52 protein-coding genes (1 of these 52 running past the window's edge) are annotated in these 57,671 nt (G+C 58.8%); 19 read left to right on the forward strand and 33 right to left on the reverse strand.

Annotated elements, in window-relative coordinates; translation table 11 throughout:
• Positions 1-246, forward strand: the 3' portion of a protein-coding gene (locus T18_RS17390) for a DUF2333 family protein (protein ID WP_013636632.1). The gene continues 912 nt to the left of window position 1, outside the view; 246 of the gene's 1,158 nt are visible here — the last part of the coding sequence; the start codon falls outside the window, past its left edge; its stop codon occupies positions 244-246.
• A gap of 26 nt (positions 247-272) precedes the next feature.
• On the opposite strand, the gene T18_RS17395 is transcribed toward T18_RS17390, so the two are convergent.
• Positions 273-989 carry a helix-turn-helix transcriptional regulator gene (locus T18_RS17395; RefSeq protein ID WP_003513606.1) on the reverse strand — a complete coding sequence of 239 codons (717 nt, stop codon included), beginning with the start codon at positions 987-989 and terminating at the stop codon, positions 273-275.
• 100 nt (positions 990-1,089) lie between these two features.
• A complete protein-coding gene (locus tag T18_RS17400) occupies positions 1,090-1,611 on the reverse strand; it encodes a TIGR00645 family protein (protein ID WP_013636634.1) in 522 nt (173 codons plus the stop codon).
• Between the two features lie 358 nt (positions 1,612-1,969).
• On the opposite strand from T18_RS17400, the gene T18_RS17405 reads away from it, so the two are divergent.
• Positions 1,970-4,210, forward strand: a complete 2,241-nt coding sequence (locus tag T18_RS17405; protein ID WP_038491852.1) for a TonB-dependent hemoglobin/transferrin/lactoferrin family receptor — start codon at positions 1,970-1,972, stop codon at positions 4,208-4,210.
• 55 nt (positions 4,211-4,265) lie between these two features.
• On the opposite strand, the gene T18_RS17410 is transcribed toward T18_RS17405, so the two are convergent.
• Positions 4,266-5,162: an extensin family protein gene (locus T18_RS17410; RefSeq protein WP_038491856.1), complete on the reverse strand. Its 897-nt coding sequence runs from the start codon at positions 5,160-5,162 to the stop codon at positions 4,266-4,268.
• 282 nt (positions 5,163-5,444) lie between these two features.
• Between T18_RS17410 and T18_RS17415 the strand changes: the two genes are divergently transcribed.
• A complete protein-coding gene (locus T18_RS17415) occupies positions 5,445-7,634 on the forward strand; it encodes an anthranilate synthase (RefSeq protein ID WP_003513614.1) in 2,190 nt (729 codons plus the stop codon).
• 76 nt (positions 7,635-7,710) lie between these two features.
• On the opposite strand, the gene T18_RS17420 is transcribed toward T18_RS17415, so the two are convergent.
• Positions 7,711-8,655, reverse strand: a complete 945-nt coding sequence (locus T18_RS17420) for an HD-GYP domain-containing protein (RefSeq protein WP_003513616.1) — start codon at positions 8,653-8,655, stop codon at positions 7,711-7,713.
• Between the two features lie 276 nt (positions 8,656-8,931).
• On the opposite strand from T18_RS17420, the gene ade reads away from it, so the two are divergent.
• Positions 8,932-10,626, forward strand: a complete 1,695-nt coding sequence (gene ade, locus T18_RS17425) for an adenine deaminase (RefSeq protein ID WP_019565181.1) — start codon at positions 8,932-8,934, stop codon at positions 10,624-10,626.
• Between the two features lie 69 nt (positions 10,627-10,695).
• On the opposite strand, the gene T18_RS17430 is transcribed toward ade, so the two are convergent.
• From T18_RS17430 to T18_RS17440, 3 genes are all read right to left on the reverse strand, one after another.
• A complete protein-coding gene (locus T18_RS17430) occupies positions 10,696-11,250 on the reverse strand; it encodes a hypothetical protein (RefSeq protein ID WP_038491859.1) in 555 nt (184 codons plus the stop codon).
• A gap of 379 nt (positions 11,251-11,629) precedes the next feature.
• Positions 11,630-12,085 carry an aminoglycoside 6'-N-acetyltransferase gene (aac(6'), locus tag T18_RS17435; RefSeq protein WP_038491862.1) on the reverse strand — a complete coding sequence of 152 codons (456 nt, stop codon included), beginning with the start codon at positions 12,083-12,085 and terminating at the stop codon, positions 11,630-11,632.
• Positions 12,082-13,746, reverse strand: coding sequence for an alpha-glucosidase family protein (locus T18_RS17440; RefSeq protein WP_038491865.1), 1,665 nt, complete (start codon positions 13,744-13,746; stop codon positions 12,082-12,084). The genes aac(6') and T18_RS17440 overlap by 4 nt, the downstream gene beginning before the upstream one ends.
• Positions 13,747-13,901: 155 nt before the next feature.
• Here T18_RS17440 and T18_RS17445 point away from each other — a divergent pair, with 155 nt between their 5' ends.
• The gene (locus tag T18_RS17445; RefSeq protein ID WP_038491868.1) at positions 13,902-14,822 is read left to right on the forward strand and encodes a sugar kinase; all 921 of its coding nucleotides are present in this window, start codon (positions 13,902-13,904) and stop codon (positions 14,820-14,822) included.
• Between the two features lie 210 nt (positions 14,823-15,032).
• Complete coding sequence (locus T18_RS17450; protein WP_013636642.1) at positions 15,033-16,082, forward strand: bifunctional monoglucosyl/glucuronosyl diacylglycerol synthase; 1,050 nt, start codon at positions 15,033-15,035, stop codon at positions 16,080-16,082.
• A gap of 190 nt (positions 16,083-16,272) precedes the next feature.
• Here T18_RS17450 and T18_RS17455 read toward each other — a convergent pair whose 3' ends face one another.
• From T18_RS17455 to T18_RS17470, 4 genes are all read right to left on the reverse strand, one after another.
• Complete coding sequence (locus T18_RS17455; protein WP_038491871.1) at positions 16,273-16,881, reverse strand: DUF2026 family protein; 609 nt, start codon at positions 16,879-16,881, stop codon at positions 16,273-16,275.
• A gap of 207 nt (positions 16,882-17,088) precedes the next feature.
• On the reverse strand, positions 17,089-18,519 hold the full coding sequence (gene der, locus T18_RS17460; protein WP_003513631.1) for a ribosome biogenesis GTPase Der: 1,431 nt from the start codon (positions 18,517-18,519) through the stop codon (positions 17,089-17,091).
• Between the two features lie 33 nt (positions 18,520-18,552).
• Complete coding sequence (locus T18_RS17465; protein WP_003513632.1) at positions 18,553-19,224, reverse strand: tetratricopeptide repeat protein; 672 nt, start codon at positions 19,222-19,224, stop codon at positions 18,553-18,555.
• A gap of 154 nt (positions 19,225-19,378) precedes the next feature.
• Positions 19,379-19,963, reverse strand: a complete 585-nt coding sequence (locus tag T18_RS17470) for an NnrU family protein (RefSeq protein WP_025594211.1) — start codon at positions 19,961-19,963, stop codon at positions 19,379-19,381.
• 150 nt (positions 19,964-20,113) lie between these two features.
• Here T18_RS17470 and T18_RS17475 point away from each other — a divergent pair, with 150 nt between their 5' ends.
• Complete coding sequence (locus T18_RS17475; RefSeq protein ID WP_038491875.1) at positions 20,114-21,097, forward strand: polysaccharide deacetylase family protein; 984 nt, start codon at positions 20,114-20,116, stop codon at positions 21,095-21,097.
• Between the two features lie 55 nt (positions 21,098-21,152).
• Here the strand turns inward: T18_RS17475 and sbmA are convergent, their stop codons facing one another.
• The 4 genes from sbmA to T18_RS17495 all read right to left on the reverse strand — a co-directional run bounded on the left by sbmA (position 21,153) and on the right by T18_RS17495 (position 25,783).
• The gene (gene sbmA, locus T18_RS17480; protein ID WP_003513636.1) at positions 21,153-22,421 is read right to left on the reverse strand and encodes a peptide antibiotic transporter SbmA; all 1,269 of its coding nucleotides are present in this window, start codon (positions 22,419-22,421) and stop codon (positions 21,153-21,155) included.
• Positions 22,422-22,613: 192 nt separating this feature from the next.
• A complete protein-coding gene (locus T18_RS17485) occupies positions 22,614-23,804 on the reverse strand; it encodes an MFS transporter (RefSeq protein ID WP_019565173.1) in 1,191 nt (396 codons plus the stop codon).
• A gap of 110 nt (positions 23,805-23,914) precedes the next feature.
• Complete coding sequence (map, locus tag T18_RS17490; RefSeq protein WP_003513640.1) at positions 23,915-24,667, reverse strand: type I methionyl aminopeptidase; 753 nt, start codon at positions 24,665-24,667, stop codon at positions 23,915-23,917.
• A gap of 54 nt (positions 24,668-24,721) precedes the next feature.
• Positions 24,722-25,783 (reverse strand): LLM class flavin-dependent oxidoreductase, encoded by a 1,062-nt coding sequence (locus tag T18_RS17495; RefSeq protein WP_038491878.1) that lies wholly within the window; start codon positions 25,781-25,783, stop codon positions 24,722-24,724.
• A gap of 232 nt (positions 25,784-26,015) precedes the next feature.
• Here T18_RS17495 and T18_RS17505 point away from each other — a divergent pair, with 232 nt between their 5' ends.
• The 5 genes from T18_RS17505 (at position 26,016) to T18_RS17525 (ending at position 32,754) form a co-directional block, all read left to right on the forward strand.
• Positions 26,016-26,792 carry a 3-hydroxybutyrate dehydrogenase gene (locus T18_RS17505; protein ID WP_025594214.1) on the forward strand — a complete coding sequence of 259 codons (777 nt, stop codon included), beginning with the start codon at positions 26,016-26,018 and terminating at the stop codon, positions 26,790-26,792.
• A 124-nt stretch (positions 26,793-26,916) separates the two neighbouring features.
• Complete coding sequence (gene xdhA / locus T18_RS17510) at positions 26,917-28,386, forward strand: xanthine dehydrogenase small subunit (protein WP_038491884.1); 1,470 nt, start codon at positions 26,917-26,919, stop codon at positions 28,384-28,386.
• 3 nt (positions 28,387-28,389) lie between these two features.
• Positions 28,390-30,729, forward strand: coding sequence for a xanthine dehydrogenase molybdopterin binding subunit (gene xdhB, locus T18_RS17515; RefSeq protein WP_038491887.1), 2,340 nt, complete (start codon positions 28,390-28,392; stop codon positions 30,727-30,729).
• An 11-nt stretch (positions 30,730-30,740) separates the two neighbouring features.
• Complete coding sequence (gene xdhC, locus T18_RS17520) at positions 30,741-31,589, forward strand: xanthine dehydrogenase accessory protein XdhC (RefSeq protein WP_038491890.1); 849 nt, start codon at positions 30,741-30,743, stop codon at positions 31,587-31,589.
• Positions 31,590-31,827: 238 nt separating this feature from the next.
• A complete protein-coding gene (locus tag T18_RS17525) occupies positions 31,828-32,754 on the forward strand; it encodes a LysR substrate-binding domain-containing protein (RefSeq protein ID WP_038491893.1) in 927 nt (308 codons plus the stop codon).
• Here T18_RS17525 and T18_RS17530 read toward each other — a convergent pair.
• Complete coding sequence (locus T18_RS17530) at positions 32,730-33,068, reverse strand: hypothetical protein (protein WP_003513656.1); 339 nt, start codon at positions 33,066-33,068, stop codon at positions 32,730-32,732. The two genes, T18_RS17525 and T18_RS17530, sit on opposite strands and share 25 nt — an antisense overlap.
• A 555-nt stretch (positions 33,069-33,623) precedes the next feature.
• On the opposite strand from T18_RS17530, the gene puuD reads away from it, so the two are divergent.
• The 3 genes from puuD to T18_RS17545 all read left to right on the forward strand — a co-directional run bounded on the left by puuD (position 33,624) and on the right by T18_RS17545 (position 37,125).
• Complete coding sequence (gene puuD / locus T18_RS17535; protein WP_003513658.1) at positions 33,624-34,886, forward strand: urate hydroxylase PuuD; 1,263 nt, start codon at positions 33,624-33,626, stop codon at positions 34,884-34,886.
• A complete protein-coding gene (gene guaD / locus T18_RS17540; RefSeq protein WP_038491897.1) occupies positions 34,883-36,193 on the forward strand; it encodes a guanine deaminase in 1,311 nt (436 codons plus the stop codon). Before puuD ends, guaD begins: the two co-directional genes overlap by 4 nt.
• A gap of 209 nt (positions 36,194-36,402) precedes the next feature.
• On the forward strand, positions 36,403-37,125 hold the full coding sequence (locus T18_RS17545; RefSeq protein WP_075807743.1) for a sulfite exporter TauE/SafE family protein: 723 nt from the start codon (positions 36,403-36,405) through the stop codon (positions 37,123-37,125).
• Between the two features lie 19 nt (positions 37,126-37,144).
• Here T18_RS17545 and T18_RS17550 read toward each other — a convergent pair whose 3' ends face one another.
• Positions 37,145-37,759 carry a hypothetical protein gene (locus T18_RS17550; protein WP_233284924.1) on the reverse strand — a complete coding sequence of 205 codons (615 nt, stop codon included), beginning with the start codon at positions 37,757-37,759 and terminating at the stop codon, positions 37,145-37,147.
• A 148-nt stretch (positions 37,760-37,907) separates the two neighbouring features.
• Between T18_RS17550 and T18_RS17555 the strand changes: the two genes are divergently transcribed.
• Entirely contained in the window at positions 37,908-39,041 is a 1,134-nt protein-coding gene (locus T18_RS17555) for an alpha-hydroxy acid oxidase (protein WP_038491904.1), read from the forward strand.
• 203 nt (positions 39,042-39,244) lie between these two features.
• Here the strand turns inward: T18_RS17555 and T18_RS17560 are convergent, their stop codons facing one another.
• Both T18_RS17560 and T18_RS17565 read right to left on the reverse strand, forming a co-directional pair.
• Entirely contained in the window at positions 39,245-39,589 is a 345-nt protein-coding gene (locus tag T18_RS17560; protein ID WP_038491907.1) for a DMT family transporter, read from the reverse strand.
• Positions 39,586-40,170, reverse strand: a complete 585-nt coding sequence (locus T18_RS17565) for a TetR/AcrR family transcriptional regulator (RefSeq protein ID WP_075807745.1) — start codon at positions 40,168-40,170, stop codon at positions 39,586-39,588. Before T18_RS17565 ends, T18_RS17560 begins: the two co-directional genes overlap by 4 nt.
• Positions 40,171-40,360: 190 nt before the next feature.
• Here T18_RS17565 and T18_RS17570 point away from each other — a divergent pair, with 190 nt between their 5' ends.
• Positions 40,361-41,638: a D-alanyl-D-alanine carboxypeptidase gene (locus tag T18_RS17570; RefSeq protein ID WP_025594233.1), complete on the forward strand. Its 1,278-nt coding sequence runs from the start codon at positions 40,361-40,363 to the stop codon at positions 41,636-41,638.
• Between the two features lie 3 nt (positions 41,639-41,641).
• Here T18_RS17570 and T18_RS17575 read toward each other — a convergent pair whose 3' ends face one another.
• The 9 genes from T18_RS17575 to T18_RS17615 all read right to left on the reverse strand — a co-directional run bounded on the left by T18_RS17575 (position 41,642) and on the right by T18_RS17615 (position 47,608).
• Positions 41,642-42,385, reverse strand: coding sequence for a metallophosphoesterase family protein (locus T18_RS17575; protein ID WP_038491912.1), 744 nt, complete (start codon positions 42,383-42,385; stop codon positions 41,642-41,644).
• A 5-nt stretch (positions 42,386-42,390) separates the two neighbouring features.
• Entirely contained in the window at positions 42,391-42,747 is a 357-nt protein-coding gene (uraH, locus tag T18_RS17580) for a hydroxyisourate hydrolase (protein ID WP_003513673.1), read from the reverse strand.
• Positions 42,744-43,244 (reverse strand): ureidoglycolate lyase, encoded by a 501-nt coding sequence (locus tag T18_RS17585; protein WP_019565157.1) that lies wholly within the window; start codon positions 43,242-43,244, stop codon positions 42,744-42,746. The genes uraH and T18_RS17585 overlap by 4 nt, the downstream gene beginning before the upstream one ends.
• A 3-nt stretch (positions 43,245-43,247) precedes the next feature.
• Positions 43,248-43,574: a DUF86 domain-containing protein gene (locus T18_RS17590; RefSeq protein WP_233287438.1), complete on the reverse strand. Its 327-nt coding sequence runs from the start codon at positions 43,572-43,574 to the stop codon at positions 43,248-43,250.
• Between the two features lie 32 nt (positions 43,575-43,606).
• Positions 43,607-43,897, reverse strand: coding sequence for a nucleotidyltransferase family protein (locus T18_RS17595; RefSeq protein ID WP_038491918.1), 291 nt, complete (start codon positions 43,895-43,897; stop codon positions 43,607-43,609).
• 53 nt (positions 43,898-43,950) lie between these two features.
• The gene (gene uraD / locus T18_RS17600) at positions 43,951-44,448 is read right to left on the reverse strand and encodes a 2-oxo-4-hydroxy-4-carboxy-5-ureidoimidazoline decarboxylase (RefSeq protein ID WP_038491921.1); all 498 of its coding nucleotides are present in this window, start codon (positions 44,446-44,448) and stop codon (positions 43,951-43,953) included.
• Positions 44,448-45,371 carry an allantoinase PuuE gene (gene puuE / locus T18_RS17605; protein ID WP_038491924.1) on the reverse strand — a complete coding sequence of 308 codons (924 nt, stop codon included), beginning with the start codon at positions 45,369-45,371 and terminating at the stop codon, positions 44,448-44,450. Before puuE ends, uraD begins: the two co-directional genes overlap by 1 nt.
• A 209-nt stretch (positions 45,372-45,580) precedes the next feature.
• The gene (locus T18_RS17610) at positions 45,581-46,288 is read right to left on the reverse strand and encodes a DUF1045 domain-containing protein (RefSeq protein WP_019565154.1); all 708 of its coding nucleotides are present in this window, start codon (positions 46,286-46,288) and stop codon (positions 45,581-45,583) included.
• A 93-nt stretch (positions 46,289-46,381) separates the two neighbouring features.
• Entirely contained in the window at positions 46,382-47,608 is a 1,227-nt protein-coding gene (locus tag T18_RS17615; protein ID WP_121556200.1) for an NAD(P)/FAD-dependent oxidoreductase, read from the reverse strand.
• On the opposite strand from T18_RS17615, the gene mnmD reads away from it, so the two are divergent.
• Positions 47,607-48,350, forward strand: a complete 744-nt coding sequence (gene mnmD, locus T18_RS17620) for a tRNA (5-methylaminomethyl-2-thiouridine)(34)-methyltransferase MnmD (protein WP_038491927.1) — start codon at positions 47,607-47,609, stop codon at positions 48,348-48,350. The two genes, T18_RS17615 and mnmD, sit on opposite strands and share 2 nt — an antisense overlap.
• Before the next feature lie 33 nt (positions 48,351-48,383).
• Here mnmD and T18_RS17625 read toward each other — a convergent pair whose 3' ends face one another.
• Positions 48,384-52,085, reverse strand: a complete 3,702-nt coding sequence (locus T18_RS17625; protein ID WP_038491930.1) for a response regulator — start codon at positions 52,083-52,085, stop codon at positions 48,384-48,386.
• Between the two features lie 465 nt (positions 52,086-52,550).
• Here T18_RS17625 and T18_RS17630 point away from each other — a divergent pair, with 465 nt between their 5' ends.
• Positions 52,551-54,029 carry a DEAD/DEAH box helicase gene (locus tag T18_RS17630; protein WP_003513690.1) on the forward strand — a complete coding sequence of 493 codons (1,479 nt, stop codon included), beginning with the start codon at positions 52,551-52,553 and terminating at the stop codon, positions 54,027-54,029.
• Positions 54,030-54,115: 86 nt separating this feature from the next.
• Here T18_RS17630 and T18_RS17635 read toward each other — a convergent pair whose 3' ends face one another.
• From T18_RS17635 to T18_RS17650, 4 genes are all read right to left on the reverse strand, one after another.
• Positions 54,116-55,024 carry a DMT family transporter gene (locus tag T18_RS17635; protein WP_025594240.1) on the reverse strand — a complete coding sequence of 303 codons (909 nt, stop codon included), beginning with the start codon at positions 55,022-55,024 and terminating at the stop codon, positions 54,116-54,118.
• Positions 55,025-55,187: 163 nt separating this feature from the next.
• Positions 55,188-55,583: a DoxX family protein gene (locus T18_RS17640; RefSeq protein ID WP_019565150.1), complete on the reverse strand. Its 396-nt coding sequence runs from the start codon at positions 55,581-55,583 to the stop codon at positions 55,188-55,190.
• Positions 55,584-55,818: 235 nt separating this feature from the next.
• Entirely contained in the window at positions 55,819-56,436 is a 618-nt protein-coding gene (locus tag T18_RS17645) for a L,D-transpeptidase (protein WP_038491933.1), read from the reverse strand.
• Between the two features lie 78 nt (positions 56,437-56,514).
• Complete coding sequence (locus T18_RS17650) at positions 56,515-57,411, reverse strand: DMT family transporter (protein ID WP_038491936.1); 897 nt, start codon at positions 57,409-57,411, stop codon at positions 56,515-56,517.
• Between the last annotated feature and the right edge of the window lie 260 nt (positions 57,412-57,671).

The raw sequence follows: 57,671 nt of genomic DNA on the forward strand, positions 1-57,671 counted from the left end.
GGATATTACGGCGTGCTGTCGGCAGCCGGATCGGACTTCGCGCAGGTTATTCGCGAACGCAATCTGACCAATCTGTGGAACGACACCCTGGGACAGACCCGTGCCGCGCTACGCATCCAGCCGGCAATCATTTCCAACGGCGACGAAAGCGGTTGGATCATGCCCTCGCACCTTGCCACCATGGGATTTTATGTTCTGCGCGTTCGCTCCAACCTCGTCGAGCTCCGCTCCGTTCTCGACAGGTAAGTCAACGGCTCGGACCGGCATGAAAATCAGCTTATCAGGCCAAGGCGTATTGTCTTGGCCACCAGCTGCGCGCGGTTGACGCAATCGAGCTTGCGAATGGCGTTGTTCATATAGGTATTGACGGTGTGCTCCGAGATGGACAGAAGCTCGGCAATCTCCACGGAGGTCTTGCCCTGCGCAGTCCAGCGAACCACGTCGAGTTCCCGCTTCGTCAGTGGGGAGGGGAGTTTTGAGCCTGCACGACAAAGCCGATCATAGGCCTCCAGGGCGTGAAGGGCGATCATGCACAGCTCGTTCAGCGAACCCTGCGACAGGACATCGCAATCGCCTGCGAAATTCATCAGATGCCGGTTTCCGTCCATGCCGTTCACCGGCACCAGAAGACCGGAGGTGATGCCCATGCCGCGCAGCAGGGTTGAGACTTCCAGCAGCGAGCCGGAGTTGATGTCCTTATCATCAAGAGACCAGTATTGCGGCATCATCGATGAAGCGCCGCGCTTTATGACGGGGCAATCTGCAAGTTCACCGTCCCGGGTCATCGCATTCACCACCCACACCGGCAGGCTGCTTTCCACCACTATCGGCAGGGCATAGGCATTGCGAATGCTCGGCAGCTTCAGCAACGTCACGTAGGAATAACTGAACGCCTGCATCACCTGCTGCAGCGCCGCCAGCCATTGGGGTCTGTCAATGGCAGCCGAAAGGTCGCGGCAAAGTCTGGCCTGGCGCTCCGTCTTCGGCATTCAGGCGCCACCCGGCGGTGGGCGCAGGACACCCAGAAGCGACGACCAGGCGGCATGGGCAAACAGTGTTGCAACCTTCATATCGGGCGGACCACCTTGACTAAAGTGCCGGTTTTTCGGGTTTATCCTTCGGCTTGGCCATCAATTTCTCCAGGAAACCGAGCATGACCGCCGATACGACAAAGGCCAGATGGATGATGGTGAACCACATCAACTGGCTGTCCGTATACTGACTGGCGTTGAGGAATATCTGTAGCAGGTGGATCGACGAAATCGCCACAATCGACGATGCGACCTTGATTTTCAGGCTGCCGGCATCAAGCTTGCCCAGAAATGAAACCTCGTCATCCGCCTCATCGAAACGGCTAACGAAATTCTCATAGCCGGAGATCATCACCATGACGATAAGGCTCGCGACCAGCGCCGCATCGATCAGCCCGAGCATGGCGAGGATCATGTCCGATTCGTCGTAAGTGAAAACGTTTTTGGCGACCTTCAGGAATTTCAGCACGAAGGAAAATGCATAAACCGCCAGCGCCGCGACGAGCCCGAGATAAAACACGACAAGCAGCCAGCGGCTGGAGAGAATGATCCGCTCGACGAGCAGTTCAAGTGACTTCATTTCCGTATCCGATTACTTTTTTGTATATTGTTGGAGCATGCATTCTTCCGCCATCTAAACTGGCTGCGAATATCCTAGCAAGCGTCAATGTCGGGACTTTGGCCGGAACCCGGCATTTTCGGGCCTCTCCACCGGTCCGGATGCAGTCTCACGGGGCGTCACATTTTTGCCACGCACCGTTATGCTTTAAAACATGATGATAAAAGTCATATATAATATGTTGACAGTTATGATCACATTTTTTAGTCCTCAGCAATCGGCTTGCCCGTAACAAATCAAAACAGTTTCAGCCGCGACAGCAAGCGCGGCGCGTTTTTGCGCGCCATAGCTTCTGCGCGCGCCTATCCGGGGGTATTTAATGTCCATCTCGCGCACACATTCGGCGCTGTTTTTGTGCACTGCCATGTCTCTTCTGCCCTTTACCGGACCTGCGCAATCGCAGGATGCCGCGTCGCAGACGAACGACACCACCACGCTGGAGAAGATCGTGGTCAAGGGCAAGCGCGTCAAAAGCGCGAATGCAGCCGCCGACACACCGCTTGCAAGCCAGACGACGGCGGAAGACATCAGGAAGAAAGACATCGGCAGCATCAAGGACCTCGGAAACTCCACCGAGCCGGGCGTCGATTATGTGGATGCCAAGCCCGGCAGGCCCGGCGGCCTGTTCATTCGCGGTCTGGGCGGCGCCCGTGTCGTGACCCTGATCGACAATATTCCCGTTCCCTTCTTCAACAATTTCGCCCGTCAGGGACAGGCCACGACGACCCTGAGTGATACCAGTTCGAGCTTTGATTTTTCATCGCTTTCCACGGTTGACGTTGTACGCGGCGCCGATTCCAGCCGCATCGGTTCCGGCGCCCTTGGCGGCGCACTCGTTCTGCGCACGCTTGAGCCGGAAGACCTGATCGGTGAAGGCAAGGACTGGGGCGGCGTTGCCAAGACCACCTATGACAGCGAGGACAGAAGCGTCGGCGGATCGCTCGCCGTTGCAAAGAAGATCGAAAACACCTCGGTTCTGTTCCAGGGCTCCTACAAGCGCGGCAACGAAACGGACAATAAGGGCTTCGCCGATATCTACGGAACCCGCCGCACCAAGCCCAACCCGGCAGATACCTACGAAAGCAACCTGATGTTCAAGATCCGCCAGGATCTGGAAGGCGGCCACCGCATCGGACTTACGGCCGAGCGTTATTCATTGAGAGATCGCAGCGACATGCGAACCCTGCAAGGCGTCAGCGTATCGGGATCGACTTACCGTATTGGCGACTACAGCGGCTACGAGGATACGGAGCGCGACCGCGTATCGCTTGATTACGAATATGAAGCGCCGTCGACAGACAGCCTGATCGATGCAGCCAATCTGTCGCTCTACTGGACGCGCCTCTCCAAGGAATCCGGCGCTGGCAACCGGCTGACCAACAACTCGCTCTATATCCGCGAAGACAGCATGCGCAACAGCGCTTTCGGCATCGTCGGCGGCCTTGAATCCGGCTTCGAACTTGGCGGCGTGCAGCACACCGTGCGCTTCGGCGGCAACGCCATGACAACCGATTTCAGCCAAGCGCTTTATGCCAACACAGGCGGAGTGACCTCATCGTCACAGTCGGACATGCCTGACGTGAGCGGCAAGAGCCTTGGCCTCTATCTCGATGACGAAATCGCGTTTGGAAACGGTTTCAGGCTGACCCCCGGACTGCGCTTCGATTCCTACGATTACGATCCGGATGGCTCGGTATCTAGCAACAGCGGTTACAACACCTTCGGCCTGCCAAGCGGCAATAGCGGTTCGCGCTTCTCGCCCAAGCTGCTCGCGACATACGACGTGACGCCGGAATTGCAGCTCTTCGCACAATGGTCGATGGCCTATCGCGCTCCGACCATCAACGAGCTTTATCTGAACTTCTCGAATATCAGCTCCGGTTATGCCGTGGTCGGCAACTCCGCACTCAACCCCGAAACCAGCAACGGCTTTGAAATCGGCGCCAATTACGCATCCGGCGATCTGACGGGGAGCCTGACGCTGTTCCACAACAAGTACAAAAACTTCATCGAGCAATACACGACCTCGACGACGCTGTTCCCCGGCTTCGGCGGCAGGGGCAACGGATCGCTCTTCACCTATCGCAACCGCAACAATGTTGAAATCTCCGGCGTGGAAGCCAAGGTCCGCAAGGAACTCGCAAACGGCTTCTTCGCCCATGCGTCGCTTGCTTATGCTTATGGCAAAGACACAGACAGCAACGAATTCATCCGCACGGTGGCGCCGTTCAAGTCCGTCCTCGGCGTCGGCTACGCACAGGAGACATGGGGCACGGAATTCACGGGCATCTTCTCCTCGCATATGCGTGACGACAAGGTGGCCACAACATACGACGCACCCGGTTACGGCATATTCAACCTGACCGGCTGGTGGGAACCGGAACAGACCAAGGGCCTGCGTATTCAGGCCGGCGTCTACAACCTGTTCGACAAGCAATACTGGAACGCCGTCGGCGTTCGTGACGTCAACCCCAATGCCGTCAGTACCGTCAACCAGCCTGTCGACTTCTATACGGAAGCGGGACGCACCTTCAAAATCTCTCTGACCCAGAAATTCTAAACCCGGTCGGAACGTCATCTCCAGTCGGGGCGGCCTTCGGGTCGCCCCCTTTTTATCAGCGGCAGTAGAGATAACCTCCCTTTCGCTCCAGCACGTCGAGATGCAGGTGATCCTGATGGGTCGCGTCACTGCCGGGGGAAAGAACGGTGCGGAAGAACAGGCAGGCGGCGGCTGTAATCGTCCGCTGGAAGGCACCTTCCACCGTTCCATCCTCGCCGCGCGGCTTCATCACCAGCGGATCGCCCTTGTCAAAGGCGATGGTGGAAATATCGACAGCATTGCCCTTGGCATGTTCGGAAATCTTGCCGGTTTCGGCACTGTTGCGGTTGCGGCAAATATAGGTCGAGGCATTGGCAATCGCCGTTACCTTTTTGTCCGGCAGGGCGAGAGCCGCAGCCGGCAGCATCATCTCCTTTGTCCAGCGCGATAGCGCAAGGGCCGTTTCGCAGCGCATGGTGCCAGATGGTTCAAGCTTGATGCCCGGCAGCACCACGGAAAGCTCGATCGGCGCTTCGATACCGCACCCCTGCTCTTCGTCGCGGATCGGCTCGAGCTCTTTGAATTCCGCGCCGATTTCCTTCAATGCGCCAAGGCAGGCCTGAAGCTCTGCCGGGTCTTCCGGCTTCACAGGCTCCGGCGGTTTTTCCTCGGGTTTCGTTGCTTCGACAGCCGGAGCTACCGTCTCACCGCCGTTTTGCCCCTTGTCGTCTTTCTTCTTGTCCTCGGCACCCTTCCCTTCCGCGTCGGATTTTCCTTCTTCAGGCGGTTGCGGCTTAGGGGTCGGTTTCGGTGTGTCTTCGGGCGTTTGCGCGCCCTTATCGGCCGGCTTTTCCGTTGTGGCAGGTGCTTGCTGTTCGCCAGGCTTCGGCTGTGGCACCGGCACCTGTGGCGGCGGTTCGGAAGCGGAAATAAGAGCGAGACTCGTCATCAGAAGACACAGGCGATGAAGCATTTTCCGGGGCACTCCTGACTGTTTCGGCAGGACAGGAACGCAACTCGCGCCGGTAAGGTTCATTCCGTCGCCGGAATCCGCTTGCCAAGGCGAATTGTGCAGGCTAACAATTTTCCCATGAACATCGTGTCTATGAACATTGCTAACTGGTGGTGGAGCAGCTTTACGCGGCCTTGACCAGTCATGTCTTCAGACAAAGTCCAAGCCGCCCGAATTTTCAGGCGGCTTTTTTGTTATTCTGCCGCCTGTCATCGGGCCTGAAAAACGGGAAGTGCGAAAGAAATGGTAACGATCATTCAGGATGACGGAGCGGAAACCTACGAGACGAAAGGCGGCATAAAGGTCAGCCGAAAGCGTCGCGCCGCCGAATATGCCAGCGCCATCGACAACTACATCGAAAAGCTCGATGCCCATCGCGGCGCGGTTTTCTCGTCCAACTACGAATATCCGGGCCGCTACACGCGCTGGGATACGGCCATCATCGATCCGCCGCTCGGCATTTCCTGCTTCGGTCGCCAGATGTGGATCGAAGCCTATAACGGTCGCGGCGAAGTACTGCTCGACTTCATCACCGAAAAGCTGAAGGCGACGCCCGATCTGACGCTTGGCGCATCCTCCGTCCGCCGTCTCGACCTCACGGTCAACGAGCCGGACCGCGTCTTTACAGAAGAAGAACGCTCGAAAATCCCGACCGTCTTCACGGCGCTGCGCGCCATCGTCGACCTGTTCTATTCGAATGCGGATTCGGCCATCGGCCTGTTCGGCGCCTTCGGTTACGATCTCGCTTTCCAGTTCGACGCGATCAAGCTTTCGCTCGCGCGCCCGGAAGACCAGCGCGACATGGTGCTGTATCTGCCCGACGAAATTCTCGTCGTGGACCATTATTCCGCCAAGGCCTGGATCGACCGTTACGATTTCGAGAAGGACGGAGTAACGACGGACGGCAAGTCCTCAGAGATCGCGCCCGATCCCTTCAAGACCACCGACACGATCCCGCCCAAGGGCGATCACCGTCCCGGCGAATATTCCGAGCTGGTGGTGAAAGCCAAGGAAAGCTTCCGACGCGGCGATCTGTTCGAGGTCGTTCCCGGCCAGAAGTTCATGGAGCGCTGCGAAAGCAATCCATCGGCGATCTCCCGCCGCCTGAAGGCGATCAACCCCTCGCCCTATTCCTTCTTCATCAATCTCGGTCATCAGGAATATCTGGTCGGTGCTTCGCCGGAAATGTTCGTGCGAGTCTCCGGCCGTCGCATTGAGACCTGCCCGATTTCAGGCACCATCAAGCGTGGCGACGACCCGATTGCCGACAGCGAGCAGATCCTGAAGCTGCTGAATTCGAAAAAGGACGAGTCCGAACTGACCATGTGCTCGGACGTGGACCGCAACGACAAGAGCCGCGTCTGCGAGCCGGGTTCGGTGAAGGTCATCGGCCGCCGCCAGATCGAGATGTATTCGCGCCTTATCCACACGGTCGACCACATCGAGGGCCGTCTGCGCGATGACATGGATGCCTTCGATGGCTTCCTCAGCCACGCCTGGGCCGTCACCGTCACCGGCGCACCGAAGCTCTGGGCCATGCGCTTCATTGAAAGCCATGAAAAGAGCCCACGCGCCTGGTATGGCGGTGCAATCGGCATGGTCGGTTTCAACGGCGACATGAATACCGGGCTTACGCTGCGCACCATCCGTATCAAGGATGGCATCGCGGAAGTCCGCGCGGGTGCGACGCTTCTCAATGATTCCAATCCGCAGGAAGAAGAAGCCGAAACCGAACTGAAGGCATCCGCCATGATCGCGGCCATTCGCGATGCAAAAGCTACAAACTCGGCCGCCACGAAGCGCGATGCCGCCAAGGTAGGCACCGGCGTCAAGATCCTGCTGGTCGATCACGAAGACAGTTTCGTGCACACGCTGGCGAATTATTTCCGCCAGACGGGCGCCACGGTTTCCACCGTCAGAACGCCGGTTGCAGCGGAGGTCTTCGACCGCTTCCAGCCCGATCTCGTCGTGCTTTCACCCGGACCGGGCAGCCCGACGGATTTCGACTGCAAGGCGACGATCAAGGCCGCCCGCGCCCGCGAGTTGCCGATCTTTGGCGTGTGCCTCGGTCTTCAGGCGCTGGCGGAAGCCTATGGCGGCGAACTTCGCCAACTTGCGGTACCAATGCACGGCAAGCCCTCACGCATCCGCGTGCTGGAGCCAGGCCTGGTCTTCTCCGGTCTCGGCAAGGAAGTGACCGTGGGTCGCTACCACTCGATCTTCGCCGACCCTTCCACCCTTCCGCGTGATTTCATCATCACCGCGGAAAGTGAAGACGGCACGATCATGGGCATCGAACACGCCAAGGAACCGGTAGCCGCCGTTCAGTTCCACCCGGAATCGATCATGACCCTCGGCCAGGATGCCGGCATGCGCATGATCGAGAACGTCGTGGTGCATCTCACCCGCAAGGCGAAAACCAAGGCAGCGTAAACATCCTGCATCGGCGGCGTCACTTCGGCGCCGCCGGGCAAGCCTCAAACAGCGCGACTTCGAGATCGCCTGCTGCCTAGCTACGCGGCAGCGATGTGGAAATGCACAGCGCGAATTTCTTCAAAAGTTGCATGTCGAAGTGGCCTTCCCGGCGCAACATCCACGTCAGCGCTTCGTTTGCCGTCCACGGCTTCTTGTAGGGCCGAACCGAGGTTACGGCGTCATAGACATCGCAGATCGCCGCAATGCGCGCGTAAAGACTGATCTCGTTTCCGGCGCAGCCGCTGGGATAACCGCCGCCATCAATGCGCTCGTGATGATTGAAGCAGACATCCAGAACCATGGCCGGCATCTGCTCGTTGCGAGACAAGATATCCCGACCGAACGTTGGATGAAGATTGATGATTTCCCGCTCGGTGGCGCTTAACCCTTCCGCCTTGTTGAGGATCGATGAAGGAATTTCCACCTTGCCGATATCGTGCAGCAGGCCGCTGATGCCGAGCAGATCGACCGTTTCCTTGTCCAGCCCGAGATAATTGCCAAAATGGATCATCAACCCGCTGACCGAAACCGAATGCACGAAGGTCGTCTCGTCCTTCGACTTCAACCGGGTAACCCCGATGAAAATCGCCGGGTTCGACTGGACCGCATCGGAAATCTTGCCGGCCGCCGCTGTCATGCCCTTGAGGGACACGCAGCCACCGGCTTCGGCAACGGCAAATGTCTCGGCAATGGCATCGGCGGCAGAGCGCACGGCATGGGTAATGGCAGCCATGGTTTCGGGGCCATTGTTTAATCGCGGCGGGACGGTTCCAGAGTACGGCCTACCCTCGATATCGTTTCCCTTGGCCGTATTTATGATGATGCTTTCAGCGCCGCTCAATTTCAATTGACGCATCAACTCTTCATGGCGCAGAAGAAATCGATATCGCTGCAAAAATTCGCTGTTCGAAAGCGCTCCCTCGACCGCTTCGATAAACATGCCAACCGTCAATTGCTGGGTAGAAATTCGTTTGAGCATCAGACGCTTTTATTTTCCTTCCCGGGAATGGTAACCTCCGCTGGCAATTGCTGAAAAGACCGGAACCAACCGGTATTCCTCCAAGGGTAAGTTACGTATTCCTAACATTGTTCAATTTTGGAACTTAAACATAAGATAGCACGAATATGAAAATTTTTTACTCTGGATATATTTAAAACGCAAAGAATCAATTCGATTAAGTCAAGAAACAACCTAAGAATGTAAATACTGAAAATTCTCGCGAACGACGTAAACCAGGAGCCGAAGAAAAGCCGCATGAATTCGAAACTTGAAACGCGCATCGATCAGGGTACGGGCCGTGAACCGGCAGATATAGTTCTCAAGGGCGGACGATTCTTCGACCTCGTAACTGGAGAACTTGTTGCCTCCGACATCGCCATCTGCGGCGATACCATCGTTGGAACTTGCGAAAGCTACAAGGGTCGCCGGGAAATCGACATTTCGGGGAAAATCGTCGTTCCAGGTTTCATCGATACCCATCTCCACATCGAATCATCGCTGGTGACGCCGCACGAATTCGACCGCTGCGTTCTGCCCTACGGCGTTACCACCGCCATCTGCGACCCGCATGAGATCGCCAATGTTCTGGGCGCGGAGGGGCTTCGGTTCTTCCTGGACAGTTCCATGGAAACCATCATGGACATCCGCGTGCAGCTCTCGTCCTGCGTGCCCGCAACCCATCTGGAAACCTCGGGCGCCGATCTGCCGATCGAAAAACTGCTGCCGTTCCGTGATCATCCGAAGGTTATCGGCCTTGCCGAATTCATGAATTTTCCGGGTGTCATCCACAAAGACCCGGTATGCATGGCAAAACTCGAAGCCTTTCAGGGACAGCATATCGACGGACACGCGCCGCTTCTGTCGGGAACGGCGCTGAACGGATATCTGGCAGCCGGCATCCGCACCGAACATGAGTGCACCAGCGCTGCCGAGGCTTTGGAAAAGATCCGCAAGGGCATGCATATTCTCGTGCGCGAAGGCTCGGTCTCAAAAGACCTGCACGCCCTGATGCCTGTTATCACCGAGCGTCTGTCGCCTTATCTTGCGCTTTGCACCGATGACCGCAACCCACTCGACATCGCCGAACAGGGTCATCTCGATTATATGATCCGCACTGCAATCGCCAACGGCGTGGAACCGCTCGCCATCTACCGCGCCGCCTCGATTTCCGCCGCAAAGGCCTTCGGCCTGCGCGATCGCGGTCTTATCGCACCGGGCTGGCGCGCCGACCTCGTGGTGATCGACACCTTGCAGAACTGCAAAGCTGGCATGGTCTTCTCCGGCGGCCGTATCGTCGATGACGCGCTGTTTGCCACCCGCAAGCCGGTCGCGCCCGTCGGTCTTGACAGCGTCAAGGCAAGACCCGTGCTCGCCGCCCATTTCGGCGTGCCGGTCGCGCAAGGCGAGACCCCGGTGATGGGCGTGCTCCCCGGCAAGATCATCACCGAACATCGCCGCTACACGCTGCCGACGGACGGCAACCAGACGACTGTCGATCTCGCAAACGACATCATCAAGGTCGCCGTCATCGAGCGCCATGGCAAGAACGGCAACCACGCCAACGGCTTCGTGCAGGGCTTCGGGCTGAAGAAGGGCGCCATCGCCTCCACTGTCGGTCATGACAGCCACAATATCTGCGTTGTCGGCGTTAACGAGGACGACATGGCGCTGGCCGCCAACCGGCTCGGCGAAATCAAGGGCGGTTTCGTGGTGGTCGAAGACGGCAAGGTGACGGGCGAGATTGCGCTCCCGGTGGCCGGGTTGATGAGCCTCGAACCTTACGAAACGGTGCGAGACACGCTCCACACCCTGCGAAAGGCAGCCTATGCGCTCGGCACGACGCTCGAGGAGCCCTTCCTGCAGGTGGCTTTCCTGCCGCTACCCGTCATCCCGCACCTGAAGATTTCCGACATGGGCATGGTGGATGTGGATCGGTTTGCACTGATCTGACGATGGAGTTTATCGGCCGGAAACAGCGTAATCTGCTTATGCCGCGTTTCTGAGATGGCGCGAGCCGTCTCAGGTTTTCGTTTCTGCAGGCCAGGTCACGTAGTAATATTTGCCCGCGACCCTGCCAAAATAGGCGTGGTTGCCCGTCGTCTTGTCGACATAGCTGCCACTTACATCCTTGGAAAGAAGGCCGCTTTCGTTACGTTTGAGCTGCGAGTTCAGGAAATCCGCCCAGTTGGTCTTGGCGATATCCGTAGCGGTTGTCGACCTGGCGTTTTTCTGACTCGGATCCCATGCGCTGATAGATTTGCCCTGCGTGGGGTCCGAGATCTGCAAGCGCCCGCCCGCAAGAGCACTCATCATCGATTGGGAACGCAGGTATTGCGCCGGATCGTCCCCCGCTGTCGAAAGCTTGACCTTCAGATTTCGCATAAAGCCTGATGACGCGAGATATTCGATTGACGACATTTTTGGCGGTGCATTCGTTGTGGATGCGCTGACTGACGATTGTCCGGAAGCGAAAACGCTTCTGATGGATGTCGCGGGGGCAGTCTGAACCTTGGTACGTGAGGATGCGGAACTAGCGGTGGTAAGTTGACTCGAATTCTTGATCGAAACGGACATGAAAATCCCTACTTCGCTTTATAGTTATTATCCGAAAATATATAATTGTTCATTTAATAATAATCCAAACTTGCGCAAAGCTCGCCAAATTCATAAGAAATAAATAAAAAATGAACATAATATTTCGTTTTTTAGATTAAAAATGATAAATTACATCAATCAATTCAAATTTTCATACTTTTAGATAAATTAATACATAAATTAGTATGAAAATAAGTACTATCGTCTATGGGCAATTTGCATCGCGTCACCAAGTCCAACGCGGCGCAAGTTCCCGGAATAAGCATAAGAGAGCCGAGCGACGTCCGCATGAAAATGCCGGTTCAGACAAGGCGAAACGGACGGATTGCTAAATCGGCTGACTTACAGCATCGGCAAGTCATGAATGCGATGGCAGCAGCTTGCGGAAATAAACTACCCGTTCGGTCTCCTCAAACCCCAGCGCCGCGTGCATGCGGTGTGAATCGACATTGGCAATATCGGCATCGGAGGCAAGCTCACTCACACCCTTGCTGATCGCCCAGCGGGTGACCTCGGCGATCAATGCCGCGGCAACGCACTGACCGCGGAATTCTTCTTCCACATAAACGCCTTCGAGAAACGCAACAGGCGATGTATCGCATCCGTTGACATAATCCCGCCGGAGGCTGACGTCGGCGAAACCGATGGCCATTCCGACCAGATCATGGGCAATGAAACCGGCGTCGTTGTCGGAGAGGTTCTGCAATTCCGCCCTGTGTTCGGCAACAGAGGCATCGGGCCATAAACGGTGGCGCAAAAGGCACCAGTCATCCAGAGATGCTGAGGCGTGCCTGATGGAAAATTGCAGGCTCAAGCGACGACCCCGCAAAACACGTCCAACCCCTCAAGCTTCACAATTCCGGCGTCGAACAGCGGCTCAAAACCCGGCATCGGCAGGATATCCGTGACCTCCATACCCTTCGGGACAGGGAATTCCACCGCCTCACGGGTCAGGTTGAAAACGAACAGCAGCTTTTCGTCACCCTTGTGGCGCGTGAAGGCCAGCACGTCGAGATTGGTCTTGATGAAGTCCATATCGCCGTCGCGCAATGCTCCATGGGTTTTGCGGAAGGACAAGACCGCGCGGTAGTGGTTAAGAACCGAGTCCGGCTTGCGCTCCTGCGCATCCGCCGCCTGCATGGCGTGGGCATAGGGCACCGGCAGCCACGGCTTTTCCGCGCTTGAAAAACCCGCATTCGGTTTGCCGGTTTCCCACACCATCGGCGTGCGGCACCCGTCACGCCCCTTGAAGGCGGGCCAGAAGCGAATGCCGTAGGGGTCACGCAAATCCTCGAAGGCCAGTTCGGCCTCGGTCAGGCCCAGCTCCTCACCCTGATACAGACATATCGAGCCGCGCAGGCTGGCGAGAACGCAGATGGCGAGCTTCGCAACCCGCGTCTGCTCCTCAGAGCCTTCGGAAAACCGGCTCAGATGGCGCACCACATCGTGGTTGGAAAAAGCCCAGCACACCCAGCCATCCGTCACCACCTTGCCAAAGGTCTCGACCGAGCCCCGCAGGTGTTTTGCGCTGAAATCCGGGCCAAGCAGATCGAAGGTATAGCACATGTTGAGTTTATCATTGCCGGATGTGTAGGCCGCGACCGTCTTCAGCGAGCGTGCGCCGTCCCCCACCTCGCCCACGGTGGCGCGGCCCTCATATTCATCGAGAAGCGCGCGGAGGCGCTGGAGGAAGGCCACGTTTTCTGGCCGCGTCTTGTCGTAGAGATGATCCTGCATGCCGTAAGGATTGACGTCGGACGCATCGAGGCCAAAGCTTTCGTCGTCCAAAAGCGGCGGGTTGTCGCGCAACAGCTTGTCGTGGAAATAGTGATTGACGGTATCGAGACGAAAACCGTCCACGCCGCGATCGAGCCAGAACCGTACGGTTTCCAGAAGCGCATCCTGAACATCCGGATTGTGAAAATTGAGATCCGGCTGCGAGGCGAGAAAGCTGTGCATGTAATATTGCTTGCGCACGCCATCCCATTCCCATGCCGGCCCGCCGAACACGGAAAGCCAGTTGGTGGGCGCCGTGCCATCCGGTTTGGGATTGGCCCAGACATACCAGTCCGCCTTGCTGTTGATGCGGCTTGCACGGCTGTCCACGAACCAGGGATGCTTATCGGATGTATGCGAAATCACCTGGTCGATGATAACTTTCAGCCCCAGCCGGTGCGCCTCGGCCGTCAATGCATCGAAATCGGCAAGCGTGCCGAACATCGGATCGACATTGCAATAATCGGAAACGTCATAGCCCATATCGGCCATGGGGGAGGTGAAGAAAGGCGAGAGCCAGATGGCATCGACGCCGAGCGAGGCGATGTAGGACAGCCGCTTCGTCACCCCGGCAAGATCGCCGTAACCGTCCCCGGTCGTATCCTGAAAGGATCGCGGATATACCTGATAGATCACCGCCCCCTTCCACCAGTCCGATTGCGCTTGGGATTTGTGGACCGGGGCATGGGTTGTCGGCATGAGCGATCTCCTGATGAGGGTTGGTCCGAGAATATAAAGCAGCTGTCCCTGCGTAAACCGGAACTTCGCAAATGCCCAAAATCACCTCGAAGCGGGCTTGTCAGGCACCTCCTGTCGTCGTAATCCCGAAGGTAAAGTAAGTGGAGGATGACGGCGTGGGCGGACGGTTTCTGTCGATTGGCGAATGTATGGTGGAACTGTCGCAGGCCGGAAACGGGCTGCTGCGCAAGGGTTTTGCCGGTGATACCTTCAATACAGCATGGTATGCACGTGCCTGCCTGCCAGAAGACTGGTCCGTCGATTATTTCACGGCACTCGGCGACGATCCTCTTTCGCAGGACATGCTGGCCTTCATTGCAGATGCCGGTATCGGCACGGAAAAAATCCGCCGCATCAAGGGCGGCACACCCGGCCTTTACCTCATCAACCTCAAGGATGGTGAGCGCACCTTCAGCTATTGGCGCAACGCCGCCGCAGCAAGGCAACTCGCAGCAGATGCGGACCACCTGCGCAAGACGGTGGAAAGCGCCGACGTCATCTATTTTTCCGGTATCACGCTCGCCATTCTCGCCTCGCCGCACGATGTCGATACTTTCCTTGCGGAACTGCGCCGCGCCAAGGCAGCGGGCAAGCCCGTGGTCTTCGACCCGAACATCCGCCCGCGCCTCTGGTCCGACAAGGACACGATGCTGGAGACGATTACCAACGGCGCACGCGCCGCAACGCTGGTAATGCCAAGTTTCGATGACGAAGCCAGCCATTTTGGTGACACATCCGTCGAGGCCACAATCGAGCGTTACCGTGCGCTCGGCGTCGCCAACATCGTCGTCAAGGATGGCGCAAAGGGTGCGACACTCGATTTCAGCGGCGCACGCAGCCACGCTCCGGCGGTAGAAGCCGTGGATGTGGTGGATACGACAAGTGCAGGCGACAGTTTCAACGGCGCGTTTCTCGCCCGATATGTAACCGGCAGTTCGTCGCATGACGCCGCCGTCTTTGCCGCACGGGCAGCGGCAACCGTCATCGGCCATCACGGCGCGCTGATCAGCCCCGAGCTTCTTCCGCTGGTCGGATGATGCCAGACGGAACCGGCTTCCTGATACCTGTGCTTGTCACAGGGATGACCAGGAGAGCGCATTACGGACAAGAGCAAGCTTGTGTGCGCAAAGGACACTTCTCTACCCTTATCCGCCCTGACATGATCCTGTAACACGCACGCCGCATATACGGGCGGAAGCCGGGTGGTGGGGAATCGCCCGCGCGCAGTCGAGCAGGATCGGTGTTTCATGACGAGAATCACGATTGTCACAGATGCCTGGCACCCGCAGGTCAACGGCGTGGTTCGTTCCATCGAAAATACCAATACGGAACTCGCGCGGCTGGGCGTGGATGTGCACATGGTGACACCACAGAGTTTCTACAGCATCCCCTGCCCGACCTATCCGGAAATTCGCCTGTCAGTCGCCGGCTATCGCCGTGTCGCGGCGGAGATTGAAAAAAGCCAGCCCTCCTTCGTCCACATCGCCACCGAGGGTCCGCTGGGTTTCATGGCGCGGCGCTGGTGCGTGAAGAACAGGATGCGTTTTTCCACCAGCTATCACACCCGCTTTCCCGAATATGTCGCGGCGCGCTTCCCGATCCCAGAAAGCTGGCTTTACGCTTTCGTGCGCTGGTTTCACAATGGCGGCAACACCTGCATGGTGGCGACGCCAAGCCTGGAGACCGAGCTTGAGGCCCGCGGGGTTCGCAACTTGAAGCGCTGGAGCCGCGGCATCGATGCCGAACTGTTCCATCCACGTCCGAAAACGTCGCTGCCTTTCGATCTGCCAAGACCGATCTTCATGACGGTCGGTCGTGTGGCGGTGGAAAAGAACCTGCCTGAATTCCTCGACCTCGAGCTGCCCGGATCGAAGGTCGTGATCGGCGATGGCCCGGCCCGCCATGAATTGCAGGAAAAATATCCGGACGTGCTGTTTACCGGCATCAAGACCGGGGAAGAACTCGCGGCTGCCTATGCGCAGGCCGATGTCTTCGTTTTCCCGTCCAAGACCGACACATTCGGCAACACCATTCTGGAAGCGCTGGCGAGCGGTGTGCCGGTGGCCGCCTTCCCCGTTACCGGGCCGATCGACATTCTCGGCGGCAATCCCGGGGCAGGCGCGCTGAATGACAATCTTCGCGACGCGTGTCTTGCAGCGCTCCATTGTTCATCACAGGAGGCTCTGGCGCTTTCCAAAAGCTACAGCTGGGAAAAGGCATCGCGGCAATTCCTTGACAACGTCATACACGCCGCCGGAAAATCCCTGCCGCTTTTGTCCCGCTCACGACTTGCCTGACGTGGAGACACATTCATCCCCCACATTTTATCGGGGAACGGTGGACGAAACAAAGCAGGAGTGTCACAAGACGATCTGGACGCGACCGCCGTTATCTTTAGAACGGGGTCGGGCTGCTGATTGACGTCAGGCGGCTGCCGCGAGATCACGCTGGCCGTCCTAATTTCACAAAGACTTATCCCGTCTCAGATCACCACGCGCCGACGAGCGCCTGGCCGGAAAGCGGCACCGTCCGCGCCTTGCCGTTCCGCTCCGTGACCGAAAGCGACGGGGACATCTGTTTCGGCGACTTGCGGAACCAGTTTGCGGCGACGCTCGCCAGATCGCCGATCATCGCCTGTTTGTGCCAGTCGGCAAAACGCCGCGCGGTGGCTTCCGGCTCGGAGCGGTAGAAGAAATCGCCGGAATGATCGAGATCGTTGATGGAAGCCGCCATGGCCGATAGCGGACGCTGAAACATCTTCGGGGGCACGGAAAGTTCGCGTGCGCTCTGCGAAAAAGCGGGCGCCATGAAATCGATAGCCCATCCGTCCGCTTCGACCCAGCAATGGAAATTATCGCCAGCGCCCGTCACGTAACCATCGTCACGATGGTCCGCGAAAAGCATGATTGTTCCGCCCAGATTATAAGCGGCAAGCCCGCCCTTCGGCACAGCTTTCACCTTGTAATGCTGCTGAAGGATGAAGGCGCCGAAGGTGCTGAAATACATGCAGGCCGTAGCCGGGTCGGCATTGTCGTTGACGAGCAGGCTGTTGATGACGCGGTAAATCCGGTGATAGTCGGTCTGCTTGATCAACATGGTTTTCTACTCGCCAGTTTTATGATTATCGGAAGGCAACGGGAGAGACCGGTTCACCGTCGATCTCGATATTGGTGAGACCTCGGCCCCACGCGACGTCATCCTCGGGCTTGTCCCGAGGATCTACCTCCCGAGTCGCAAAATCGAAAGTTTGCAGATTCTCGGGACTAGCGCGAGAATAATGGAGGAGAGGTTTTCAGCAGCCGATTACCGCCTCTTCTTCGCCTTGCTCTCGAATGGATTGTCCGAGCCACGATAATGCACGCGGATCGGCACGCCCGGCATGTCGAAATCCTTGCGCAGACCGTTCACGAGGTAGCGCGTGTAGCTCTCCGGAATTGCTTCCGGTCGGGTGCAGGAAATCATGAAGGCCGGCGGGCGCGCCTTTACCTGCGTCATGTATTTCAGCTTGAGGCGGCGGCCGGAAACGGCTGGCGGCGGATGCTGCGTGGTCTGCGCATCGAGCCAGCGGTTGAGCTTGGCGGTCGAGATGCGGCGGTTCCAGATCTTGTCGGTATCGATGATGTTCTGCATCAACCGGTCAAGGCCATAGCCCGTCTGGCCGGACATCGGCACGGCGCGAATGCCGCGGGCCTGCGGCAGAAGCCGCTCGGTCTTTTCACGCAGATCGGCCAGAAACGCCTGCGGATCTTCAACCAGATCCCATTTGTTGAAGGCAAGCACGGCGGCGCGGCCTTCGCGGATAACGAGATCGACCAGCTGCAGGTCCTGCTTTTCGAACGGAATGGTGCTGTCGAACACGATCACCACCGTTTCGGCGAAACGAATGGAGCGCAGGGAATCCGCGACCGAGAGCTTCTCCAGCTTCTCCGTCACCCTGGCCTTGCGGCGCATTCCGGCCGTGTCGAACATCTTGATGGTGCGGCCGCGCCAGTCCCACTCGACGGAAATACTGTCGCGGGTAATGCCCGCTTCCGGGCCGGTTAGCAGGCGGTCTTCACCAAGGAAACGGTTGATGAGGGTGGACTTGCCCGCATTCGGTCGGCCGATGATGGCGACACGCAGCGGCTTGGTCTCGTCATAAACAGGCTCTTCTTCTTCCTCTTCCTCGCTGCCGGGCTCAGTGCGCGGAAGAACGATATCGGTCTCCGCCTCATCCACTTCAGGCGGGAAGGCAACGTCTTCGCCAATCGCCTCGACGATGGCGTCGCGCAGGTCGATCATGCCCTGGCCATGTTCGGCAGAGATGGCGCACGGATCGCCAAGACCAAGCGTAAAGGCATCGTAGAAGCCCGCATCGGAACCGCGCGCCTCGGACTTGTTGGCCACCAGAACCACCGGCTTGCCACGACGGCGCAGCATTTCGGCCAGCGTTTCATCGGCGGGCGTCAGGCCTGCCTTGGCGTCAACGACAAAAAGCGTCACATCGGCTTCGTCGATCGCCGCTTCAGTCTGCGCCCACATGCGGCCCTGAAGCGTCTCCGGCCCGGATTGCTCCAGACCGGCGGTATCGATGATGGTGAAACGAAGGTCGACAAGCTTCGCGTCGCCGGGGCGGCGGTCACGGGTCACGCCCGGCGTATCGTCGACAAGCGCCAGCTTCTTTCCGACCAGACGGTTGAAAAGCGTGGACTTGCCGACATTGGGGCGCCCGACTATGGCGACGGTGAAGCTCATTGATCGTTAATCCTTGGAGGTGGGAAAGCCGTGTTAGACAGCTTTGCCCGAAGCAGTGATATTGTCGAGCATGATCTGCGCGCGGTTCGTCACATTGCGTGGCGCCTGCGCGTCGCTGACGATCTGCTCGAACCATTGTTTGGCCTTGGCGAAATCGCCAGCCTTGTAGGCGGCAAGACCAAGGGCTTCGCGAGCCGATGCACGCATGGTCTGGCCTTCGCCGCTCAACGGCTCCGCAAGTGCAACGACCTGATCATACGTGCCGTTGTCAACCAGCAGCCACGCCGCGCGCACCTTCGCCGTATCGCGGAAGACCTGCGGGGCAGACGTGTCGTTGCCGATCGCGGTGAAGGCAGCGATGGCGCCGGCCGCATCGCCCTTCTGCGAAAGCAGCGTCGCAGAACGGAACTTCGCCAGCACCGGATAATTGCCATGACCGGAGGTTTCAAGATCGGCAAAGGCCTTCAGCGCTTCGTCCGTCTTGTTGTCGGAAGCAAGCTTCAGCGCCGCAATGAACTGGTCGCCGGAATTGGAAGCGCGGCTGGTGTTCCAGTATTCGTAGATGCCAGCACCGGCGGCGCCCACAACCACGAGAACGGCGGCGCCAACGACCACGATACCGTAGCGGCCCCAGAAACGGGAAAGCTGCTCGGAACGGATCTGCTCGTTCACTTCGCGGATAAAGGTATCATTTTCGTTTGCCATCAAATTCTCCGTTACCCGCGCGGAGATCGTCGCCGATCCATCCGTTCGCAGACATACCAAGCCGCTTACCCGGGTCAGCAAAAGTCCGGCCGACGGGTCATGGTCGGCCTTCTAGCCTATTTTGCCTGATATGTAAGGGGGAAACGTTGATTTCCTACATGGCGATGGGCTGAACGCCGATCAACCATTCGTGCAGTTTCAGGATGAAAGCGCCCCAGAGAACGATGCCGCCGACGATGGCCACCAGATCGTAACGGCCCGAGACGAAGGGACGGACCACTTTTTCACCCGCTCTTTCCCGGCGCTTCAGCGAAATCCGCATCACCACACCCCAGGCGAGGAACGATGCAAAGAGAAGAATCGAAGAGGTCTCTCCATTCGCCAGAAGATGGGCGAGCGCCCAGATCTTGACCGCCAGAATGAGCGGATGTTTTGTTCTGGTTGCGATGTGGCCAGCCGGGATGAGGCTGGCAATAAGACAGATCATCGCGGGCAGCATCAGGGTCACGGCGAGGTGGCTCGTCCAGACCGGCGGGTTCCACAGAAAGCCGGTTTCCTGTCGCGCCTCGCCAAACGCATAGATGACGAGACCGAGCGTTATGAGGCTTGCGAGAGAATAGACGCCCTTGAACGGTCCTTCTCCCATCTTCGCGATCATCTGCGCGCGAAATCGCGGCGCAAACACCTTCAAAAGATGCGTCAGGAAAAACAAGGCAAGACAGAGTACGAGAAAAAGCATGGAACACGGTCCCCGGTGGAACGGAATGCGGCCTCATTACCGCGACGCAGAAAAGGAATTAGGCTGAAAGACGTAAAAAAGCCAGTTTATTCAAAGCTTCGCCTTATTCCACCCGCAAAAGGCAGCGGTGTTTCACATGACGGATGCCTGATGTTTCGCCCATTGACTGCTTTTTCCCTGTCGCTATGCCTTGCCCTTCCCGCTTTTGCCGAAAATGCAGAGAAGCCGAAGCAGCTCGTCATCGTTTCTTTCGACGGTGCGGGCGACAATTCGCTGTGGGAAAGAAGTCGGGCGACGGCGAAGGAGGTCGGCGCGCATTTCACCTATTTCCTTGCCTGCACGCTGGTGATGGACCGCAAGACCAGCGCCAAGACCTATCAGGGCCCCGGCCAGAAGGCCGGGCGCTCCAATGTCGGCTTTGGCCAGTCGCCGGAAGAGGTGGAGACGCGGCTGCGCAACATCTGGTCGGCCTATCGCGAAGGCCACGAAATCGGCAATCACACCTGCGGGCATTTCGATGGCGGCCAATGGACCGCCGAGCAATGGGACGGCGAGTTCACCACCTTCACCAGCACGCTGGAAAATGCCTGGCAGATGATTGGCAAGAAGGGTGAGGAACCCGAAGGCTGGCGCGACATGGTGAAAAACATCAACGGTTTCCGCGCGCCCTATCTTTCGCAGGGGCCGGCGCTGACCGCAGCCCAGAAGAAACACGGCTTCGTTTATGACGCCACCAGCATCACCAAGGGGCCGGAATGGCCGGTGGAGCGCGACGGCATCGAACATTTCGGCCTGCCGCTGGTTCCGGAAGGCCCCGGCAATCGCCCGATCATCGCCATGGACTACAACCTCTTCATCCGCCACTCCATCGGCGTCGAGACGCCGGACCGCGCGCAGGAATTCGAGGACCGCGCCTATGCGGCGTTCCGCACCGCTTTCGACAAGCAGTATAATGGCGAACGCATCCCCCTGCAGATGGGCTTCCATTTCGTGAAGATGAATGGCGGCGCCTATTGGAACGCCTATGAGCGGCTGCTGCGCGAAGTCTGCCGCAGCGACGATGTTGCTTGCGTGAGTTACGCCGAGGCCATGCCGATCATCAAGGCGCGCAGGAAGCAGAAGACAGAGGGCTAAGGTCCCCGGATACAATGCAAAAGGGCGGCCAATCGGCCGCCCTTTTTGTTTTCCGTCAGGGCTTGTTGGCCGCCAGCTCTCCGGCTTCCGCTTCCCGCTGAAGATAACGCTCGTCGATTTCAGGCAGTGGCTTGTCATCGATCGCGGCCTCGAAAGCCACAAGACGTTTGTGGATGGACAGCAGCTCGATGATCGTGGTCCAGGAATTGACCAGATACTGGAACGAATTACTGACCTGACCGAAGGCCGTGGCGATCTGCTGGTAGATACCATAGGTGATCTTGCCCGCCACGATGGTGGGAACAAGCATCAGGAGCAGGAACACGGCATCGGCCTGAATGTAGAAATACCGCGCGACGTTGAAGTAGAGGTAGTGCCAATACATGCGGAAATAGTTTTTCCGCACATTGGAGTAAAGCTCCTTGACAGTCGGCGGCTGGGCGCGGTCGGCGTGATCCTCACCGTAGACCAGTTCCTTGCGATAGGCCGCTTCCACACGCTGGTTGCGGAAATTCAGGCCGGGCAGCTTGATGCCGACCGTCGCCAGAAGCACGGTGCCGAACACGGACCAGACAATCGCCAGCCAGAACAGCGCGTGCGGCACTTCGCCAAGGATCGGCAATTCGGAGACGTAGGACGACAGCGCAAACAGGATCGGCAGAAACACAACAAGCGTCATGACCGAATTGATCAGGGTAATACCCAACCCCTCCAGCGTGGAGGAGAACCGCATCGTATCTTCCTGAACGCGCTGCGAGGCACCTTCGATGTGGCGCAGCTTTTCCCATTTTGACATGTAGAAGTCGTTCATCGCGGTGCGCCAGCGGAAGATATAATGGCTGGTGAAGAAATCCGTGAGGATCGACACAGCCATGCTGAGAAAGGCGATCTTGGCGAAGACAATCTGAAGACTGTAAAAATCCCAGACTTCGATACCCGGCTGTTTTGACAGCGCATTTTGCAGGAGATCGCCGAAAGGCCGCCGGAAATTGTTGATGACGACGGAAATCTGAACGCCGAAATAGGTCACCGCGATAATCAGCAGCGATCCCCATATGGACCAGAACTTCCAGGGGTGATCCTTGGCGAGAACGGTCCAGACAGCCCCGAACAACACCAGGCACAATGCCAGATAGGCGTAGAAGAACAGATTGGCGGGAACCAGAAAATAGCTGAGATCGTAAGGTTCTTGCTCGGGCATCACGTAGCCCCAAGACCTGCCTAGCCCTTCAACGATGAAGTACCATCCAAGAATGGCGACAAAAGCCCAGACGATGGCGGAGGTGAAGAACAATTTCGGTTTGGGAAAGAAAGAATGAAACACGTTTCGAACTCACGCGCGTTTGAAGTCAGCCATTATTGGCGAAGCACTAGATGGCCCGAACCTAGGGCAGAAATTTGTGCACAGCAACGAAGAAGCGACGACCTTAACAAGATGTAAGGCGCAAACGGCGGATCGATCCCGCAAGGAACCCCTGAAATCGCCCCTTGTGAGGCGCAATATGCCCGGGCGGATTTAGCGCCGCCGCTCCGTGGCGAGAACCGGCAGCATCAGGAGAATGCTGGCGACAAGCACGGCAGAGGCGAGAATACTTGGTGCAGTAAAACTTCCCGTCACCTCGGCAATCCAGCCGGCGGCGAGTGGTCCGACGATCTGTCCAGTACCGAAGGCTGCCGTCATCAGGGCAAAGGCGCGGCGTGGGCTTGGGCCTGCGAATTCCCGGCCGAGCTGAAGGCCATAGGCGGTGATGACCATGAAGGTCAGCCCCAGAAGCAGACCGCCGGCAAGCACGCCCGGAACGGGTGGCAGCATGACGGAAGCGAAGACGCCGACGGCTTCCACAGCAAGCACGATCACGAAAGCGCGTTTCAGCCCCTGCGATTTCAAGACTGGCTTCCAGAGGAAAAGCGAAATGGCGGCGGCACATCCCGTCACGAACCAGGCCAGAAACTCCACGAAAGCGCCAGCAGCAGCCATGCGGGCAATCGCAACAATGAAGGTGGCGGTGATGACGTAACCGAAGCCGAATAGCCCATAGGCGAGCGTCGTCAGAAAGAGCGGCTTCGTCCATTTGAGCGGCGGCTCCGACAGCGCAGAGGCATGCCGGGGTGGCCCGGCAGGCAGCACCCGCCAGACGAGAAGAAACGTAGCGAAGGAAAAGACGGCACCGGCAATCCACTCCTCCCGCCAGGAGGCACCGCCGCCATCAAAAACGACGCCGATAAGATAGACCACAAGCGAGGAAATCGCGATGCCGGCACCGACGCCGCCATAATGCAGCGCCTGAATATGGTCCTTGCCGGCTTTCATGGCGTGGCCGATGACGATCTGCGACGTGAAGATCATGGTCATCGCACTGGCAACGCCGGCGAAAAACCGGATCAGGGTGAAGGCCGCAACGGAGTTGAAGGCGGCCATGGCAAGCAGCAACGCGCCCGTGGAAAACAAGCCGCAAAGGGCGACCAGCCGTTCGCGCCCCGAGCCCCATGAATAGGCGGCGAGAACCGCCCCCGCGAGATAACCGGCGAAATTTCCAGCCGCGACGATACCCGCATCCCCCGCGGAAAGCGGAACATCCGCCATCATGCCAGGAAGAATGGGGGTGAAGGAAAAACGGCCGAAGCCCATGGCGGACGCCATCATCAAGGCGCCGGCGAAACCGAGTGCAGTCAGATGTTTGGGGGAAAGTGGCTTGTCGATGCTCATGTACGGCTTATCGCAACCGCACTGCCACGGAACAAGCGAGTTATTTTGATCGGCAGCATAAGCCGTCTTTATCGGTACGAGATGCAAGATCCCGTCGCCTGCGCATCCCCTCACTCAACCAGCGTCAGCACCAGCGGGCCGTTCTTCGTAGCAACCACGGTATGTTCATACTGCACGGTCGGCGCGCTCGGATCGCTATAGAGCGTCCACGGATCGTCGTCGCCATCTTCGGCCCAATAGGCACCCGTCGACAGGAAGGGTTCAACGGTGAAGACCATGCCCTCCTGCATGATGCGCCGCTCACCCTTGTCCGGCCAGGTCGCCAGTTCCTTCGGCTCCTCATGCAGGGAGCGGCCAATGCCGTGGCTCGCCAGATTGGTGATCAGCGTGTAGCGGTTCTTTTTTGCAAAGGAGCCGATGGCATTGCCGATATCGGCAAAGGGCCGACCGGTTTTCACCTGCTGCAAGCCCGTCCACATGGCGCGCTTGCCATCGCGGCACAGCCGCTCGATCTCCTTTTTCACCGGCGGCACGGCGAAAGACGAGCCCGTATCGCCGAAGAAACCGCTCTTCACCGCCGAGACATCGATATTGACGAGATCGCCCGCCTTGATGATGCGCGGGCCAGGAATACCATGCGCAACCTCTTCGTTGACGCTGATGCAGGTCGCGCCGGGAAACTGGTAGCAGAACTCCGGCGCCGATTGCGCGTCGTTATCCTCCAGTACCTTTCGGCCGATCGCATCCAGTTCGGCCGTGGTGATACCGGGTTCCAGCGCATCCGCCATGGTCTGCATGGCTACGGCGCAGATGCGACCGATATCCTTTAGCAAAACCAGTTCTTCGTCGGTGGAGATGACCATGTTTCTGTCCGTCGTTCTAAATGGCGGGTCTGAAGACGCCCGCCTTGGTAATAATCAGGCCGTGGCTTTCACCGGATCGGCACTCCCCGTCAATTCTTTTCTGACAACAGGCGCGACTTTCGTACCATAAAGCTCGATGCCGCGCATGATCTGGTCATGCGGCATCAGGCCGATTGCCATCTGCAACAGGAAACGGTCGTTCTTGAAAACGCCATGCGCCTTGATGATCTTTTCCGCCACCAGCTCAGGTTCTCCAAGGAAGAGGTTGCCCTCCGGCCCACGCGCCGCATCGAAATGCGCGCGGTTTGTCGGACCCCAGCCGCGCTCGCGGCCGATGCGATTCATCACCTCTGCCTGCGGTCCGTAAAACTGGTTCGCTGCCTTGTCGGTGGTGTCGGCAATGAAGCCGTGCACGTTGATGCTGGTGCGCAGCCTGGTCTTTTCCTGCCCCGCCCGGCGTGCAGCTTCGTGATAGAGATCGAACAGCGGCGCGAAACGGCGATATTCGCCGCCGATGATGGCAAGCGCCACCGGCAGCCCCATGGCGCCGGCCCGCGCCACCGATTGCGGCGTGCCGCCAACCGCGATCCAGACCGGCAGACGCTCCTGAAGAGGACGCGGATAGACCCCGCGCCCATTGATGGCCGGATGTTTGGTGCCGGACCAGGTGACGATTTCGTTCTCGCGCAGCGCCAAGAGCAGGTCGAGCTTTTCCGCAAACAGCACGTCATAGTCTTCGAGGTCGTAACCGAACAGGGGGTAAGATTCGATGAAGGAACCGCGCCCGGCCATGATTTCGGCACGGCCGTTCGACAGGAGATCGACGGTGGAGAATTGCTGGAAGACCCGGACCGGATCATCCGAACTCAGAACCGAGACAGCGCTCGTCAGGCGGATGTTCTTCGTCTTCACCGCCGCCGCCGCAAGCACGGTGGAGGGTGAGGACGCGACATAGTCCGGGCGGTGATGTTCACCCAGCCCAAACACATCCAGTCCAACCTGATCGGCAAGCTCGATTTCCTCAAGCAGTTCGCGCAGCCGGCGCGCACCTTCCGGCCCACGGCCATCGGCGGGGTTGGGATTGACATCCGCAAAAGTGTAAAGACCGAGTTCCATAGACGATACCTCTGTTTGATTGTCTGAGAGATAGGCACGGACGGCCCTTCAGACAAATGCAAAATCTGTCGTAAAATCTGGATGCTTAGCTTCGAAAAAGTGGATGGGCGCCGGCGCATTATGCCCCATGCCGGCCTCCCCCGAAATCGCGCCCGAAATCGCGATTGCCAGCCCGCCCCCTTTGGGCATAACCTGCTTAAATATGTGCGAAGTAATGCAAAAAGGGGAAAGCATGCATCGGACAGTTATCGTGACAGGCTCCACAAGTGGCATCGGCCTTGGCATCGCACAGAGATTTGCGAGGGAGGGCGCGAATATCGTGCTGAATGGCTTCGGCGACGAAGACGAAATTGAAAAACTCCGCCTCTTGCTGGAAGCCGAAAGTGGCGGGCGTGTGCTCTACCACCCGGCAGATATGACGAAACCGGACGAGATTGCCGATCTCATCAATTCCGCGCATGAAAAGCTTGGTTCGGTCGATGTGCTCGTCAACAATGCCGGCATTCAGCACATCGCTCCGATCGAGGAGTTTCCAACGGAAAAGTGGGACTGGATCATCGCCATCAATCTGACCAGTTCCTTCCATACGATGCGCGTTGCGATACCGCTGATGAAGAAGGCCGGCAAAGGCCGTATCATCAACATTGCCTCTGCCCACGGTCTCGTCGCCTCGCCGTTCAAATCGGCCTATGTCGCAGCCAAGCACGGCATCATGGGCCTGACGAAGACGGCGGCGCTCGAGCTTGCGCAGACGGGCGTCACCGTCAACGCCATCTGTCCCGGTTATGTGCTGACGCCGCTCGTCGAAAAGCAGATACCGGAAATGGCCAAGGTGCGCGGAATCAGCGAAGAGGCGGTGAAGAACGACGTGATGCTGGAATTGCAGGCGACAAAGCAATTCGTCACCATCGATGACGTGGCGGCAGCGGCGCTGTTTCTGGCAAGCGATGCCGCCAGCAACATTACCGGCACGCATATTTCCGTCGATGGCGGCTGGACAGCGCAATAATCGATGACATCTCTTTCCGTTTTGGAAACAATGAATTGCCAAAACGGAAATCGATATGCGCGCGCGGGCGTGCATAGATAGCAGATTGGGAACCGGCTCAACCGGACAAAAAGCAAGGCAGTGCATGAACGACGCGATCAGCTTCATCCTCAACAGCGAAACCATTTCGCTTAAGGGTTTCGGACCGACAGACACGCTTCTCGATTATCTCCGCCTTCAAAGACGGCTGACCGGGACGAAAGAAGGCTGTGCTGAAGGTGACTGCGGCGCCTGCACGGTGCTGGTCGGGCGGCTTGTTGATGGCTCGCTGCGTTATGAAGGCGTCAATGCCTGCATCCGCTTTTTGGGCTCGCTGCATGCAACCCATATCGTGACGGTAGAGCATCTGGCCGGCCGCGATGGCACGCTTCACCCCGTGCAGCAGGCAATGGTGGATTTCCACGGTTCCCAATGCGGTTTCTGCACGCCGGGCTTCATCATGTCGCTCTACGGCCTGTGGCTTGCCAGCGAAAACCCCGGCCGCGCCGATATTGAAAAGGCACTGCAAGGCAATCTCTGTCGATGCACGGGTTACGAGCCGATTGTGCGGGCTGCCGAAAAGATTGCAGCCGCCCGCCCGAGTGCGCTGTTCGACCCGCTGCAACGCGACCGCACCGATATCATGGCAAGGCTCTGGGCGATCCGCGCCAATGAGACCATTACGGTCACCCGCGGCGAGGACCGGACCATCATCCCGGCAACGCTTGCTGAATTGACCGATATCTATGCCGCCGAGCCGAAGGCTACCATCGTTGCCGGTTCCACCGATGTCGGCCTGTGGGTGACAAAGCAGATGCGGGCGCTTAACCCTGTCATCTTCATCAACAACCTCGGCGATCTGCAGGGTATTGCCGTGGATGAGAACGGCGTGACGCTCGGTGCCGGTGTCACTTACAGCCAGGCCTTCAAGACCATTGCAGAACATTTCCCGCCGCTTGCCCGGCTGTTCGATCGTCTTGGCGGCGAACAGGTGCGCAATATGGGAACCATCGGCGGCAACATCGCCAACGGTTCGCCCATCGGCGACACGCCCCCGGCCCTGATCGCGCTCGGCGCCACGCTCACCTTGCGCTCGTCTTCCGGCAGCCGCACCTTGCCGCTGGAAAGCTACTTCATCGACTATGGCAAACAGGACCGGCTGAGCGGCGAATTCGTCGAAAAGCTTTTCATTCCGTTCCAGACGCCGGGAAGTCACTACGCCGTCTACAAGATTTCCAAGCGCCGGGACGCGGATATCTCCGCGCTCTGCGCCGCCTTCAATCTGACGCTCGATGCCGATGGCGCAGTCGAAAACATCCGCATCGCCTTCGGCGGCATGGCCGGCACGCCGAAACGCGCTGCACATCTCGAGGCAGCGCTTCTCGGTAAGGCGTGGTCGCAGGATACCATCGACGCGGCGCGCGATGTGCTGGACGAGGATTTCACACCGCTGACCGACTGGCGCGCGACCGCCGAATATCGGCAACTCACAGCCAAGAATTTGCTGACACGGTTTTTCCTCGAGACATCAGGGGAAAAGCAGGAACTTGCCCGCTTCTCGCTGGAGGAGGCTTGAACCATGGACACGACAAGCTTCGATAAGACCAAGACCGAAATCGACGGCCCTGTACACGCCTCGCTCAGGCACGATTCTGCTCATAAACATGTGACGGGCAGCGCCGAATATATCGACGATATTCCCGAACCCGCCGGCCTCGTTCACGGTGCGCTTGGCCTTTCCGACCGGGCCCATGCCGAAATCGTCTCGATGAACCTTTCGGAAGTGGAAGCTGCGCCGGGCGTGTTATGGGTGATGACAGGTAAAGACGTGCCCGGCGAAAACGACGTCTCCTCCGGCGGGCGTCATGACGAGCCGCTACTGGCCGAAACGAAGGTTGAATTTCACGGCCAGCCGATCTTCGCGGTCTTCGCTGAAAGCCGCGATATTGCCCGCAAGGCCGCCCGCAAGGCGAAAATCGTCTACAAGGACCTGCCGCATTTCACCGATATCGACACGGCGATTGAAAATGGCGGCGCGCTCGTCATCGATCCGATGACGCTGAAGCGTGGCGATGCGAAGCTCGAAATGGACGTGGCACCCCGCCGCCTGACCGGCACGATGCGGATCGGCGGGCAGGAGCATTTTTATCTCGAAAGCCACATCGCCATGGCCGTACCGGGCGAGGACGATGAGGTGACGCTGTGGAGCTCCACCCAGCATCCAAGCGAAATCCAGCACATTGTCAGCCACATATTGCAAATACCGTCCAATGCCGTGACGGTTCAGGTGCGCCGCATGGGCGGCGGTTTCGGCGGCAAGGAAACGCAAGGCAACCAGTTCGCAGCTCTTTGCGCCATTGCCGCCAAGAAGCTGAACCGGGCCGTGAAAATCCGCCCCGACCGCGACGAAGACATGACCGCCACCGGCAAACGCCACGATTTCCGCGTCGATTACGAGCTAGGCTTTGATGAGGAAGGCCGCATCCACGCCGTTGACGCCACCTATGCCGCCCGCTGCGGTTTTTCCTCTGACCTTTCCGGCCCGGTCACCGACCGCGCGCTCTTCCATGCGGATTCCAGCTATTTCTACCCGCATGTGCACCTCACCTCGCGGCCGTTGAAAACCCACACCGTCTCCAACACCGCTTTTCGCGGTTTCGGCGGCCCGCAGGGCATGCTCGGGGCTGAGCGTTTCATCGAGGAAATCGCCTATGCCGTCGGCAAGGACCCGCTCGATGTCCGCAAGCTCAATTTCTATGGCGAGACCGGTTCGGGCCGCACCACAACCCCCTATCATCAGGAGGTCGAGGACAACATCATCGCCCGCGTCGTCGAGGAATTGGAAGCCTCCAGCGAATACCGCGCGCGCAGGCAGGCAATTGTCGAGTTCAACAAGACCAGCCCGATCATCCGCAAGGGCATTGCGCTCACCCCGGTAAAATTCGGCATCTCCTTCACCATGACGGCCTTCAATCAGGCGGGCGCGCTGGTGCATATCTATAATGACGGTTCGATCCACCTGAACCATGGCGGCACCGAAATGGGCCAGGGCCTCTACACCAAGGTGGCGCAGGTGGTGGCCGATGCCTTCCAGGTGGATATTGGCCGGGTGAAAATCACCGCCACGACCACGGGCAAGGTGCCCAATACGTCGGCCACGGCCGCCTCGTCCGGTACGGACCTCAATGGCATGGCGGCCTATGACGCTGCCCGCCAGATCCGTGAAAGGCTCATCAAATTCGCTGCCGAGAACTGGAACGTGCCGGAAGAAGAGGTTGTCTTCCTGCCAAACCGGGTGCGCATCGGGCTTGAGGAAATCGCCTTCAACGATTTCATCAAACGAGCCTATTTCGCCCGCGTCCAGCTTTCCGCCGCCGGTTTTTACAAGACGCCGAAAATCCATTGGGATCGCGCCGCCGGCCGCGGCACGCCGTTTTATTATTTCGCCTATGGCGCGGCCTGTTCGGAGGTGTCGATCGATACACTGACCGGCGAATACATGATGGAGCGCACCGATATTCTCCACGATGTCGGCAAGTCGCTGAACCCGGCCATTGATATCGGCCAGGTGGAAGGCGCCTTCGTCCAGGGCATGGGCTGGCTGACGACGGAGGAATTATGGTGGGACGGCAAGGGGCGGCTGCGCACCCACGCTCCCTCCACCTACAAGATCCCGCTTGCCTCCGACCGGCCGAAGATTTTCAACGTTCAACTGGCGGAATGGTCGGAAAACGCCGAGCCCACCATCGGCCGCTCCAAGGCCGTGGGCGAACCGCCTTTCATGCTGGCGATCTCGGTTCTCGAAGCACTCTCAATGGCCGTCGCGTCCATCGCCGACTATAAGGTCTGCCCACGCCTCGATGCGCCGGCAACGCCCGAGCGGGTGCTGATGGCGGTGGAACGGTTGAAGAAGGTGTGAGGGGAGACATAATGACGTCCCTCTCCCGCTTCCTCGCCAGCTCCGGACCTGCAATCCTCGTGGAAATCGAGGCCGTGAAAGGGTCATCGCCGCGCGAGGCGGGAACCTTCATGCTGGTAAGCCGGAAGGCGCTGTGGGAGACCATCGGCGGCGGGCAGTTCGAATATATGGCGATAGACCATGCCCGTGCCATGTTGAAGAACGGTACGACCGAAGACGGCATGGATATTCCGCTCGGCCCCGAAATCGGCCAGTGCTGCGGCGGCCGCACCCTACTCCGCTTCCGGCTGGTAACGCCGGACATCGCGGCAGCACTCGAGGCAAGGCTTAAGGCTGAAACCGAGCAGCAGCAGGCCGTCTTCATTTTCGGGGCGGGCCATGTCGGCAAGGCGCTGACAGATGCTCTGTCGCTTCTGCCTTTGACACTGACCGTGGTGGAAACCCGTGAAAACGAGTTGCGCGATCTTTCAGCCGGTGTCGTATCCGTGCTGACCCCCATGCCGGAAGCGCTGATCGCGAAAATTCCCGCAAACGGCGCTGCGATCATCGTCACCCACGATCACGCACTCGATTTCCTGATTGCAAAGGAAGCGCTTGCCCGCGACGATCTCGCTTATGTCGGCATGATCGGCTCGAAAACCAAACGCGCCACCTTCGCCCATTGGCTGGAGCGGGAGGGAGAACCCCCTTCCCGCCTTCAAAAACTCATCCTGCCGATCGGTGGAAGTAGCGTCAAGGACAAGCGCCCCGCCGTCATAGCGGCCCTTGTGGCAGCCGAGTTGCTGCAAGCATTTTCCGCTGCCGAAACCCGTCGCACCGAAAATCAGCGCGGCCATCCTCAAGACCAAGATCACGCCTGATCCCGTCGGGCAGGCTTTCATCTACCAGATTATCCGGTCGAAGGCTTTCAAGGGAAAACCGTTCCGCGGTCCGCAGACCCGCGCGCAGGCGGGACCACGCGCGCAAGAGTGCTGTGCGCATGTTCGTCTCCATTTAAAAAATGTCAGAAGCTCAGTTGATGAATTGAGCTAAAAATGCTCTGTTTTCCGGATAAAAACCAATGAAACCTTTGGCAGTTGGCATAAAGAGAACTTATCCATGAAAATGTCTCGCCAGTTCCCCCTGAACGCCCTGCGCGTGTTCGAAGCCGCCGCCCGGCATCTCAGCTTCACCAAGGCCGGTGAGGAACTGGGCATGACGCAGACGGCGGTCAGCTATCAGGTGAAACTGCTGGAAGAGAATGTTGGCGAGCCGCTCTTCATCAGAAAGGCGCGGCAGGTTGTGCTGACCGAGGCCGGGCAGAGACTGGCGCCGAAAGTTGCGGAAGCCTTCAACACTTTACGGGAGGCCGTCGACAATGTCCGTGACACCTCTGACACCACCCTGACCATTCACTCCACCGCGACTTTCGCATCGCGCTGGCTTTCGCGGCATCTGGGAGCTTTCCAGCTTGAACATCCCTCGATCGCCGTGCGGCTCGACACATCAAGCGCATTGATCGATTTTACGCAGTCCGATTGCGATGTCGCCATCCGCTGGAGCAGCGACGATGGCAAAGGACTGATCTATCATCAGTTGCTGCGGGGCGTTTACACGCCGATGCTGCATCCGAACCTTGCCGAAAGCATCGGCGGATTGAAAAAGCCGGAGGATCTTCTGCGCCTGCGCATCATCGATCCGGGTGACATCTGGTGGAGCCAATGGTTCCGGGAAGTCGGCATCGAAAATCCGGGCCTCGACCGTTATCCGCGCAGCCGCCTCAGCGTGCAGGCTTTCGAAGCCGCAGCGGCAATTGCCAGCCAGGGGGTAGCCATGCTCACCCCTGAACTTTATGCGGACGAGATTGCCCTCGGCCGCCTTTATCAGCCCTTCGAGCACCTCAGCAACGAAGGTAAGAACTACTGGCTCGTCTACCCTGAAAACCGCAGGAACATTCGCAAGATAAGGCTGTTTCGCGACTGGATACTGAAGCGGATCGACGAAAACCGGCCGCAAACATCTCAATACCCCATATCAGGCGCATAAAAGCAGCGCGGCGTGTCCTCGTCCGGAAACAGACAGAGATGATATTCTCCATCCTCGGATCGTCTTGCCTCACGCTGCGACCAGCTGAAGACATGGCGCCGCGTCACCAGACGATGATCGCCGGGCGCAAGCGAGACCTCGTAACCATCCTGCGTGACACGAACACTTCGCGTAGGGATCATCTGGCAATCGCCGGTTTCGGCGTCGCCATTGCAGCAGTAGCTTTCATATTTGAACCCCTTGTGGGATTCATGCGCAAGCGCCGTGGCGTTGAACGCCATCAGCAGGAAAAGAACTGTCAGAACAAGGCGCATCGGCACGGTCTCCGTTGAAAACAACGGCGGCTGCCGGAAGGTCATTGCGTCACTTCATTCAAAATCCAAGCATCAACGCATACCCGGACGCAACGGCACCGGGAACTGCAACACCTGCCCCTGATCTGCCCCGCCCCCAGGGTTCGCAGCACCCGCTTTCGGAATGAACCGCCAGCGAAAACATGTCATTGAAGCCCTGCGCCTCTGACCGAAAACCGGAAAGAACATGCGCAACATAAATGTGTCAGAGTGCCCTTCGAAGCGTCCTTTCGGACGCAGGTCGCTCCAAGGCCCCGCAGCCCAATCGTTTTGCACATCAGCAGACTGCTCAGCGGATAATAGCTGAGTCGCGTTAGCCAGCTAAGCACAAACTCAGCGGCAGGACGGCTCCTTGACGATTGGGCGGGGGCGGAAGCGGGGCGTCGCCGCGCCTGCGCCAAAGTTGTGGACACGAGCGTACGGGATTGTGAACAATCATCGTGCGGTGTTTGCTTTTCCCTTTCCTAACGGTCAAATTTCTCGCAAGGTGCGCTGCACAAGGATCAGGGGAACCGAATGTACGAATATGCCATTGCGTGGGAATGGATGGCCTTTGCCGTCCGCTGGCTCCACGTCATCACCGCCATCGCCTGGATCGGCTCGTCCTTCTATTTCATCGCGCTCGATCTTGGGCTGGTCAAACGGCCGCATCTGCCGCCGGGGGCCTATGGCGAGGAGTGGCAGGTGCATGGCGGCGGCTTTTACCACATCCAGAAATATCTGGTCGCCCCGGCCCAGATGCCCGAACACCTGACATGGTTCAAATGGGAAAGCTACATCACCTGGCTGTCCGGCTTCGCCATGCTGTGCATCGTTTATTACGGCGGCGCCGACCTTTTCCTCATCGACCATTCGGTGCTGGCGCTCACCCAGTTCCAGGCCATCTGTCTGTCGCTGGCATCGCTTGCTGTCGGCTGGCTGTTTTACGATTTCCTCTGCAAATCGCCGCTTGGCAACAACACCTGGGGCCTGATGGTGGTGCTTTACGTCGCGCTGGTGGCGATGGCGTGGGGCTATACGCAGGTCTTCACCGGCCGCGCCGCCTTCCTGCATCTCGGCGCTTTTACCGCCACCATCATGTCGGCGAATGTGTTCTTCATCATCATTCCCAATCAGAAGATCGTCGTTGCCGACCTGATCGCCGGGCGCACGCCGGACCCGAAATATGGCCGCATCGCCAAACAGCGCTCATTGCACAACAACTACCTGACGCTGCCCGTCATCTTCTTCATGCTGTCGAACCACTATCCGCTGGCCTTTGCGACCGAGTTCAACTGGATCATCGCAGCACTCGTCTTCCTGATGGGCGTCACCATCCGCCACTGGTTCAACACCACCCATGCCCGCAAGGGCAAGCCGACATGGACCTGGCTGCTGACCGCGCTCATCTTCATCGTCATCATGTGGCTTTCCACCGTGCCGAAGGTGCTGACCGGCGAAGAAGAACAGAAGGCGGCAACGCTTTCGCCGATGCAGCAGCAATTCGTCAGCGACGCCCATTTCGCGAGCGCCCGCGATGTCGTTCAGGGCCGCTGTTCCATGTGCCACGCCGCCGAGCCGGTGTGGGAAGGCGTGCCCTTCACGCCGAAATCTGTGAAGCTCGAAACCGACGCGCAGATCGCCGCACACGCCCGCGAAATCTATTTGCAAGCCGGCCGCAGCCATGCCATGCCTCCCGGCAACATCACCGCCATCACCCCGCAGGAGCGCAAAGTGCTGACCGCATGGTACGAAAGCGCTGTTTCCGCGGGCAAAGACGCCAAGGAAAAAACCGAATGAGCATGGTTCTGCTGCGTGGCCGCCTGTTAAGCTTCCGCCGCGCGCCGCTCGCAATCGACGATACGCAAAGCTATCTCTACATCGAGGATGGCGGCCTGCTTATCGAAAACGGCAAGATCGCCGCCATTGGCGACTATCCCGATATTCGCAAGCAGGCACCTGATGACATTGAGGAGAAGGACCACCGCCCTCATCTCATCGTGCCGGGCTTGATCGACATGCACCTGCATTTCCCGCAGATGCAGGTCATCGGCTCCTATGCCGCCAACCTTCTGGAATGGCTGAATACCTATACTTTCCCGGAAGAATGCCGTTTCGTCGAAAGCGCGCATGCCCAGCGCATCGCCACACATTTTTACGATGAGCTTCTGCGCCACGGCACCACCACGGCTGTCGCCTATTGCTCCGTGCACAAGACCTCAGCCGATGCGTTTTTCACTGAGGCCCTGAAGCGCGGCATGCTGATGGTGGGCGGCAAGGTGATGATGGACCGCAACGCCCCGCAGGGCCTGCTGGACACGCCGGAAACCTCCTATGACGAGACCCGGGCCGTCATCGCCGACTGGCACGGCAAGGGCCGCAACCACGTCGCCATCACGCCCCGCTTCGCCATCACCTCTACGCCTAAACAGATGGAAGCAGCCCAGGCGCTGGCGCAGGAATTTCCCGATCTCTTCATCCAGACGCATCTTTCCGAAAATCTGGACGAGATCAAATATACCTGCGAGCTCTACCCGGAAGCGACCGATTACACCGACATCTATGTGCGTTACGGCCTGATGGGCAACAAGACCCTGCTCGGCCATGCCATCCACCTCTCGGAACGTGAGGCGGACGTGCTGTCGGAAACCGGTGCAGTCGCCGTGCATTGCCCCACATCGAACCTCTTCATCGGCTCCGGCCTCTTCCCGATGAAAAAGCTGCAACGGCGCGAAAAGCCGGTGCGCATCGCAGTCGCGACCGATATCGGCGGCGGATCGAGCTATTCCATGCTGCGCACCATGGATGAGGCCTACAAGATCCAGCAATTGCTGGGCGAACGACTGAACCCGCTGGAAAGCTGGTATCTGATGACGCGCGGCAACGCCGAAGCGCTTTCCATGGTCGACCGCATCGGCACGCTGGACGCCGGCACGGATGCCGACATCACGGTTCTCAACGCCTCTTCCACGCCCGCCATGGCGCTGAAGATGGAAGTGGTGAAAAGCCTGACCGAAGAACTGTTCCTGATGCTGACCATGGGCGACGACCGCACAGTCGTCGAGACCTACGTGGCCGGCAAGGCGATGAAAAGCGCGCTTGCATAGTTCGGTTTAGGCCGAAACATCAGGTCGTGGCCTCATCTATATCAGTACATATTGAAACGAGCGGGCGTCGCCTGTTTTTCTCTCGCCGCCGGGAAAAGAAACAGGCCGCACTCGCCCGTTTCATATGATCGCCTGACAGCCCAAGTCAGCCGAAATGCGAATGACCTCTGGAGTGCGCCGTGCCGGATTTTGAGACAACTACAACGCTCATGATTGTCGCGACATTCATCGTCGCGGGCGTCGTCAAGGGCGTCACCGGCATGGGCCTGCCTACCGTTGCCATGGGCGTTCTCGGCCTTTTCATGCCGCCGGTCGTTGCCGCTGGCCTGCTCATTCTGCCCTCCTTCATCACCAATATCTGGCAATTGCTGGCCGGACCCGATTTCAAGACGGTCGTCTCGCGACTATGGCCGATGATGATCGCCATTGCCGTCGGCACGCTTCTCGGCATCCGGCTGATGACATCAGGCACCGGCGTCTGGACCACCTCGGCGCTCGGATTGTGCCTCGCGGCCTACGCAGCCTACAGCCTTCTTGCAAAGCCCTTCGCCGTTCCCGCAAGGCTGGAACCGAAACTCTCCCCGGCCGTCGGGCTGGCGACCGGCCTTCTGACCGGCGGCACCGGAATTTTCGTGGTCCCCGCCGTGCCCTATATCCAGTCGCTTGGCTTCAGCCGCGACGATCTCGTGCAGGCGCTTGGCCTGTCCTTCACCGTTTCCACCGTTGCGCTTGCCGCCGGCCTTGCCTCTCAGGACGCCTTCCGCGTTGAGCACATGTCGCTTTCCGCACTCGCCGTCCTGCCAGCGCTTCTCGGCATGTGGCTTGGCCAGAATATCCGCCGCATCGTCACTCCCGCGACATTCAGGCGCTGGTTCCTAATCTGCCTGCTATTGCTTGGGGCTGAGCTGTTTTTGCGAGCATTCTGGAGCTGATTCAAGCGCAGTCGAACCGTCACCGCTTCAGAGGCGCAATCAGATTATAGGCGACAATTTCCTCGTCTTCCGTCCCCTCATCGTAAATCTTCGCCACCGTGGCGCGCAGATCCGGCGAATAAACCGCTGTCCATCGTTCTTCCTCTTTGCCGTTTTTACGAATGTCGTAGGTCACATAAAACACCTCATAATTGCAGAATTTAATCGGAAAGGCGCGCCGCTTCGTAACTGCAAGGGTCAGTGACCACTTATCCTCGATTTTGGTAGTTTCGAGCGGCAGAAATTCAAAAGTGCGTCGAGCGCCAACTTTCAGAGGCCAGAACGCTTCCAGATTTGACGTAAAGTGCTGGCTGTAATTGCCGTCATCGCCCGAACGCGCCAGCTCGATTAACCCCCGAAAGAGAAAAAGCCTCTGTTTGCCTGCGCCTTGAAAATCATTCTCCACCAAGACGATCGGTCCGGATCGCCTGAATTCGCTGCGCACCTGACCGTGGGCAAGAACAAACTCATCTCCATCATTTTTACCGGAGGGGCACTCGGCGGCGAAAACAATCGCGGGCGAAATAAGAACTGCGATAAATAATCTGAGTAAATAATTTAACATATTAAAATACGCTATTATTTGAGAAACCATCTGAATTATTATCGAAATACAGTATATTTCAAGCATAATTCCTAGCCATTTGCGAATGCAAAAAGCACTGCTGCAAAGACGATTGCCATCGCGTAAACGCGATTACCATGTTATATGAAGCCATCATTCAAATGTGAAGGCTTTATCCATGGGCAAAATCCTCACCATAGCGGACCTGAAGAAACAGGCTCAGCGCCGTGTGCCGAAGATGTTTTTCGACTATGCCGATAGCGGCGCCTGGACGGAAGGCACCTACCGCGCCAATGAGGAGGATTTTTCCAAGATAAAGCTACGCCAGCGTGTGCTGGTGGATATGACCGACCGGTCGCTCGCCACCGAAATGATCGGCCAGAAGGTTTCGATGCCGGTGGCGCTCTCCCCCACTGGCCTCACCGGCATGCAGCATGCCGATGGCGAGATGCTGGCGGCAAAAGCGGCGGAAGAATTCGGCGTGCCTTTCACGCTTTCCACCATGAGCATCTGCTCCATCGAGGATGTCGCCTCCGTCACCTCCAAACCTTTCTGGTTCCAGCTTTACGTGATGAAGGACCGCGACTTCGTCAATAATCTCATCGATCGCGCCAAAGCCGCCGGATGCTCGGCGCTGGTGCTGACGCTCGACCTGCAAATTCTCGGCCAGCGCCACAAGGACCTGCGCAACGGCCTCTCCGCCCCGCCGAAATTCACCCCGAAACACATCTGGCAGATGGCGACACGGCCGAAATGGTGCCTCGACATGCTGCGCACCCAGCGCCGCAGCTTCGGCAATATCGTCGGCCACGCCAAGAACGTCTCCGACCTCTCGTCGCTCTCCTCCTGGACGGCCGAGCAATTCGATCCGCGCCTGTCGTGGAAGGATGTCGAATGGATCAAGGAGCGTTGGGGCGGCAAGCTCATACTCAAGGGCATCCTTGACGAGGAAGATGCGCGCGCCTCGCTCGATACCGGCGCGGACGCCATCATCGTCTCCAACCATGGCGGTCGCCAGCTCGACGGCGCGCATTCCTCGATCGCCATGCTGCCGAGGATCGTCGATGCCGTTGGCGACGGGGTGGAGGTGCATATGGACGGCGGCATTCGCTCCGGCCAGGACGTGCTGAAGGCGGTAGCACTCGGCGCCAAGGGCACCTACATCGGCCGCCCGTTCCTCTACGGCCTCGGCGCGGATGGCAAGCAGGGCGTGACGACGGCGCTCGAGATCATCCGCAAGGAAATGGATATCAGCATGGCGCTTTGCGGGAAGCGGCTGATTACGGACGTCGACCGCAGCATTCTGGCGTGATGGTGACGACACAGCATACAACGTAAAGATCGAAGCCGATGCTTCGGTAAGAATATCGCCTTTACGTCGCCTCCCTCATTTCTGTGCTTGTCACAGGGATCCAGCGAGCCCAAGCCCTTGGGCTGAAAGGACTATTCTCGTCGCGCAGACGCGCGCAGGCTGGATTCCTCTGACAAGAACAGGAATGAGGTGGAGAAGTCCGCTCAATGCCCAATCGTCTTCGAAAACACATTGACGATCACCACCCCGGTCACGATGAACCCAAGACCAACCACCGCAGCAATATCGAGCGTCTGGCGGAACACGAAATAGCCAATGCCGGAAATGAGCACGATGCCAAGCCCGCTCCAGATCGCATAGGCAACGCCGACCGGCAGCGCCCGGAGCGTGAACGACAGGAGATAAAAGGCCGCACCGTAAAACAGCGCCATCAGCACCGTCGGCAACAGCTTGGTGAATTGCTGCGATTGCTGCAGAAAGGAAGTTGCGATGACCTCGCAGACGATAGCCGCGACAAGCGCCCCATAAGTCAAAACAGCCGCGTTCATCGTTCCACTTCCTTTTTCGTCTGGGCGATCATCCGGGCCCTCAGAGCCGCCCTGTCGCCACCCGCTTTACCGTCGTCGGCCAGTAGATCGGCAAACCAGATGCCGTCAGCCGCAAGCCGCACCATCTCTAGGACCACCCCGTCATCCGTTTCCTTATGACGGGCAAGGCGCCCCTCAATCCAGCTGTTCCACATGCGCCGAAGCGACGGTTCACCGACCATGGAAACCGAGATCGCTGCCCATTGCCTGCCCGAATCCCTGCCCCGATCCGAGAAAACCGCGTTCACATAGGCCCTTGTGAAGCTCCCAAAAGCTTCACAATCCTGTGAGATGAGGTCGTCGATCTCAGTGTCCAGAGCCGCCAGAAGGTCAGTCATCACCGCTTCCAGCAGCACCTGCTTGGAAGGAAAATGATGAAACAACCCACCCTTCGTCACCCCGGCGGCATCGGCCACTGCCTGCACGGAAAGCGCCGCAACCCCCTGCTCGGCAGCGAGTTTCGCCGCGCAATCGAGAAGATTGCGGCGCACGATCTCAGGCTGCTTTTTGCGTTCATGTGCATTTGTCATGACGATAAACATACCGGATGGTTGGTTTCTTTGCAAGGAAATTGTGAGGGCGACGGCCGACTTGAATTTCATACTTAATTAAGCATGAAAGCGATCTCTAAAGTTTTAGCGGTTTTGTTGCCGGAAAGTGTCAGTAAAACTTCGCCCATCGCGGCGATCGAACAAAAAGGGGTGGACCATGTCGGGAACGATCAAACGGGGAATGGCGGGCGCATGGGTATTCGCACTCGCCTTCTTTTGCGCGATCCTCTCATTGCAGGCATCGCCTGCGCAGGCCGGTTATGCCCATTTCATCATGGATGCCAATACCGGCAAGGTCCTCGCCGCGCAGAACGCCGATGTGCTGAACCACCCGGCATCGCTGACCAAGATGATGACGCTCTATATGACCTTCGAGGCGTTGCACGCCGGCCGAATTCGCTGGGACCAGAAGATAAGGATGTCCAGGAACGGCGCAGCCGTCATCCCCTCGAAGCTTTATGTGCGTGAGGGCCAGACGTTTACGGTGCGCGAAGCCGTCTACGGCATGATCGTCAAATCCGCCAATGACATGGCGGAAGGCATGGGTGACCATCTCGGTGGGTCCGAGGCACAATTTGCGCAGATGATGACCCGTAAGGCCCGCCAGCTTGGCATGACCAAGACGGTTTTCCGCAACGCCTCCGGCCTGCCCAGCAAATCGCAGGTGACGACGGCGCGCGACATGGCGAAACTCGGCCTTGCGTTGCAGCGCGACTTTCCGAAAGAATACGGCCTCTTTGCCATGGAATCCTTCAGCTTCCGGGGCAAGCGCATCCGTGGCCACAATAATCTGATGTATCGCTATCAGGGCATGGACGGCATCAAGACCGGTTACACCAATGCGTCGGGCTTCAACCTCGTCAGCGCCATCAATCACAATGGCCGCCGTGTCGTTGGCGTCGTGCTGGGGGGCAAGACCGCGCGCAGCCGCGATGCGCAGATGGCCGCTCTGCTGGACAAGGCGATGCCGCAGGCCTCGAGAAGCCGTAATACCGAACAGCTCGTGGCAAGCGCCAATGTCAGCCGCACCTTCGATGTGCCGCCCGCAGCCGTCCCTCCGGCAGCCGTACCACTACCGATGTTTGCCGAGCGTCGCGCCGATCCGATCGCCATGCAGATCGCCACGGCGAACAGCCAGATGGCGGATATGATCCAGGTCTCTGCCATTCCGAAACCCGCACCCGCTGCACAAATGACCGGCCAACGCAGCCGCTGGGAAGTGCAGATCGCCGCCACCGACAGCGAAGCTGCCGCCCGCTCGCTGCTCGCCAATGCGCGCTCCAACATCGCCGGCAGCTACTCCGGCATCGCGCCCTATACCGAAGCGGTGCAAAGCGGATCGGCAACGCTCTACCGCGCCCGCTTTACCGGCTTTGAAGACCAGTCTTCGGCGGTTTCCGCCTGCAAGGAGTTGAAGGCGCAGTCTTATGCCTGCGTTGTCATGAACAGCGAAGGGTGAGTTCTACCGCTTGAGCCAACCGTTTTCCAACGCATCGGCCAGATACGGAATGCCGTTGACCTTCGCCATCTCGGCCATGGCAAGATTATCGTAGCGTATCTGCCGGAAATAGACCTGCCAGCCGCGTGCGGTTTCTTCGAGCACGGCGTAGCTGGCAAGCGGATGACCAACCTCGACATGATGGTGAAACGGCGTGTCATCCTTCCAGCCGGGGCAGCCGACGCTGCCGGGATTGACGATCAGGCGGCCATCGGAGAGCTGCACGGTGCGGGCGATATGTGTGTGGCCGCACAACATCAGCGGCTGGGTGATGCCATCAGCCATGGCCTCGATTTCGGAAAGCGGTCGCAATTTCAGCACCCCTTCCGGCGAAAGCGTCTCCAACCAGTATTCCAGATCACCGCGCGGCGAGCCGTGGCAGCAATAGGCGACGTCCTTGAACACCATGCTGAACGGCAGGGTGTGCAGCCAGTCCAGATGCGCGGCGGTCAGCTGCGCATGCGCCGGCCTCTCCCAGCTGCCCATCTCTTCCGGCGCGCGCTCGATCAATTCGCGATCATGATTGCCGAGAACGCTGGGTATCCAGTTGCCAACCAGCACATCGCCGGTAAAACCCGCTTCCAGCGGACCACTGAAGCAATCGCCGAGATTGACGATGTCCTTGATGCCAAGCCTCGCGATATCCTCAAGCACGGCCTCCAGTGCGGCGCAGTTTCCATGAATATCGGCAATGGCGGCAAAGATCATGGCGGTCAGCTTCCTCGATAGGTGGAGTAACTATAGGGCGAAAGCAGAAGCGGCACATGGTAATGGCCGCTCTCGTCGGCAATGCCGAAACGGATGGGGATGATGTCGAGAAAGGCGGGTTCCGCCAGGGTGACGCCCTTGCCACGCAGATAATCGCCCGCATGGAAAACCAGCTCGTATTCCCCGGCCTTGAAACTGTCGCCCACAAGTAGCGGCCCGCCATCAACGCGGCCATCGCTATTGGTCTTAACCGTCTTAATCTTCTCGCGACGATCACCCGAGAGCCGGTAAAGTTCGATCGTCAGCCCTTCGGCGGGCGTGCCATGGGCGGCATCGAGGACGTGGGTGGTCAAACCGGTCATAGGCTGGGCTCCGCGATCATGTAGGGCGCATCGAAAAAATGCTCTTCCAGATTGTTGCCCGGCCCCTCGCGATCGGCAACCAGAAAATCCGAAATCGCCTGCAGCGGCATCAACGGATAATGCCAGACATTGCGGCGGTAATTCACGCCCTGATCGCCGCCCGCCAGAAAAGCCTGCGGCCGACCAGGCTTGCCGCCCTCGTCCTCGGCAACGACGACAAGGAAAGGCCTGCCGGACAGCGGCGAGAAACTCTGGCTGCCGAGCGGATGCCGCTCCATCATCTCGATTGTATGGGGAAAGGTACGCGGCTGTCCTCGGAAAATATTGAGGATGATGCGCGCACCCTCGCCCGCTGCCTCGGGTGCCGCAAGCGCATGATGCCGCTCGGTCTGGCCGCCATTGATGTGGCGCATGGAAGAGGGTGTAATTTCGATCACATCACCGAAGGATGCGAACGCCTCTTTGGTGAGAGGCTTGATCTCGAGAAAATCAGTCAAATGTCATTCACCTTGGGCATGCCAGTTTCGGAGGAGTGAGAGACGCGCCTGCAAATCCGGAATGCTCTGCGTTATCGTTTTCCAGACGACCGAGAGTTCCGCCCGGAAATAATCATGCACGATCAAATTGCTCATACCCTTCATCTTTATCCAGGGGATTTCCGGGTGCTGCTGTAAAAACGCGGGGTAATGTTTGTCCAGTTTTGCGACCGCCTCGCCAATCAGGGCAAGGCCCATCATCACGGCCATCTGGGTTCGCGTATCGGAAGAAAAAGTGGCCTCATCCATATCCTGAATGAAATCCCGTATTTGGGAGGCGGCAACATCCATCTCCTTCAGGTAGAGCAGAAGTCGATCCGTACTCATACTGCCTGGGCTTCCATCAGAACACGCGCCCGGATATCCGAGTGCAGGCCGCCTGAGGTGACGACGTCAACCTCGACACCGAGGATAGTCTTCAGTTCCTCCAGCAATCCGCCAAGATCAAACAGCGTCGTGCCCGGCAACGCATCCACCAGAATATCCAGATCGCTGTCCGGCCTGTCTTCGCCACGGGCGACGGAACCGAACACGCGCGGGTTTGCCGCGTTGAAGCGCTTCGTTGCTTCGCGGATCGCTTCCCTGTTCTTTTCCAGCACCTCGGAGGGTCTCATGGCCTCAATCTCCAGATAGCACGAGTATAGCGGAACGACCGCCGCTCGCCAATTCAACCCTCGGGCAGCATCGAGGAAAGGCGTAGCCAGGCGATCTTTTCCACCTGCGCCGTCGCCGTCGCAAATTCTGTCGCCGCATCATTGCCGATACGCGTCTCGAAGGCGGAGAGAATATCGTGCCTGTTCAGCCCCTTGACTGCAATGATGAATGGAAAGCCGAATTTTTGCGTATAGGCGGAGTTCAGCTCGGTGAAGCGCGCATGCTCCTCGGGCGAAAGCCGGTCGAGCCCTGCGCCTGCCTGTTCATTGCGGCTATCGGCGGTCAACTCACCTGCTATTGCGAGCTTGCCTGCAAGATCAGGATGCGCGCGCAAAACACCCAGCCGTTCCGCTTCGGAGGCGGCACGAAACTGCGCGCATAATCCGCCATGAATCGCCTTCGCCGTTAACTCCAGACCTGCGCCTCCGACATCATAGGCCCGTTCGGCGATAAAAGGCGAATGTTCGAACACACCACCGAAACGGCTGACAAATTCATCCCGCGTCAGCATCAGAGCGTTCCCGGCTTGTGGTTTTCATGCCAGTGACGAGCGATCTCGATACGCTGCGGGATCCACACCTTTTCATGGCCCAGCACATATTCGATGAAACGGCGAAGGGCTGCGGCGCGGCCGGGACGGCCGACGAGACGGCAATGCAGGCCGACGCTCATCATCTTCGGCGCGCCTTCAAGCCCTTCCTGATAAAGAACGTCGAAAGCGTCTTTCAGATAGGCGAAGAACTGGTCGCCGGAATTGAAACCCTGCGGCGTGGCGAAACGCATATCATTGGTGTCGAGCGTGTAGGGAATGATCAGGAACGGTTTATCCTGCAATCCCTTCACCCAATAGGGCAGATCGTCGGCATAGGAATCGGACGAATAGAGAAAACCGCCCTCTTCCATGACGAGACGCAACGTATTGTCGGAAGGCTTGCCCTGATACATGCCAAAGGGGCGCTCGCCCGTCAGCTCCGTATGCAGGCGCACGGCTTCGGCAATATGCTTGCGCTCTTCCTCCTCGGAAAAATCCTTGTATTCCAGCCAGCGATAACCGTGGCTGGCGATTTCCCAGCCCGCTTCCTTCATTGCCGCAACGGCTTGCGGGTTGCGCGCCATGGCAGCGGTCACGCCATAAACAGTTGTGGTGACGCCGAGATCGGTAAACATGCGCCACAGCCGCCAGAAACCGGCGCGTGAGCCATATTCGTAGATCGATTCCATGTTCAGGTTGCGCTGGCCGGGCCAGGGCTGCGCGCCGACGATTTCCGACAGCAGCGATTCCGACGCCTTGTCATTGTCGAGAATGCAGCTTTCGCCGCCCTCTTCGTAATTGATGACGAATTGCACGGCGATGCGTGCGCCGCCCGGCCATTTCGGATCGGGACTATTGCGGCCGTAGCCCACCAGATTGCGGGAGTAATTCTCGGAAATCATTCAGCCACCCAAAACACCTCTCCCGACGCGGAACCCGCTTCTGGAAGACATGAGCAAAACAACCATCCGAAGGTGTCCGCCCGACACGGGTAAACACGACACGCTTCAGACATGCGATGCACGGACGGTAGCATCCGCATTCGGAATGTCGAGAGCAATTTTGCCGACATTCCGATGCTTTTTTGTGTACGATTTCTGCGGGGCGCTTCTCAGGCGATCTTTCGGGCGGAAACACGACCCATGGGGTGCAGCGAGTGCACCCGGAAAGGCGCACCGGGTTCATCCTCGATGAAAAGCGCAAGGCTGGAAAATGACAGAGGCCGAGTGAGCAGCGGCTCGAAAACCTTGCGCACGGCACGCTCGATCCTCTGGCTGCTGGAAGGCTCGACACCGCCCGTCAGCGACATCTGAAAACGGAACTCGTCCATCACATGCGGACTGCCCCAGCGATGCAGATTGGTCAGCTGCGAAGCCGAAAGCCGGTCGGGATCCGCCCGCTCGATTTCCGCCTCGGAAAGCGGCGCGCGGTAGCGGTCGAATTCCTGCACCACACGGGCTGCGAAAAAATTCAGCACTTCGCAGGGGCGCTCGGGAACGAGGCTGAAGACATTGTCATGTCGCGCTACTATAAGTTGTGGCAGCGTGAAGGGGTCCTGCCTGCCGGAAAAATACATCAGGTCGCGCAACAAGGCGGCCTCGGAATGCCCTTCGGCAAGACGGAACGGGGCCTTTATGGTGCCGTGGAAACCATAACGGCGCGGCAGGGCGGTATGGTAGGAAATCTCCTGCATGCCGAGATCGATCATGCCCGGCGGCTCCACCGCATGGCCTGAATAGGCATCGCGTCCCAGCCACGCGGCAGCCGCCTGCGTCAGCGGGTCGTTGGGGGAAGGCGTGAAATGGATGGCGTATCGCATGCGCTATCACCTCGCCGCAAATGCGGCCAAACGGGGCTCTTTGCAGGCCAGCAAGTAAGCGATTTGCGTGACAGATTAACGACGTGGACCAAACTAATCAGAAGTTTCTAAAGTCCGGACGGCAATACTCACGTGTTCTTGAAGGCGAAAACCGGAAGGCACGTCCGGCGTGTGGCCACACACGGCCTGCAACGCAGCATCTGCAAGATAGTGGGCAAGGCCGAAGCTGACCTTGAAGCCGCCCGATAACGCCACGAGCCGCGGATATTCGGAAAGTGTACCCACCATCGGGTCCCTTCCAACCGCCTTCGGCCGCAACCCGGCCCAGCGTTCGATCACCGGCGCACGGCCAAGCGACGGCACCACGGCGCATGCATCCGCGAGCAATTTTTCCAGCTTTTCGTCGGTGCTGAATGGATCGGAAAAACAATCTTCGCTGGTACTGCCGATGGCGACGGTGCCATCCTCATGCGGCACGATGTAGAGACCGTTCAGAAACACGACCGGCATGGCCGGATCGGCCGCAGCATCCAGAAGGGCGGCCTGCCCCTTCACCGCCTGTCCAAGCACAATGCCGGGTTCCAGACCGATGGCATCGCGGATCAGCGCGAAGGAACCATGGCCGTTCGCGACGATCACATGATCAAAGGCGACCTCGTCGCCCGACGACAGCACCGCCCGCCCCTTATCCGGATCGAGCGAGACGACGCGGCACTGTTCCGCCACCCGCACATGCCGGGCGTTGCGGAGGAAAGCCGACAGAAGGGCGATCATCGCCCGGGGAGAAACCCTTGCAGCCAGCGTATCCAGCACGAAGCCCGCTTGTCCCGCCGCATCGTCCACCCATCCGGCAACGGAAGGGCTGTCACCGACATGCCAGTGGAACCGGCGCCCGTCTGAAACCCAGTTTTCCCCGGCATCCCGCTCGTGCCGTGCGGCAATGCTGCGCAAATGTGGTTTCGGCAGGGGAATGATCCGGCCGCAGCGCCGGTAACCGGCGGAAAGCCCGGTCTCGGCTTCCAACTCGGCGATCTGTTTTTCCAGCGCAACGAGAGCGTCGAACTGGAATTGCTTCTTGTCCGACCAGCGGTCCGGCATATGCGGCATCAGTGCGCCCAACAGCCCGCCGCTTGCACCATCTCCAAGACGGCCCGCTTCCAGCAGCAGGGCGTTTATGCCCATCCTCTCTGCCTTGACGGCAGCCCACAGCCCCATAATGCCGCCACCGACGATGAGGAGCGGCACCGAGCCAGGCAATCTTGGTGCCCGCAATCTTGGTGATTGACCAGATTCGAAAGCGGGACTATCGGCATTAGTCATGACACATTCCAAGGAAAACACCGCAGATATCGGTTCGGCAGCCGACAATCCGCCCGCCGCGCTCGACTGGCGTGAGGGGGATATGCCCTATTCGCTAGCCTTTGACGATCATTTTTATTGCCAGACGGATGGCAGGCTGGAATGCGGCCATGTCTTTCTGTCCGGAAACGGCCTGCCGCAGCGCTGGCTTGAGCGAGAGAACATCTTCCGCATCGGCGAACTTGGCTTCGGCACCGGTCTCAATCTCTGCGAGACCTGGCGTCAATGGAAAGAGGTGCGCAACGGTCACTCCAAGCTGCATTTCATGTCCTTCGAACTCTACCCGATGAAGGCGGACGAGATCGACCGGGCGCTTTCCCGCTGGCCGGAAGTTGATACCGAACGCAAGGCACTGGTCGCCCGCTGGCCGGCGGACCCGAAAGGCGAGGTCGATATCGAACTGGACGACCAGACGCGCCTGACAGTGGTGTGCGGCGAAGCGCTCACCGGCATTTCCGGCAGAAGCGAAGGCTTCGACGCCTGGTTTCTGGACGGTTTCGCCCCTGCCCGCAATCCCGACATGTGGTCGCTGGAAATCATGCAGACGCTGTTCGGCAAAACGGTACCGGGGGGCACATTCGCCACCTATGCCGCCGCAGGCTTCGTCCGCCGCAACCTCATCGCCGCCGGTTTTGAACTGGAGCGCCGCAAAGGGTTTGCCGGAAAGCGTGAGATGCTGTGCGGCACCAAGCCATCCCGCTGAGACGGCTCCCACAGCAGCAACCGGCCTTCACTGTCAGGCGGTCGGCACGTCGCGGCGTGGCATCGCGTCTCCCAGCCATTGCGCGATCTTGTCCTCGAGAATTTCGGGGCTGATGGGCTTCGACAGATAATCATCCATGCCTGCTGCGACGCAAAGCTCGCGGTCCGCGTCCTGTGTATGCGCGGTAACGCCGATGATCGGAACATGCCGGCCGTCGGCAGCCGCCTGTTCGGCGGCGCGGATTGCCATTGTCGCCTGATGCCCGTTCATCACCGGCATCGACACATCCATAAGGATGACGGCGGGGTTGTGCTCCTCCCACGCCTGAACGGCCTTCTTGCCATTGCCGACGATCAGGAACCGCAAACCCGCCTGCTGCAATATCTGGGTGAAGACGATCTGATTGACGTCGTTGTCCTCGGCCACCAGCACATCCACAAGGCAGGGTCGGCGTCGGTCTGGAACCATCGTCGGAGGTGACACAACCCGCCGCTTCTTGTCCGTGGGGCCATTGTCTGGCCGCACCGGCGCATCGCTGCCGCCTGACCCCAGCCCCTGCGGATCCTGCCGGGCGCGCTTCTGCCGCACATCCCGCACCACATCGAACAGGGTGGAACGCAACAGACGCGCCCGCGCCGGCTTCATCAGATGCGCCTGCACGCTGAGATCGGTGAAAAGGCTCTCGTCACCTACGACATCCATAGACGTCAGGAACACGATGGCGATATCGTCGAAACGGCTATCCGCCCTGATCCGCTCGACCACATCCAGCCCGTTCATAACAGGCATGTGATAATCGAGAATGATGGCGTCGATGGCAAAACCGAGGGATGCAGCCTCCTGCAGCACGGCAATGCCTGATGGCCCGTCCTGCACAGCATGGCCGTCGATTCCCCATGTCTTCAGTTGCTCCGTCAATATGCGGCGATTGACGTCGTTATCGTCGATGACGAGTACGCGTATATCCTCGATCGCCATGGCAAGAAGCGGAGCGTCGCGCCGCTTTTCCGTAACGTGAAACGGAATATTGACCTCGAAGGTCGATCCCTTGCCGACTTCGCTCACCACATTGATCGTACCGTCGAAAAGACCGACAAGACCGACCGTGATCGCCAGTCCCAATCCCGTTCCCTCGTGCCGCCGCGTCGCTGAGCCGTCGACCTGGCTGAATTTGTCGAAGATGGTTTCGAGCTTGTCTGCAGGAATGCCGATGCCGCTATCTTCGACGCGCAGCGACAGAATGGTCTCCGACGCTTCCGCCGACTGCGCCGAAAGTTCGATCAGCACATGCCCCATTTCCGTGAACTTGACGGCGTTTCCAACAAGATTGGTGACGATCTGGCGGAACCGCCCGGCGTCCCCCATGACCTTGCCGAAAACCGACGGATCGATCCGGACGACCAGCTCTATGTTCTTTTCCAGCGCCGCTGAGGACAGGAGGGAAACCACATCCTCCACCGCTTCCGCCGGATCGAAAGGCACGCTGCGCAGCTTCATCTGCCCGGCCTCGATCTTGGAGAAGTCGAGAATGTCGTTGATGATCGTCAGGAGCGCATTGCCGGATTTGACGATGATATCGGTGAAGGTTTTCTGGCGTGTATCCAGATTGGATTTGGCCAGAAGTTCCGCCATGCCGAGCACGCCATTCATCGGCGTGCGGATTTCATGGCTCATATTGGCAAGGAATTCAGATTTGGCGCGATCTGCCGCTTCCGCGCGGGAAAGCAGCCGCTGCAACTCCTCCTCGCGCATCTTCATCTCGGTGACGTCGGTGACGATGATGAGCCAGTAATTGCCGGAGCTGTTGGTCGCTTCCAGATTGAGCCACGTCTTTCCGGCAATATGGATCAGCCAGGAGAACGGCCTGTTGGCGGCTATGTGCTCTCTCCAGGCGGTCAGCGTCGCGGCCGCCTCCTCTTTGGTGCCAAAATCTCCGCGCCCGGCGCAATGGGCAAAGAACCCCGACCAGTTGCAGCCCTTTTCCAACAGCTGCGGCGGCACGTCGAACATTCGCGCCACAGCCTCGTTGGACATGATGATGGTTCCCTGCTCGACCAGCACCAGCCCCTGCGCCATGGCGCGCGTGGCGCCCTGCATATATTCGCCGACACGCTCAAGTTCGGCCTTTGCCTCACTGATCTCGGCGTCGCGCATGCGCACGTCGGTCACATCGGCATAGGTGCTGAGGATTTTTCCGCCGTCGAGGCGGGTCTTGGAAATGACGGTGACCTTGCCGCTTTTGCTGCGCACCTCGCGCGGCGTGAAGACCTTGTCGTTGAGCAGCCGTTCTGCGCGCTGGTTGTAGAGCTCCTCGAAGGGTATATCGCCATAGTCATAAAGGCCGCTTTCGAAATTCGCCTCCATGAATTCGCGATAGCTTTTGCCGACAAGCGACTTCTCGCCGCCGATTTCGCCCCATAACGTGTCGAAGCACGGATTGACATATTCGATGACGAGATCCGCGTTGAGGAGTAGTACGCCAACCGGCAGGGCATGAAGAACCGTTTCGAACTGGCGATGCAGCGCTTCGGCCTGCGCCTGCGCCGCGATCAGCGCATTTTCCCGCTCCTTCAGCAGGCTGACATCTGTGACTGAACCCACCAGATAATATTCGTCATCGGGCGTCGTGACCCGGCCGAGCCGGGTTATGACCGGAACGGCGCCGCCATCCGAAAGCGGAATGGTTCCCGTCTTTTCAATCGCCTCTCCGGTTTGCAGGATATGCTCGTTTTCCCGCTGGAACTCTGCGCCCTCCTCCGGAAACATCTCGCATTCGGTCTTGCCCAAATAGTCGGCGAGGCTGCCGCCCCGGAACTTCTCAAAGGCCGCATTGGCAAAGGTCAGTCGCCTGTCCTGATCCCGCAGGAACACGCCCACGGGCAATTGCTCAAGCGCGGCGCGCAGCAGCCAGGTCTCGCGGATCTGCTTGCTAAGCAGGGTCTCATGCGCCTTGAACTCCGTCACATCGACGCGAAGCCCCACCAGCATGCCGTTTTCCAGCCGCTTGTTGACCATACGCACCCACCGGCCATCGGCAAACTGCTCCACCCTTTCGAGATAGGGCAGGGAAAAATCCCGCAACTGCTTCTGCAGCCATGCCTGGTAATCCGGATCGTCCGATTTCACGCTGCGGTAGCCGCTCGAGAAATAGACCGCCTCCATCAGCGTCTCAAGCCGGGTGCCGGGCTTTAGCTGGAGGTTGAAATCACTGTAGAATTCCACGAAACGCGCATTGCAATAGACGAGCCGGTTTTCACGGTCATAAATCACGATGCCGGCATCGATGAGGTCGATAACGCCGCTGTCGAACAGCAGGTCGGCGCTGCCGCCGTCCGAAACACCCTTCACGACGACAGAGGGCGCCTCTTCGAACACCTCGAACAGGAACAGACTGCCGTCATCGCCGGTGAAGCGTTCGCAACGCAGCTTGTAAGGCCCTGAAGACGCTGCTCCATGGCATGAAATCACTTCGTCTGTGGCAAAGACCAGCGAGCGGCGCTCCCTGTCCTCGCGCTCGGCATCGCGAATATCGGCGGAAAGGGCAAGGCTGGTGTGGCCCGTGAACGCGGCGGGCGGACGCCCCATGACCCGGCCATAGGCTGCATTGACCATGAGGTAGCGAAGCTCGCTGTCCTTGATGCACGCGGGCAAATCCAGGGCGGCGATTGCCCCGTAAGCTTTTTCCAGCAACCCGCATCCTTGGGTCAAGCGATACTCCACACCGTGCAGTTCCATCCTTGTCGAATCAAATATTTCCAGACGTCGTTGCAAAAACGTTATGTGAGAAAACCGCTATTTGCTATGTGCGGAATGGTCGCTTTACCCTTTTTTAACCATAATTATTCGCAAGCCTCCTCGCCTCGCCGGCAATCGCCAGCCTGCCTTCTCCATGGCAGCCATGCGCCGCGAGACGGCAGCGTTACAAAACTATTGCTTGACTTTACGCCATAAAACGCCCACATGCCGGTCAAGCTTTCACCTTCGGCAGCCGCGTGAGCTGCAGCACATGACCAAGATGACTTGGCCCGCATGAAGGAAAAGCGCAACGAATACAGAAGACGGCGTTTTGCCGCACTGATGCGCAGAAAGTTATTCCAACCCACAAGTTCCCAATTCACGCGGGGTTCTTGACGCCGAAACCGCCGGACAGCAGCAACTGCTCCGGACGATTGGTTTTTGGCGCCCCGAAAGGCATTACTATTGACCAGTTTTAGCGAACTCGGCCTCTCTGAAAAGATTGTGGCCAGCGTTACCCAGCTCGGCTACACAACCCCCACCCCCATTCAGGCAAAGGCCATTCCGCTGCTGCTTGAAGGCCGTGATCTCATCGGCCTCGCACAGACCGGCACGGGCAAAACGGCAGCATTCGGCCTGCCCATCATCGAAATGCTGATGAAGCAAGCCGACCGCCCGGCAAACCGCACCACCCGCACCCTCATCCTCGCACCGACCCGCGAACTGGTGAACCAGATCGGCGAAAACCTGCGCTCCTTCGTGAAGAAGACGCCGCTGCGCATCAACCAGGTTGTCGGCGGCGCGTCGATCAACAAGCAGCAGCTTCAGCTCGAAAAAGGCACGGACGTCCTGGTGGCGACACCCGGCCGCCTGCTGGACCTCATCGCCCGCAACGCGATCTCGCTTTCCAAGGTCACCTATCTGGTGCTTGATGAAGCCGACCAGATGCTCGATCTGGGCTTCATTCACGATCTGCGCAAGATTTCCAAGATGGTTCCGGCCAAGCGCCAGACCCTGCTGTTTTCGGCAACGATGCCGAAGGCGATTTCCGAGCTTGCCAGCAACTTCCTGACGGACCCGATCAAGGTCGAGGTAACACCTCCGGGCAAGGCCGCCGACAAGGTCGAGCAGTACGTGCATTTCGTCGCCGGCAAGAACGACAAGACCGACCTTCTGAAGAAGTCGCTCAACGAAAACCCGGATGGCCGCTCGATCGTTTTCCTGCGCACCAAGCACGGCGCGGAAAAGCTCTACAAGCATCTGGAACATATCGGCTTCAAGGTCGCCTCCATCCACGGCAACAAGAGCCAGGGCCAGCGCGAGCGGGCACTGAAGGGCTTCAAGGACGGTGAGATCAAGGTTCTGGTCGCAACCGACGTCGCTGCCCGCGGCATCGATATTCCGGCCGTGACGCACGTCTTCAACTACGACCTGCCGGAAGTGCCCGACGCCTATGTCCACCGCATCGGCCGTACCGCCCGTGCCGGCCGCGACGGCATTGCCATCGCGTTCTGCGCACCGGACGAAACGCGTTTGCTGCACGATATCGAAAAGCTGATGAAGATCGATATCCCGGTTGCATCCGGTGAACGTCCGGCCGGTCTTGCCAGCCCGACGCGCCCGAACAACAACAACCGTGGTCGCAACAACAATGGCGGCCAGCCGCGTGGCCCCCGCGAAGGCGGACGCCACAATGGCGAGCCCCGTCCCTCGCGTCACCACGCCCCGCGTGATGCGGACAACGATCTGGAAGTCACGTCAGACTTTAAGCGCGTGAAGACGGCGGAAGGTGACGCAGGTCGCCCGGCCGGCCCTCGCAAGCAGCGCCGCCCTGCCCGCAAGCCCGGCGGCAGCGGTGGCAACCGTCACGCACCTGCTGGCGGCAACGGCCAGGAAAAGCGCGCTTCCGGCAACGGAAACGGCAATCGCGGCCGTAACCGCTAAGTAACTCTGCGCGAGCCGATTACTCGGTATCGCGTGTCTACCTTCAAACCCCGCAAGCGCAGGCTTGCGGGGTTTTCTTTTTGCTCTCAACCGCCCTGCGCCAACGACCGGCGCCGCGACGGCAGGGTCATGGCCAGCACCCCGGCAATCACGCAGACAAGACCCACCCACATGGCAGGCGTCGGCACTTCTCCAAGAAACACCATGCCAATGGCGACACCGATCGGAACCCGCAGGTACGCCTGCGACGTGGTACCGACCGAACCGAGCGTCTGCATCAGCCGGAAATAGACCATGAAGGCGAGCGCCGTTGAAAAGACGCTGAGGCACACAAGTGCGGTGAGCGACGCCGAAGATGGCGACAATGTCCAGGGCCGGTCAACGATCACGCTCACCGGCAGCAGAAGCACGGCGCCGCAGATCAGCGAGCCGGCGGCAGGCATAACGGGATCGAGACCCCTGAAGTTTTTGCTGAAGATGGCGGCACAGGCGTAGGAAAAGGCCGCAGTCAGCACGGCAATCTGGCTCCACAGCGCCTCACCCGCCCCGTTCAACGCATCCAGACCGATGATGAGACAGACACCTGTCATGCCCGCAACAGTGCCGAACAGCTTGCGCCCGCTGACCTGCTCATGCCGGATGATCAGTGCGGTGAGAAGAAAGGTGAAGATCGGCGTCGTCGCATTGAGGATGACGGCGAGACCGGCATCGATGCTCTGCTCCGCCCACGCGATCAGCGTGAAAGGCAATACGCTGTTGATGCACGCCTGAACGAAGAAGAGCCGCCATGTGGCGAAATCCCGCGGCAACCGCAGCCCGCGCAGGCGAATGACCGCCAGCAGCAACAGACCGGCAATCAGGGTTCTTGCGGCAATGAAGGTCAGCGGTGGTATGGTCTCCACCCCGATCTTGATGAAAGTGTAGGATGCGGCCCACAGAGTGGACAACAGGGCAAGCAGCAGCAATTCGCGGGCGATAGGGTTTTGACTGGTCACGGATCAATTTTCCAACTGCGTTCAGGATGAACCGTTCCTAACCCGAAAACAAGCATCTATGCTTCGGTGACGGCCGAAGTTTCCAACGCTTCAAAAGCATGAAGCCCCGCACGGTACCAGCCATGCGGGGCTTCAATGACAGACCGGTGATTGCAGCGGCCGATCAGGCCCGGCGTTCATCCACCGAGAAAGCGCCCGGACCGGCAAACACGAGGTAAAGGAAGATGAAGCAGAACAGGATCGCGGCGTCGCCCCCATTGAGAGCGGGGAAGAAGCTCTTAGGCCCGTGCGCAATGAAATAGGCAACAGCCATCTGGCCGGACAGGATGAAGGCAACCGGACGCGTGAAAAGGCCGACCAGCACGAGAATGCCGCCAACGGCTTCCAGAAGCGCCGCCACCAGCAGCATCGTCGGCAGGGAGCCGTCCATCTGTGATGCCGGGAAACCGAACAGCTTCTGTGTTCCATGCGAAATGAAAAGCAGCGCCGTCATGATGCGCAGCGCCCCGAGTGCCTGCGGGCGATAGCGGGAGAGATTGTCTAAAATTGCCATGTTCATGTGTCCCCGTTGAAGTGGTGCGACGCTCGATACAGCGCAATCATGCCTTTATGGATACACGTCTCGAACACCGAAAATCACATTTCCGATATAGCAGAACTCCCTTAAATACATAAAGGAAGTCATTCTACACATGGTTGATTTTCCACCATAAAACTGCGCCCATGTGGAAAAAATCAACCCAAGGATACAGGCATTTTTTCGAGTGGCAAAGGCGGAAAAATCCGCCTCTCCGTCAGGCCTGAAGCACCACGACCCTGGAGCCAACCGGCACGCGGCTGTAAAGATCGATGATGTCGTGGTTCAGCATCCGGATACAGCCGCTTGACATGGCGTGGCCGATGGATTGCGGCTGGTTGGTGCCGTGCAGACGGAACATGGTGTCGTTGCCGCCGCGATAGAGGTAGAGCGCCCGTGCGCCGAGGGGGTTGTTCGGGCCCCCCTCCATGCCGCCGGCGTATTTCAGATTGCGCGGATCACGGCGCATCATGTTTGCGGTCGGCGTCCAGGAAGGCCATTCCGACTTCCGGCCGATATAGGCGTCGCCGTTCAGGGCAAGCCCCTGGCGACCGACGCCGACGCCGTAACGCATTGCCCGTCCATCGCCCAGTACGTAGTAAAGACGCCGCGCGGGCGTATCCACAATCACCGTTCCGGCCGGATGCGCGGTATCGTATGCCACTTCCTGCCGGCGCAGCTCGGGCTTCACCTTGTCGAGATGCATTTCCGGAAGCGGAAACTTCTCGTCCGGCTTCGCCGCATAATTAAGCCTTTGCTGCCCGATGCCGGAACTTGCGCAGCCGGCCAGCAACAGCGGCAATCCGAACAGAACACCACGACGTGAAATAGACATGTAACCCCCGCCAAATCTCTAGATTAACGAGAGGTATAATTTTATGGTTAACAAATCTCTAATATGAGGTTGTAGGAATTAACGTGCCTCAACCGTCGCTGCGGGCCGGCGGTTGGCCAGATACACCCCCGTTACCGCCAGGACCGTGCCGGCAATCATGGCCGGCGTCAGCGTTTCCCCGAAAAGCAGGGCCGCTTCCACGGCGGCAAGCGGCGGCACGAGATAGATCAGCGAGGCAGCGCGCGAGACCTGCCCGCGCCGGATGAGATAGAGCAGCAGGACCACCGCACCGATGGAGATCGCGCCTACCGACCAGACGAGCGTGGCGGCAAGCCCGAGGCTCCAGTCCACATGACCATCCTCCAGCAACAGCGCGAAGGGAACCGTGATGATGAGGGCGCCGACATATTGCAGCGTGGCGACCGCCATGATGTTTCCGCCATGGACGTATTTCTTCTGGTAAAGGGTGCCATAGGTCACGGACGTCATGCCCAGCACATTCACCGCCACGGCATAAAGCGGCACGGAAAGGCCGAGCGCGCCTGATGCCATGACCTTCGGCAGCACGGCGATGGCAATGCCGACAAAGCCGAGAAGCAAGCCGGCACGCTGCACCGGAGAGATCTTTTCGCCGATCATGTAACGGGCGGCAACCGCCGTCATCAACGGCTGCAAACCGGCAATAATGCCGCCGATCGCCGCCGGCACGCCCTGCCCTATCGCCCACCAGATCATGCCAAGGTAAAGGCCGTGCAGGAACACGCCGGACAAGATTGCCCGGAAAACATCGATGCGCCGTTCAGGCCATTGAATGGAGGAAAACCGGCAGATCGCCCACAATATCGCACCCGCCAACAGGTAACGCAGACAGAGGAAGGTCAGCGGACCAGTATAATAAACGGCATATTTCGCGGTGACCCAGCCGGTCGACCAGAGAAAGACGAAGATGGCCGGAGCCAGACGGTCGAGCGACATGGGAACTTCCCCTGTGCCGCGTGATGCCCCGTAACCGGACATGGGCCCGGGACATAAGGCATGCGGCGAATTGACATTTTTACGACTTGAAGCAACCGATCAATGACCCGGCCGGATCTCGGCGCGCACCCCTTGGCGAAACACAGCCGTCCAAGCTAGCCGGTATCCCCATCCCCGCAAAAGGTCAAAAGTGTTTTGGTGATCGCATCTTTCAGATTTTCTGATGCCACACCCAAAACCCATCAACCGAAAGCGAACGA

This window comes from Rhizobium sp. TBD182 (assembly GCF_001950375.1).
GTDB lineage: Bacteria > Pseudomonadota > Alphaproteobacteria > Rhizobiales > Rhizobiaceae > Agrobacterium > Agrobacterium tumefaciens.

Excerpts from the sequence above, each read along its gene's own strand:
- T18_RS17615 (WP_121556200.1), bottom strand. The coding sequence starts at position 47,608 with ATGACTAATGCCGATAGTCCCGCTTTCGAATCTGGTCAATCACCAAGA.
- T18_RS17415 (WP_003513614.1), top strand. The coding sequence starts at position 5,445 with ATGGTAACGATCATTCAGGATGACGGAGCGGAAACCTACGAGACGAAA.
- T18_RS17495 (WP_038491878.1), bottom strand. The coding sequence starts at position 25,783 with ATGGAACTCGGTCTTTACACTTTTGCGGATGTCAATCCCAACCCCGCC.
- T18_RS17570 (WP_025594233.1), top strand. The coding sequence starts at position 40,361 with ATGGCGGGCGCATGGGTATTCGCACTCGCCTTCTTTTGCGCGATCCTC.
- T18_RS17610 (WP_019565154.1), bottom strand. The coding sequence starts at position 46,288 with ATGCGATACGCCATCCATTTCACGCCTTCCCCCAACGACCCGCTGACG.
- T18_RS17465 (WP_003513632.1), bottom strand. The coding sequence starts at position 19,224 with ATGGCAAACGAAAATGATACCTTTATCCGCGAAGTGAACGAGCAGATC.
- uraD (WP_038491921.1), bottom strand. The coding sequence starts at position 44,448 with ATGCTGACGCGGGATGAATTTGTCAGCCGTTTCGGTGGTGTGTTCGAA.
- T18_RS17505 (WP_025594214.1), top strand. The coding sequence starts at position 26,016 with ATGCATCGGACAGTTATCGTGACAGGCTCCACAAGTGGCATCGGCCTT.
- T18_RS17455 (WP_038491871.1), bottom strand. The coding sequence starts at position 16,881 with ATGTTGATCAAGCAGACCGACTATCACCGGATTTACCGCGTCATCAAC.
- xdhB (WP_038491887.1), top strand. The coding sequence starts at position 28,390 with ATGGACACGACAAGCTTCGATAAGACCAAGACCGAAATCGACGGCCCT.
- map (WP_003513640.1), bottom strand. The coding sequence starts at position 24,667 with ATGGTCATCTCCACCGACGAAGAACTGGTTTTGCTAAAGGATATCGGT.
- mnmD (WP_038491927.1), top strand. The coding sequence starts at position 47,607 with ATGACACATTCCAAGGAAAACACCGCAGATATCGGTTCGGCAGCCGAC.
- T18_RS17565 (WP_075807745.1), bottom strand. The coding sequence starts at position 40,170 with ATGTTTATCGTCATGACAAATGCACATGAACGCAAAAAGCAGCCTGAG.
- T18_RS17530 (WP_003513656.1), bottom strand. The coding sequence starts at position 33,068 with ATGCGCCTTGTTCTGACAGTTCTTTTCCTGCTGATGGCGTTCAACGCC.
- T18_RS17405 (WP_038491852.1), top strand. The coding sequence starts at position 1,970 with ATGTCCATCTCGCGCACACATTCGGCGCTGTTTTTGTGCACTGCCATG.
- T18_RS17575 (WP_038491912.1), bottom strand. The coding sequence starts at position 42,385 with ATGATCTTTGCCGCCATTGCCGATATTCATGGAAACTGCGCCGCACTG.
- T18_RS17400 (WP_013636634.1), bottom strand. The coding sequence starts at position 1,611 with ATGAAGTCACTTGAACTGCTCGTCGAGCGGATCATTCTCTCCAGCCGC.
- der (WP_003513631.1), bottom strand. The coding sequence starts at position 18,519 with ATGAGCTTCACCGTCGCCATAGTCGGGCGCCCCAATGTCGGCAAGTCC.
- puuD (WP_003513658.1), top strand. The coding sequence starts at position 33,624 with ATGTACGAATATGCCATTGCGTGGGAATGGATGGCCTTTGCCGTCCGC.
- T18_RS17595 (WP_038491918.1), bottom strand. The coding sequence starts at position 43,897 with ATGAGACCCTCCGAGGTGCTGGAAAAGAACAGGGAAGCGATCCGCGAA.
- T18_RS17545 (WP_075807743.1), top strand. The coding sequence starts at position 36,403 with ATGATTGTCGCGACATTCATCGTCGCGGGCGTCGTCAAGGGCGTCACC.
- T18_RS17560 (WP_038491907.1), bottom strand. The coding sequence starts at position 39,589 with ATGAACGCGGCTGTTTTGACTTATGGGGCGCTTGTCGCGGCTATCGTC.
- uraH (WP_003513673.1), bottom strand. The coding sequence starts at position 42,747 with ATGACCGGTTTGACCACCCACGTCCTCGATGCCGCCCATGGCACGCCC.
- T18_RS17555 (WP_038491904.1), top strand. The coding sequence starts at position 37,908 with ATGGGCAAAATCCTCACCATAGCGGACCTGAAGAAACAGGCTCAGCGC.
- T18_RS17525 (WP_038491893.1), top strand. The coding sequence starts at position 31,828 with ATGAAAATGTCTCGCCAGTTCCCCCTGAACGCCCTGCGCGTGTTCGAA.
- T18_RS17430 (WP_038491859.1), bottom strand. The coding sequence starts at position 11,250 with ATGTCCGTTTCGATCAAGAATTCGAGTCAACTTACCACCGCTAGTTCC.
- T18_RS17450 (WP_013636642.1), top strand. The coding sequence starts at position 15,033 with ATGACGAGAATCACGATTGTCACAGATGCCTGGCACCCGCAGGTCAAC.
- puuE (WP_038491924.1), bottom strand. The coding sequence starts at position 45,371 with ATGATTTCCGAGAATTACTCCCGCAATCTGGTGGGCTACGGCCGCAAT.
- T18_RS17590 (WP_233287438.1), bottom strand. The coding sequence starts at position 43,574 with ATGGATGTTGCCGCCTCCCAAATACGGGATTTCATTCAGGATATGGAT.
- T18_RS17475 (WP_038491875.1), top strand. The coding sequence starts at position 20,114 with ATGTTTCGCCCATTGACTGCTTTTTCCCTGTCGCTATGCCTTGCCCTT.
- T18_RS17485 (WP_019565173.1), bottom strand. The coding sequence starts at position 23,804 with ATGAGCATCGACAAGCCACTTTCCCCCAAACATCTGACTGCACTCGGT.
- T18_RS17625 (WP_038491930.1), bottom strand. The coding sequence starts at position 52,085 with ATGGAACTGCACGGTGTGGAGTATCGCTTGACCCAAGGATGCGGGTTG.
- T18_RS17550 (WP_233284924.1), bottom strand. The coding sequence starts at position 37,759 with ATGGTTTCTCAAATAATAGCGTATTTTAATATGTTAAATTATTTACTC.
- T18_RS17395 (WP_003513606.1), bottom strand. The coding sequence starts at position 989 with ATGCCGAAGACGGAGCGCCAGGCCAGACTTTGCCGCGACCTTTCGGCT.
- T18_RS17420 (WP_003513616.1), bottom strand. The coding sequence starts at position 8,655 with ATGCTCAAACGAATTTCTACCCAGCAATTGACGGTTGGCATGTTTATC.
- ade (WP_019565181.1), top strand. The coding sequence starts at position 8,932 with ATGAATTCGAAACTTGAAACGCGCATCGATCAGGGTACGGGCCGTGAA.
- T18_RS17640 (WP_019565150.1), bottom strand. The coding sequence starts at position 55,583 with ATGAACATGGCAATTTTAGACAATCTCTCCCGCTATCGCCCGCAGGCA.
- xdhA (WP_038491884.1), top strand. The coding sequence starts at position 26,917 with ATGAACGACGCGATCAGCTTCATCCTCAACAGCGAAACCATTTCGCTT.
- T18_RS17410 (WP_038491856.1), bottom strand. The coding sequence starts at position 5,162 with ATGCTTCATCGCCTGTGTCTTCTGATGACGAGTCTCGCTCTTATTTCC.
- xdhC (WP_038491890.1), top strand. The coding sequence starts at position 30,741 with ATGACGTCCCTCTCCCGCTTCCTCGCCAGCTCCGGACCTGCAATCCTC.
- T18_RS17440 (WP_038491865.1), bottom strand. The coding sequence starts at position 13,746 with ATGCCGACAACCCATGCCCCGGTCCACAAATCCCAAGCGCAATCGGAC.
- guaD (WP_038491897.1), top strand. The coding sequence starts at position 34,883 with ATGAGCATGGTTCTGCTGCGTGGCCGCCTGTTAAGCTTCCGCCGCGCG.
- T18_RS17470 (WP_025594211.1), bottom strand. The coding sequence starts at position 19,963 with ATGCTTTTTCTCGTACTCTGTCTTGCCTTGTTTTTCCTGACGCATCTT.
- T18_RS17645 (WP_038491933.1), bottom strand. The coding sequence starts at position 56,436 with ATGTCTATTTCACGTCGTGGTGTTCTGTTCGGATTGCCGCTGTTGCTG.
- T18_RS17650 (WP_038491936.1), bottom strand. The coding sequence starts at position 57,411 with ATGTCGCTCGACCGTCTGGCTCCGGCCATCTTCGTCTTTCTCTGGTCG.